The organism is Georgenia ruanii (assembly GCF_009193175.1).
Classification (GTDB): Bacteria; Actinomycetota; Actinomycetes; order Actinomycetales; family Actinomycetaceae; genus Georgenia; species Georgenia ruanii.
Genome location: NZ_VUKE01000015.1, coordinates 1 through 54,661 on the forward strand (window position 1 = coordinate 1; position 54,661 = coordinate 54,661).

The window sequence follows — 54,661 nt, forward strand, 5'->3', positions numbered from 1 at the left end:
ACGCCGCGGCCTGCTTGGCGTAGCCGTGGACCTCCCGGATCGTGTCGTCGACGTCGACGAACGCGATGTCCTCCGCGCCCGCGCCGCTGACCAGGACGGGAACTTTTCGAGCGAGCCCCGCCAGCAGCGCGCCGCTGATCTTGTCGAGCTGCTGGACGTGGCCGTGGGTGAACGAACGCAGGAACGTGCCCAGCGTCGACGGTGCCCGCACCCCGGCGAACAACCTGCCCATCCCGCCATGACGCAGCAGGTTCAGATCATCGATCGAGTCCGCCCCGGCGAGCATCCCGCCGACCACGCTCGCCGCCTTCACCCCCGCGTTGGGCGAGGGCACCGTCAACCCCTCGAGGAGGTCGTGCAGACCAGCGGCCTCGGCCAGCCGCAGCGCCGGCACCAGACCCGCCGCCGACACCAGATTCGACTCATCAAAGACCGGGCGAACCGTGTGAGAGGGTTTCACTTACGAGGTGCCCTTCTGGGTGGTCGGATCTCGACGTCGCAATCAAGATCTTCCCCGCCCGGAAGGGCTCTCTCGTTCTACGCCACGCTCACCACACCGGTGGATCAGGGCTGAGGCGCTGATGGTCGACCCCGCCACGAGCGCGGCGAAGTAGATCACGGTGGCGGGGTTGACCAGCGTGAGCGCGAAGACCGTGGCGAACGCCCGGCCCGGGGACGTGCGCGGGGCGGCCCGGCGTGGGACGGCGGACGCGCCGTCGGGCTCGCGAGGCCGCAGCGCGGGCCGCACCAGCCACAGCGCGAGCCCGACGAGGACGACGGCGGAGCCCCAGCGCAGCGGCTGGGCGACGGCGGCGATGGCCGGTGCGACGAGGGCGCCCACGAACACGGCGACCGCGGCGTAGAGCCCGTCGACGAGCGCGGCGCCGAGCCCGCCCGCGGCCGCCGTTCGCCACCCCTGCTGGGAGCCGAGGGTGAGCAGGTACGCCGCGATGGCGCCGACCGGGATCGCGATGGCGTAGCCGGCGGCGACGCCCGCGAGGAGCGCGGCGGTCATGGCGGCGGCCGGCGCGGGCCGGGCGCCGGGTACGGGGAGGCGACGGGCACGGCGCAGGTATAGCAGGGTGCGCCCCACGGCCGCCCCGTTACGCCCGCGGAGCGCACGGCTCGGCACAGCGCGTGCGCAGCTGCCGAGCTGGCGGAACGGTACGCCCGCCGGCGGGCCGGGTCGAGCCCCGACATCACCCAGTGGCGGTCGCAGGGGCATCCGGACGACCCCGGTACCGTCGGGCCGTGATCCTCACGCGCGCCTGGCTGGCCGCCGCGGTGCTCGCCGCGGTCGCCGCGATGGTGACCGCCGCGCCCCGCCTCGCCATGGCCCTCACGCCCTTCGCCGCCCTGGTGGTGCTCCTCGGCCTGCTGCCGCTCCTGCTGGCCGTCACGTCCGCGCGGCGGGGCGCGGTGGCCGGCGTGCTCATCGCGGTCGGCGCGGCCCTGATGGTCGCGGGCGCGCTCCTGGCCGCGCGGCACGACTTCCTCGACCTGCGCCTGGCCCTCCTCAGCTGGGGGATCCTGGCCCGCGCGCCCCAGGCGCTCGCCCCGCTCGGCGGGATCGCCACCGGGGCGGCGCTGGTCCTGGCCGGGACCGCGGCGCTGCGCCGGCGCCGCCCGGCCGTGGCGGCCCTCCTCGGGGCGGCCACGGCCACGGTGTTCGCCGCCGTCTGCGCGGCATCGTCCGTCCGGCGGGCGGGGGGAGCGCTGCTGGTCATGGACCGCTCGGGGCTCGTCGTCGCCGGGGTGCTGCTCGTGACGGCGCTCGTCCTCCTCGTGGGTGCCGTCGCCCGGGTCATGCCCGCGGCGCCCGCCCGGACGGCGCCGCGATCGGCGGCAGCGCGCCCGCGCGGCGCCGCACCGGTCGCATCGCCGCCGCCGTCGCGGGCGCGGGGCTCCTGGTCGCCGCGGCCGTCGGGTGGTGGCAGCACTTCGGCCCGCGGTACCGGCCGGCCGAGGTCTTCCCCGACCCCGCGCTGGCCTCGTGCGTGGCGGTCGCCCTGGACCGGGCCCCGACCGCCACGGTCTCGGCGCGCGACCTGGCCGGCCTGCACTCCCTCGACTGCTCCGGCACCGCCGTGCCCGGGGGCGGCGCGATCACCGACCTGACCGGGCTGGAGCTCCTGCCCTCCCTGGCCACCCTGGACCTCAGCACGAACCGGGTGCACGACCTGCACCCGCTGACGCGGTTGGCGAAGCTCGGCGACCTGCGCCTGACCGGCAACGAGGTCACCGACCTGGGCCCGCTGGCGGGCCTCCCGCTCACCAACCTCGGCCTGTCACGCAACGCCGTCACGGACCTGGCGCCGCTGGGTGAGGTGCCGACGCTCCGCTGGCTGGGCCTCGCCGGCAACCGGGTGCACGACCTCCGGCCGCTCGCCGCCCTGCCGGTCCTCGTCGAGCTCGACCTCACCGACAACCGGGTCGACGACGTCACCGCCCTGGCCGCCAACACCGCCCTCGAGCGGCTCACCCTGCGCGGCAACGGCGTCGCCGACCCCTCGCCCCTCGGATCGCTGCCCGCGCTGACGATGCTCGACCTGCACGGCAACGCCGTCGCCGCGGCCACCACGTTGACCGGCTTCCCGGCCCTGTCCGAGCTCTGGCTCGGCGAGAACCCGCTGGTGGACGTGACGCCGTTGACGGCGCTCCCGGCCCTGACCGGCGTCGATCTCGAGGGGCTGGCGCCGAGCACGCCGGGCATCACCGAGCTGCGAGAGGCCGGCGTCTACGTCGGTGGACGAGCCTGACGCCGGTGGCCGACCCCGCCCGGCCCCTTCGGCCCGGCGGGGCCTACCCCTGCCGCCCCATCCGTGCCAGCAGCCGCACGTGCCGCGGCGCGTCGGCCGGGGCGGTGACGCCGGCTCGGCAGACGCCATCGTCGTAGAGGTGCTCCCCGAAGCCGTCCAGCGCCCGCTCGACCCGGTCGAGCTCGTCCACGGTCCAGGCGACCTCGAGGCCGTGGGCCCGGGCGAGGTCCCAGCGGTGCACGAGCAGGTCGAAGCCGTAGAACCGCGCCAGCGTGTCCGCGACGGTGACCCGGCCGAAGACGCCGTCGAACTCCTGCGCCATGAAGGCACGGTCGGCGACGATCGCCCGCATCGCTCCGTGATGGGCGGCCCACGCCTCCGCCACGGCGCCCTGCGGCGGGGCGTCGAGCGCGCGGCCCTGCCGCGCGAGGAAGTCGCGCTGGGTGTCCATCACGTGCCTCACCACGTCGGCCGCCGTCCAGCCCTCGCACGGGCTCGGCGCGGTCCAGTCGCCGCCGGCGCGCACCACCTCGTCGAAGCGGGCGGCATCGGTCTCGAACTGGTCGAGCAGGTCATCCAGGGTTGTCATGGTCTCCATGGCGTCGACTCTGCCCGCCGGCGATGGCCGCAGTCTTGAAAGAATCCGACACGTGAGCGAACCGCGACGGATCGACCCGGTCGAGCGGGCGCACCTGCGCGACGCCGAGGGGTACGCGCCGCCGATCTCCCGCTACACGCCGTCGCCGGACCTCGGCGGCCTCGTCCGCCGGTACTGGCTGCCGGTCTGGTCCCTGCCGCCGGGGCACCGCTCGGTGCAACGGGTGCTGCAGTACCCGGTCTGCCTCCTCGTCGTCACCGACGCCGATGCCTGGCTGGTCGGGCCCGTGGCCGGCCTGTCGACGCAGGAGCTCGCCGGCACCGGCTGGGCGGTGGGGGCCATGCTGCAGCCCGCGGCCGGCTCCCTGCTCCTGGGCGGCCCGGTCACCGCGGTCACCGACCGGCGCGTCGACCTCGGCGCCGTCGCGGGCCTCGACGGCACGGCGCTCGCACAGGCGGTCCGCGACGCCGTCGGCGACGCCCCGGCCGACGGGCAGCGCCAGCGCGCCGCCGTCGCCGTGATCGAGGCCGCGCTGGGCCCGCTGCTCCCGGTCGACGAGGAGGGCGCGCTGGTCAACGCGATCGTCGAGCACGTCGAGGCCGACCCGACGGTGCAGCGGGTCGCGCAGCTGTGCGCCAGGTTCGGCCTCACCGAGCGCACCCTCCAGCGGCTCACCGCCCGCCGGATCGGGCTGTCGCCGAAGTGGCTCATCCAGCGCCGCCGCCTGCACGACGCCGCCGAGCGGCTGCGCGTGGTCCCGGAGGGGCGCAGTCCCGGCCTGGCGCGGCTGGCCAGCGAGCTTGGGTACGCCGACCAGGCCCATTTCGCGCGCGACTTTCGCACGGCCACCGGCCTGACGCCGCGGGAGTTCGCGGCCGAGCCGCGGAGATGACATCACATGGCTTGACGTGACGTCACACTGACGCCATAGTGATGCCCATGGACATCACGCCGTACGTCGAGAGCCTGCGCCAGGACCTGCTCACCGCGGCCGAGGCGGGGGGCGCGGAGACCCGCGCCGCCGCCGAGCGGCTGGTGCCGGGCCTGGAGCCGGCGGTGCGCCTCGCCCTCATGGACGCCCTGTCCCAGGCGGCAGCGGAGATCACCAGCGAGCTCCCGGCGGGGTCGGTGGAGGTCCGGCTGCGCGGACGCGAGCCCGAGCTGGTCGTCGACGTCCCCGAGGCGCCCGCCGCGGCGCCGCTGCCGCCCGAGGACGAGGACGACGGCGAGACCCTCGCCCGGATCACCGTGCGCATCCCCGAGTCCGTCAAGGCGCGCGCCGAGGAGCTCGCCGCGCGCAGCGGACGCTCGCTCAACAGCTGGATCGTCGGCGCGCTGCGCGCCGCCACCCGCGAACGCGTCATCGACATCGACCTGTCCGGCACGTCGCCCCGCCAGCGTGGGCGTCGCATGACCGGCTGGGTCTGAGCCCACCACCCGGCCGACCGGCCGGCCAGAAGGAGACACCATGCACCAGGCGTTCCCCACCCCCGGCCCTGTCGAGCTCTACGTCGAGCTCGGCGCCGGCCGCCTCACCGTCCGCGCCGGCGAGGTCACCGAGACCGCGGTGACCGTCGAGGGCCGCGACGCCGACCAGGTGAGCGTGGACCACCACGGCAACCAGGTCACGATCCTCGCGCCCCGGCGCTGGATGGACCTCCTCGGCGCGTTCCGCGATCTCGCGGTGACCGTCGACCTGCCCGCGGGCAGCACGCTGGCCAGCAAGCTCGGCTCCGGTGACCTGCGGGCGACCGGCCCGCTCGGACCGACGCGGGTGCGCAACGGCTCCGGCAGCGTCCGCCTCGCCGAGCTGCGTGGCTCCGCCGTCGTCGAGAGCGGGTCCGGCGAGATCACCATCGGCGCGGCGCTCGGCGACCTGCGGGTGCGCTCGGGCTCGGGCGACGTCCGGGTCGAGCGGACGGGCGGCAGCGTCGGCATCGTCACGGCCTCCGGCGACGTCGTCCTGGGCGAGACCGACGGCGACGTCGTCGCGCGCACCGCCTCCGGCGAGATCAACCTGCGCGACGCCCGCTCCGACGCCCGGCTGACCACCGCCTCGGGCGACATCACCGTCGCCGCCGTGCACCGCGGCGAGATTCGCGCCAAGGCGGTCTCCGGCGACGTCCGGGTCGGCGTCCCGCGCGGGATCCCGGTCTGGACCGACGTCAGCAGCATCAGCGGCAAGGTGGTCTCCACCCTCGAGGGCGCCGGCCGACCCGCCGAGGGCCAGGACTTCATCACGGTCCGGGCCTCCACCGTCAGCGGCGGGGTCTACCTCGACCAGCTGACCTGACGTCGGCGACGGCGGACCGGTCGTTCGCGCCCGGCCCGGGCCGACCTGGGGGCCGGCGACGTCAGCTCGCCGACCGGCCGTCCTCCTGGTCCCCGCGCACGCTGGACCACTCCATCTGCAACCGTTCCTTGCTGCGCACCAGCCGCAGCAGCGTGACCAGCCCGAGCCCGCCGACGACGTTGCCGACCACCGTGTAGGCGAACCACTGCGCCCACTGGCCGTAGCCGAACCCCGCCCGGCCGGTGTGCAAGGCACCGAAGATGAGCAGCGAGTCGAGGACGGAGTGGAACAGCTGTCCGCCGGCGAGCAGGAAGGCCGCCGCGACGGCCGCGGCGATCTTGGCCGGCATGGAGTCGGTGCCGTGCTGCATCCGCGTCATGAGGGTGATGACCGCGCCTCCGAGGACGGCGAGGCTGAGCGACTGGACCGACAGCGGGGCCGTGGCGAAGTGGCTGCCCGCCCCCACCAGGGGCGCCGCCAGGCCCGGGAAGGCCGCGACGATCAGCCACATCATGAGCCAGCCGCCCACGAGGTTGGCCACCAGGGTCCCGCCCCACAGCCTGAGCATCTGCGACCAGTGAGCCCGGCGGGCGGCCACCGTGAGCACCGGGATGAGGAAGCCCTCGGTGAACAGCTCGCTGTGGCCCAGGAGCAGGGCGAGGAAGCCGATCGAGAACGCCAGCCCGGCGAGCAGGTGGCTGTCGGTCTGCTCGAGCACGAGCAGGAACGCCAGGACCCCGACGGCGACCTCGGTGCCGCCGAAGAACCCGGTCACCAGCACCTCGCGCCACGGCCGGTGCAGCCGCTGCACCCCCTCCTCGACCTGCCGGTCGAAGGCTTCCTCGAGCTCGTCCTCCATGGGGCCGCCGGTGTGGCCGAGCTGGCGGCGGTCGACGTTCGACATGACGCCCTCCCGGGCCGTGGTGCGTGGCGCGAGCAGTCTGCCACCGGCCCGGAGCGCCCGCCGCCGGGAACGAGGACCGCAGGGCGCCCCGAACCGGGCCGCCTCGGCGATGATGGAGGGACCTGACCGCGCGCCGAGGAGCACCCACCATGAGCCAGCGGATCCACTTCATCACGGTCGCCACCAAGGACCTCGACGCCGGGCGCCGCTTCTACCAGGACGGGCTCGGCTGGGAGCCGCTCATGGACGTGCCGGACGAGATCATCTTCTTCCAGGTGGCGCCCGGCCTGGTGCTCGGGCTGTTCCAGGCCGACAAGTTCGTCCAGGACCTCGGCGGCGCCGTGCTCGGCACCGACGTCTCGGGCCTCATGCTCTCCCACAACGTCGAGAGCCCCGAGCGGGTGCGCGCCACGGTGGAGAAGATGGTCGCCGCGGGCGGGACCGTCCTCAAGCAGCCGACCCAGAGCGACTTCGGCGGCATCTTCCACAGCCACGTGCAGGACCCCAACGGCGTGATCTGGGAGATCGCGCACAACCCCGGCTGGCACCTGGAGCCGGACGGCACCGTCGTCTTCGAGTAGCCGCGGGAGGCGGCTCTCGCGACGGGCGCCGGCCGGGCGTGGGCTCGGGGCGGGCCGGCTCAGCGGATGGTGACCGACCGGTCCAGCCAGGTGAGCACCTGCTCCTGACCGAAGGGCCACAGCCCGCCGAGCGGGGCGGCCGGCTCGGCGAACGTCGGCGTGCCGGGCAGGGCCAGGGGCGCCCGAACGGCGTGCACCGGGGCGTCGTCGGGCAGCCCGGCCAGGCGGCGGGCCGCGGCGACGCCCGCCTCGAGATCCCCGAGCTCGTCGACCAGGCCCACGTCGACGGCGTCGCGGCCGCTCCAGATCCGGCCGCGGCCGATCTCGTCGACCCGTTCCGGGCTCAGCCCGCGGCCGGCCGCCACCCGCGCCACGAACCGGTCGTAGACCTCCCGCATCATCCGCTCGGCCCAGGCGCGCTGGTCGTCGCTGAAGGCGCGGGCGGGGCTGGCGAACAGCGCCCGCTCCCGGCCCACCGCCTCGGGGTTGAGCCCGTGGCGCTCGTTGAACTGGGCGAGCACCGGCTTGCCGACCACCACCCCGATGCTGCCGGTGAGGGTGAACGGGCTGGCGACGACGTGCGCGGCCTGGGCGAGCACGTAGTACCCGCCCGAGCCGGCGACCTCGCCCATGACGGCGACGACGGGCTTGGGGCTGGTGGCCACCGCCCGGCCGATGAGGTCCGAGGCCAGGGCGGAGCCGCCGCCGGAGTCGACGAAGAGCACGATCGCGCCGATGCGGTCGTCGCGCTGGGCCCGCCGCAACGCGGCGACGACGGTGTCCGCGCCCGCCTGGGGCCCGCCGAGGATCGGCAACGGCGGGCCGCCGCGGCTGCGGCCCGTGACGATGATCCCCACCACCGGCACGACGGCGATCCCGGTGGCCCTGCGGGTGAGCTTGCGCGCGGACAGCTGCGGCCGCATGAGCTCGAGGGCCCGGACCCAGTGGTGGTCGACCGGGGTGGCGATCTCGTCGTCGTAGGCGATGCGGGTGATGAGCCCGGCGTCGAGCAGCTGCCGGGCGCTGCTGAAGTCGGCGTCGAACCAGCCGCGGGCCGTCGCCCGGTCCGCGACGCGGGCGTCGGCGACCGCCGCGAGCCAGCTCTCCTCCGCCGAGGCGACGTAGGCGGTGAGCTGCTCGCGGTTGTATTCGTCCATGCGGTCCTGGGAGTACGGCGTCAGCGCGGACTTGTACTCCCGGATGCGCAGGTTCTCGAACGCGATGCCCTTGCGGCTGAGGAACGAGCCGAAGAAGGTCTGCTCGGCGGCGAACCCGGGGACGGCGACCTCGGCCGACTCCGGCGCCACCACCTCGGCGAGGCGCGCGGTGACCAGCAGGCTGCGCATCGACACCTGCGGGAGGTACCCGACCACCCGGGTCTTCTCGGCGAGGCGGCCGAGCAGCGCGCCGATCGCGGACGACGTCGCCAGGCCGGCCGTGAACCCGGAGACGCGCACGAGGACCCCGCGCACCCAGCCGGCGTCGCCGAGGCGCTCGAGCCGGGCCGCGAGCGCCTCGAAGGTCTCGGTGCGCTGCAGCAGCGCCTGCACGCCGCCGGCGGTGCGGTGGGTGGGATAGCTGCCGTGCAGGTCGAGCACCACCCAGTCCGGGCCCTCCCCGGCCGAGTCACGGCCGAGGGCGATGCGGACCATCTCGGGCAGGCGCGGCAGCTCCGGCAGGCGCGGCATGCCGCCCAGGGTATCCGGGCCCCGGCGCGCCCGGCGCGGGTCCGTCACCAGCGCTGCCCGACGAAATCTGTCTGAACAAATCACACCTTTTGCGGACACCCGCCCTCGGTTTACGCCATGATGGGGGGCATGCACGCCGAGCACGTCGACCCCCGCACCCGCCGCACCGTCACCGCGCTGCGCACCGCCCTGCTCGAGCTGGCGGGCAGCACGCCGGTCGGCGAGATCGACATCTCCACCCTGTGCCGCACCGCCGGGGTGCACCGCACCACCTTCTACAAACACTTCGCGACGGTCTCGGACCTCGGCCGCTGCCTCGTGACCGGACTGCTCACGCGGATCGACGACCCGGCGATCGCCGTCGAGGGGGGCTTCTCCGGCTGGCTCACCGCCGTGCTCGAGCAGGTGGCCGGGAACCGCCACGTCTACCGCTACATCCTCACCGACCGCGGCGACCCGGCGGTGCAGCGCCTGCTGTGCGAGCGGCTCACCGCCGCCACGCACGCCGCCCTGGTCGCCGCGGCGGCACGCGGCGAGGACCTCGACATGGACCCCGCCGCCCTCGCCGGCGCCCTGGGGTACGGCTGCTACGGCCTCGTCGAGGCCGCACTGGCCGACGACACGCTCGACATCCGCGAGACCGTCGACGGCATCGTCGCCCTGCTGCCCGACCCGCTGCGCCCGGTGCTCGTCGCCTGACCTCGCGGGCCGGCGTCGCCCCACGGGCCAACGTCGCCCCCACCGGGCCGGCGTCACCCCGCCGGCCTCGCGGAGGCATCGACTCCCGGCGCGGTGCGCTCCCCGCCCTCGGGGCGGCGGGGATGATCGGCGTCATGGAGTTCCAGGAGGTCGTCCGCCGACGCCGGATGGTGCGCCGCTACTCCCCCGACCCGGTCGCCCCGGCGGCGGTGGACCGGCTGCTGCGCAACGCCGCGCGCGCCCCCAGCGCCGGCTTCAGCCAGGGGTGGGCGTTCCTCGTCCTCGACCGGCCCGCCGAGGTCGAGCGCTTCTGGGCCGCCGCCACGCCCCCGGAGCGCCTGGCCCGGCCGGACGCCTGGCTCACCGGCATGCGGACGGCACCGGTCGTCGTCGTCGTGCTCACCTCCAAGACCGCCTACCTGGATCGCTACGCCGAGCCGGACAAGGGCTGGACCGACCGGGACGAGGCGCGCTGGGCGGCGCCGTACTGGTGGGTGGACGCCGGCATGGCGTCGCTGCTCCTGCTGCAGACCGCGGTCGACGAGGGGCTGGGCGCGTGCTTCTTCGGCGTCCCGCCCGGCCGGGTGGACGCCCTGCGCGCGGAGTTCGGCGTCCCCGCCGACCACGCCCCGGTCGGCGCGGTCACCGTGGGCCACCCCGCGCCGGCCCCGGCCCGCGGCTCGGCCGCCTCCCGCCCCCGGCGCCCGGCCGCGGAGGTCGTCCACCGCGGACGCTGGTGACCAAGCCGTTGGTGACCGAGCCGCTGATGACCATGCGGCCCCGAACCCGGCGGGTCAGGAGACCTCATGGGGCGTCCCGACGACGGCGGAGCGGAGCCGGTCCCGCACGTCGCCGGGCAACGCGGCCCAGTCCTCGGGGGTGTCGAGGTCGGCCGCGGTCCCGGCCCGGCGCACCAGCTCCACGCCCAGGCCGAGCCGGGCGGCCTCGGCCGCGTGCGCGGCGCGGCTGCCGGGGCCGAAGCGGAACGCGAAGCTGCGCGCGTCGGTGTCGAGGACCAGGGCGTTGGTGCCCTCCCCGGCGCGGTCCGGGGCCAGCACCACCGGCGCGGCGGGGGCGAGCAGCGCTCGGACGTCCGCGGCCGTCAGCAGCGGCAGGTCGGCGTGGGCCACGAGGAGCCGGGAAGCGCCGGCCGCCGCCGCGGCGTCCCGGCCCAGGGCGACGGCGGCGTTGAGGCCGGGCCGGTCCGGCGGCTGGGGCACGAGGCGCAGCCGCGGGGCGGGCTCGAGGGCCCGGGCGGCGAACCCGGGGTCGCCGGTGACGACGAGCACCGGCACCTCGGCGAGCAGCGCGCCGACGACGTGCCGGGCCAGTACGGTGACGAGCCGCTCGCGCTCGGCGGCGCCGAGCACGCCCGCCAGGCGGGTCTTCCCGCCCGCGCGCAGGGGGACGACGGCGACGGCGACGTTCCCGGCGTCCGCACCCGGCCGGTGCGTCGCGCCGCTCCCGGCGTCCGGCATCACGCCGCGGCGAGCAGCTCGTGCGCGAGCCGCTCGCGGTCCTCGGCGCCCCCCAGCACGGTCCGGGTGACCACGACGTCCATGCCCAGGGCCCGGATGGCCGGGGCCAGCGCGGCGTCCTGCTCGTCGATGACGAGGACGTCCAGCAGCCCCTCGTACAGCCGCGCCACGCCCAGGGCGGAGACCTCGTGGCCCAGCGCCTCCAGCATGGCGGCGGCCGGGCCCTTGAGCGCCTGCCCGCCGACGATGGGGCTGACGCCCACACGGCGCGCCGAGGTGGCGGCCAGCGCCGCGCGCACGCCGGGCACGGCAAGGATCGGGCCGATGCTCAGGAACGGGTTCGACGGGCCGAGCACGACGACGTCCGCCGCCAGCGCCTCGAGCACGCCGGGGGCGGGGGCCGCCTGCTCCACGCCGTCGAGCACCACCGACCGCACCGCGTCGCGGTGCCGGCGGGCGACGAAGTACTCCTGGAACGGCAGCAGCCCGGCGTCGGTCTCGACCTGGGTGGCCACGCGGTCGTCGGTCATGGGCAGCAGCCGGGCCCGCACGCCGAGGGCGGCCGTGAGCTCCGCCGTCACCTCGGACAGGCGCGCCCCGGCCCGCAGCAGCGCGGTGCGCCGGACGTGGGTGGCAAGGTCCTGGTCGCCGAGGGTGAACCAGGTGTCCGCGCCGAGCCGGCCCAGCGCGCCGAGGGTGGCGAAGGTGTCGCCGTCGACCCCCCATCCGGTGGCGCGGTTGATCAGGCCGGCGAGGGTGTACATGACGGTGTCGAGGTCCGGGCTGATGGACAGCCCGTAGATGACGGCGTCGTCGCCGGTGTTGGCGACCACCGTGAGGTCCTCGACCGCGCGCGCGAGGCCCTCGGCGAGCTTGGCGCCGCCGCCGCCGCCGGAGAGCAGGGTGACGGTCGGAGCTGCGGGCACGAGGGCAGCATAGGCGCCGCGCCGGGTCCGGCGGACGACGCACCCGTGGGGAGCCGCGACCGGACGCGGCCCAGGGGACGAGGCGCCGACTAGGCGCGCGGCTCCTCGCCCGGCGCGCGCTGCACCACCAGCGGGCGCAGCCAGGCCCAGAGGAGGAAGACCGCCGCGACGACGATCAGCCCGATGCCGGCGATGAGGTTGGCGTTGATGCCGCCGGTCTTGGCGAACTCGGGGTCGGCCACCAGGCCCATGAGCACCAGGACGACCCCGTAGAACCCCAGCAGGATCCCGATGACGTTGCGGATGTCGAACGCGCCGACCTTCCGCTTCTCCTTCTGCATGCGTGGTACCTCCGTCAGGCGAAGATGATGTTGAGGATGATGACGAGCGCGAGCGAGACGCCGGCGAGCGGCACCGGGCGGCGCCACCAAGGCAGCCGGACGGACACGACGTCGCGCAGGTTCTCCTTCGGCGTCAGGGAGTAGACGAACCCGACGAGCTCCGCCTCCGGCTTGCGTCGGGTGAAGGTGGAGACGACGAGGCTGACGATGATGTCGACGACGAAGGCGGCGCCGGCGGCGACGAACGCGGAGCCCTGGCCCGGAAGGGTGATGACGTCGGCCTGGTGGAGGATGAAGACCGTCAAAGCGGCGAGCGTGCCGAGCACCAGGCCGGACCAGCCCGCGGCGGGCGTCATGCGCTTCCAGAACATGCCCAGGATGAACGTCGCGAAGAGCGGCGCGTTGAAGAACCCGAAGAGGGTCTGCAGGTAGTCCATGAGGTTCTGGTAGTTCGACGCGATCAGGGCGGTGAAGATCGCGACGATGCAGGCGAGCAGGGTGGCGATGCGGCCGGCGCGCACGTAGTAGGCGTCGCTGCGGTCCTTGACGACGTACTCCTGCCACAGGTCCTGGGTGAAGACGGTGTTGAAGGCGGAGACGTTGGCCGCCATGCCGGCCATGAAGGCCGCGAGCAGGCCCGCGATCGCCAGTCCCAGCAGCCCGTTGGGCAGGACCTCCTTCATGAGCAGCAAGATCGAGTCGTTGTAGGTCACGCCGCTGGTCGAGGGGGTTCCGGCGTACTGGGCGGCCTTGTACTCCGACAGCGAGGGCACGAGGACCGCGGCGATCATGCCGGGGATGACGACGATGAACGGGACGAACATCTTTGGGAACGTGCCGATGATCGGGGTCTTGCGGGCCGAGGTGATCGAGTCCGACGCCATCGCCCGCTGGACCTCGACGAAGTTCGTCGTCCAGTACCCGAACGAGAGCACGAAGCCGAGCCCGAAGACGATGCCGATGACGGATGCCAGGTCGGAGCTGAACCCGGTCAGCTCGGTGGCCGGCCAGGAGTGCAGCTGCTGCCCGTCCCCCGGGCCGGCGGTCACCGCGGCGACCAGGCCGTTGACGCCGCCCACCCGGTGCAGGCCGACGAGCGTGAGCGGGAGGAGGCCCGCGACGATGACGAAGAACTGCAGCACCTCGTTGTAGATGGCGGCGGAGAGCCCGCCGAGGGTGATGTAGCTCAGCACGATCGCGGCCGCGATCACCAGGGAGTAGATCAGCGGCACGCCGAGCAGGGCGTTGAGGATCTTGCCGAGGAGGAACAGGTTGACCCCGGCGATGAGCAGCTGGGCGAGGGCGAAGCTCAGCGAGTTCACCAGGTGCGCGCCGACGCCGAAGCGGCGGAGCATGAACTCCGGCACCGAGCGCACCTTCGAGCCGTAGTAGAAGGGCATCATCACGATGCCGAGGAACAGCATGGCCGGGACCGCGCCGATCCAGAAGTAGTGCACGGTCGGCATGCCGTACTGGGCGCCGTTGGCGGACATGCCCATGATCTCGACGGCGCCGAGGTTGGCGGAGATGAACGCGAGCCCCGTCACCCAGGCGGGCAGCGCGCGGCCGGAGAGGAAGAAGTCGATCGACGTCGAGACCCGCCGCCGGGCCGCCAGGCCGATGCCGATGACGAAGACGAAGTAGACGACGATGATCACGAGGTCGATCCACCGCGCATCGATGCGCAGCGCCGGCGACCCCAGCTGAGCGGCGAACGTCATGGGTCACTCCCTCTACTCGCCGGGTGACGGCGGCGCCTCCACGCTGCCCCCGCCCTGTGTGCTGACCTGTCGGCCCCCGGTTCCGGGCCCCTCCCGCGCTGGCAAACAGGATCGTGCGATTCGTCCCATCCGGCCACCGGAGGACGACGACCGCTCCCGGTCGCACCCGCGCCGCACCCCCGGCACGATTCGGACGGCGGGAGGTGGGCCTGATGGCTGACGTGGCGGTGATCGGACAGGTGGCGCGAGACCTGGTGCTCGCCGTCGACGAGCTGCCCGGACCGGGGGCCGGCGCGCCGGTCACCGCGCGCCTCGAGCTGCTCGGCGGCGCCGCCAACCAGGCCGTCGGGTGCCGCCAGCTGGGCCGCTCGGCCGCGCTGGTCGGTGTGGTGGGGGACGACGAGGCGGCGTCGGTGATCATCCGCCAGGCCGGGGACGACGGGCTGGACACCTCCGCGGTGGTGGCGCGGGGCGGGGCGATGACGGCGCTGTACGTCGACGTCGTCGAGCGCGGCGGCACCCGCCGGCTCCTCGAGCACGTGCCCGACGGCGTCCGGCTCACCCGGGACGACGTCGCGGCGGCCCGGGACGTGCTCACCGCCGCCCGCGCGGTGCTGATCCAGCTGGGTCAGCCGGGACCGGCGGTGCTCGAGGCCGCACGGGTCGCGACCGACGGCGGGACGTTGGTCGTGCTCGACGGGTCCTTCGCGGACGCGTCGGTGCGCGAGGAGGTACTCGCCCGGGCCACGGTGGTGCGCGCCGACGCCGGGGAGGCCGCCGAGCTCCTCGGACGCACGGTGACCGGCGTCCCCGAGGCCCTGGCCGCGGCCCGGCGGCTGCTGGACGCGGGCCCGTCCTTGGTCGCCCTGGCCGTCGGCCAGGAGGCGAACGTGCTCGCCTGGCCCGGTGGGCACAGCGTGATGCCGCTGCTCGGTGGCCGTCGGGTCGACCCGACCGGCGGCGGGGACGCCTTCCTCGCCGGGCTGGTCACCGCGCTGCTGGACGGCCAGGACCCGGAGACCGCCGGCTGGTGGGCGTCCGCGGCCGCCGCCCTGACGGTGGGGCGGCTGGGCGGCCGGCCGGACCTCGCCGTCGACCGGGTGGCCGAGGCGGCGCGCCGGGCCCGGTAGCCGCTCCGCGCGGCTCGAGCCACGGCGCGCCCCCCGGCGTCGCCGCCTTGCCCGCCCCGGCGGCCGGTGCGAGCCTGGGCGTGTCCGGCCGACGGCTGGCCGGCCGGTTCCCTCGAGGACGAAGGGACGACGGCTCATGAGCCACATGCGTGCGCGGCCGCTGGCCGCGATGGCGAAGGGCGCCTCGGAGAGGCGGCAGCATCGGGCCACGGGATCGATGGCCAGAGGGTGGGCCACGGGACCGATGGCGACAGGGAAGCGGGCGGCGGCCGCCATGGCGCTGGGTGCCATGGGACGCCGGTCGATGGCTGCCGGCGGCCACGGGCCGATGGCTGCCGGTGGCCACGGGCCGATGGCTGCCAGCCGGCACGGACACGGACACGGGCACGGGCCGATGGGCATGATGCCCGGGGGGCCCGGGGCCGCCGTCGTCCGGGCGATGCTGGTGAAGAAGGCCCTGTCCCGGAGCCCCATGGGGCGGGCCGAGATGGCCGCCTTCGTGAAGGGCGCGCTCCTGGCGGAGCTGGCGCGGTCGGGGGCGTTCCGCGGGACCACACGCGTGCCGCCGGGGGCCGAGGCCACCGCGACCGCGCTGCGGGACGCCGGGCTGCTCGTGCTGCGCACGGGCGTCGGCGGGGTGCTCCTCGCCCACGGCTGCCAGAAGCTGTTCGGCTGGTTCGGCGGCGGGGGCGTCGCGGGCACCGCGGCGGCGTTCGAGCAGATGGGCTTCACCCCGGGCGCGCCCAGCGCCGTCGCCGCCGGGCTCGGCGAGGCCGGCGGCGGGACGCTCATCCTGGTGGGCCTGGCCACCCCGGTCGCCGGCGCGGCGGCCACCGGCACGATGATGGCCGCCTCCGCCGTGCACTTCCCCGCCTTCTTCGCGCAGCAGGGCGGGTACGAGTACACCGCGCTGCTCGCCGTCTCCACCGCCGCCCTGGCCCTCACCGGCCCCGGCGGCTGGTCGCTCGACGCCCTGCTCGGCTACCGCCTGAACAAGCCGTGGATGTCCGTCGTCGGCCTGGTGGCCTCCGCCGTCGCCGCGACCGCCGTGCTGCAGCGCCGGGCGCAGCACCTCGCGAGCGCCCCGCCGCCGGGCCCGCCCACCATGGAGGGCGAGCCGGAGGGCTGAGACCCCCGGCCCGCCCGCTCGTGCAGCGATCGGGTCAGCGTCCCGCCAGCGCCGTCTCCACCGCCCGCAGCTCCTCGGCCTCCTGCCACGAGCGCGGCCCGGAGGCGAACGCGCCCCGGTACCGGGCGGCCGGGTGGCGGTCGTTGACGAGGTCGGTGCCGAAGAGCTTGTGCCGCAGGGTGCCCTCGGCGTACTCGGTCTTGGCCAGCCCCCGGCGCTGCAGCGTGGGCAGGAGCCGCTCGTTGAACTCCTCGTACGTGCCCGGCAGGCGCAGGTTCATGAGGTTGATGCCGTCGACGCCGGCCGCCTGCCACGCGGCGAGCCGGTCGGCGATCTCCTCGGGGGTGCCGGCGACGTAGGCGTTGTGCAGCCGGGCGTGGGCGAGGTCGGCCAGGGTCGGCTCATGGTCAGGCGTCGCCCGGCGCAGCCACTCCACGTGGGCCCGGCCCCCGTTGTTGGGGATGTCCTTGAGGAGCGTGTCATCGGGCAGGCGGGTCCCGTCCGGCAGGATGCCCAGCGAGGCGTGCGTGAGGTAGCCGGTGACCGAGGCGTACTCCAGGTACTCCGCCTCCTTGGCGGCCACCTCGGCCGGGGTGGCACCGACGACGAGGGTGAGGCCCTGGAAGAACGTGATGTCCTCGGGCCGGCGGCCGGCCGCGACGGCGAGCCCCCGGGTCCGGCTCACCTGGTCCCGGGCCACGTCGGGGTTGGGCGTGACGATGAAGACGGCCTCGGCGTTCTCCGCCGCGAAGCGGGTGCCGCGGGGGGAGCCGCCCGCCTGGAAGAGCACCGGGGTGCGCTGCGGGGACGGCGCGGGCAGGTGCGGGCCCTCGACGGTGTACCGGGGGCCCGAGTGGTAGATCTTGTGGATCTTCGCCGGGTCGGCGAACCGGCCGCCCGCCTTGTCCTTGAGCAGGGCGCCGTCGTCCCAGGAGCCCTCCCACAGCTTGTAGGCCACCTCGAGGTACTCGTCCGCCCAGTCGTACCGGGCGTCGTGCTCCGCGAGCGCCGGCAGGCCGAAGTTCCGCGCGGCGTTCTCCTGGGTGGAGGTGACGATGTTCCACGCGATCCGCCCGCCGGAAAGGTGGTCGAGGGTGGAGACCTGGCGGGCGAAGTTGAACGGGTGGTTCTGCATCACGTTGGAGGTGTAGGCCAGCCCGAGGTGCCGGGTGTGCGCCGCGAGCGCGCCGAGCAGCACGGCCGGGTCGTTCGACGGGATCTGCAGGCCCTCGTGGACGTTGTCCACGTACTGCCCGTCCGCCGGGCCGTACAAACCGCTGACGTCGGCGAAGAAGATCGCGTCGAACAGCCCGGCCTCGAGGGTCTTGGCCACGTCGATCCACAGGTTGAGGTCGTCGAACTCCGCCTGACGGGCGTCCGGGTGGCGCCACTGCCCGTGGTGGATGTGCGAGGCGGTGTTCATGACGAAGGCGTTGAAGAGCAGGTGAGTCACTGCGCTGGCTCCTTGTTCTGCGTGGAGGTGGCGACGCCCACGGCGCCGACGAGGTCAGGGATGCCTCCGTTGACGGCGTGGTCGCCGACGACGCGCGCCCGGTAGACGAGGGGGTTGTGGGAGAGGATCGTGCGGGCGTTCCGCCAGTGACGGTCGAGCGCCGACCCGATCCGCACCGCTGACGACCCCAGTGCGTCGAAGAGGTGGGTGGATGCGCGCAGCACCAGATCGGCCAGCACGACCTGGACGCGGTAGACGTCGAGCTCGACGCGGTAGGTCTCCTCGAGGGAAGGGGTGCCGGCGCGGGAAGTTTGCTCGTACTCGGCCCGGGCTCTCGCGAAGGCGGGAACCGTGGACAGCACCAGGGCCCGAGCGCCGTGGGCCGCACTGACGACCTCTCCGACCACCTGCAGGATCTGTGGATCCTCACGGGCGAGATCGGCGTTCCCGTGGCTGTAGACCCGCTTCCGGGTCTGCACCGCCTCCGCCGTCTCCTCGGACAGCCGCTGGGCGATCCCGGCCGCGGCAGCGAGCAGGACGACCTGGTACACGGCGCCGAGATAAGTCAGGCGCTCGGAGCGACGCTGCAGCGCATGCGGTTCGACGACCGCGTCGGTGAACACCGTGGTCCCGGTCCCGGTGAGCTTCTGCCCGAACCCGTCCCAGTCATCACTCATCTCGACACCCGGCTGGTCGGTGGAGACCAAGACGTTGACCTGCTCGCCGTCCTCCAACGAGGCGGAGACATCGATCCAGTCGGCGAAGACGCTGCCCGTCGAGTAGAACTTCCGCCCCGTGAGCCGCCAACCGTCGCCGGCGGGGGCCAGCACGGTCTGCTTCTTCAGCAGCGGCGTGCTACCGGGCTCGGTCGAGGCGTTCCCGACGATGTCCCCACGACCGAAGCGGGACAGCCACAGGTCTCGCGTCGAGCTGGGCGGTGCGGTGAGCTTCTCCTCGACGACGGCGATGTGCCCCCGGTAGAGATGGGCGACGTTCGGGTCGGCGGCCCCGAGGTCGATGAGCAACGCAAGGAGCTGTTCCCAGGTCGCCCCGTGGCCGCCGAACCTCTGAGGCACGCGCAGCGCGCCGAAGCGCACCTCTCGCAGCCAATCCACCGGCTCGAAGGGCAGCACGCGGCCGAGCTCCCGTTCGAGGGCGGTGGCGGCGATGCGCTCGAAGACGGGCCGGAAGACCGCCTCAAGCTCCGAGTCGGTGGGCGGAGCCTCGTGGCGGTGACTGCGGTGAGGACCGGGCAGAACTTCGGCCACGTCCGCTTCTGCCGTCGTGTCGAGGGATGTCCGGTCGTCCTGGGCGGTCGACATCGTCATACGGTGACTACTTCCTTCTGGGTTGCGATGCGCGGGATGGCCGAGATGAGGTCGCGGCTGTAGGGGTGCTGCGGGGTGCCGAACACGGCCTCGACGTCGCCGTGCTCGACGACGCGGCCGTCCTTCATGACGAGGACCCGGTGGCTGACGTGGTGGATGACGCCGAGGTCGTGCGAGATGAAGAGGTACGACACGCCGGTCTCGCGCTGGAGCTCGACCAGGAGATCGAGAACCTGCGCCTGGACCGAGACGTCGAGGGCCGAGACGGGCTCGTCGCAGACGATGATCCGCGGCTGCGGGGCAAGGGCACGGGCGATCGCCACGCGCTGTCGCTGTCCGCCGGACAGCTCGATCGGTCGCCGGCCGAGCACCGTGCTGGGCAACCCGACGGCGTCGAGCAGGTCGGCGCACCGTCGCCGGCGTTGTGCGCGGGGCGTTCCGGCGACACCCACCGCCTCGCCGAGCACCCGCGCGACGGTGTAGCGAGGGTCGAAGGAACCGAGCGTGTCCTGGTACACCACCTGGACGGCACGCCGCTGGGCGACCCGCTGGCGGTTGTCCAGCTCCGCCCAGGACCGCCCCTCGATCTCGACGTGCCCGGTGTCCGGTTGCGTCAGGCCGAGGAGGATCCGCGCGGTGGTGGACTTGCCGGAGCCGGACTCACCCACCAGGCCGAGGGTCTCCCCGGCCCTCAGCTCGAAGGAGACGTCCTCGACCGCGGCGTGGGCGTGACCGGCCGGGGAGGTGAAGGTCTTCGTCACGGCCTCGGCACGAGCCACGACAGTTTCGCGCGCCGCCGCCAGCCGGGGAGATCGGCCGCCGGGCACCGCGTCGATCAGTAGACGGGTGTAGTCCTGCTCCGGGGCAAGTAGGACCTGGGCGGCGGGCCCTTGCTCGACGATGTCGCCGTGGTTCATGACGGCGATGTGGTCAGCCAGGCGACTGACGACGGCGAGGTCGTGGCTGATGAGCAGCAGGGCCCTCCCCTCCGCCTTGAGCTGCTCGAAGAGGTCGAGAATCTGGGCCTGGACGGTTACGTCGAGAGCGGTCGTCGGTTCGTCGGCGATGATCAGGTCGGGGTCGCCGGCCAGTGCGGTGGCGATGAGGGCCCGCTGGCGCAGGCCGCCGGAGAGCTCGTGCGGCAGCTGGTCGGCGCGGCGCTCCGCGTCGGGGATCCCCGCCCGGGCGAGGCGCTCGACCGCCTGGGCACGTCGTTCAGTCCGGCTCAGCTCCGGCTGGTGAGCGTGGATCGCCTCCTCGACCTCACGCCCCACTGTGCGTAGGGGGTCGAGCGAGACGAGCGCGTCCTGGAGGACGAAGCCGATCCGGCGTCCGCGTACCGTGCGCCAGCCCCGTTCTCGCAGCGTGAGCAGGTCGGCGCCGTCAAGCTCCAGGCGCGTGGCCTCGACGGTCGCACTCGTGCCCGCCAGGCCGATCAGGGCCCGAGCGGTGACGGACTTGCCGGACCCGGACTCGCCGACGACGGCGAGGCACTCGCCTCGGCGCAGCTCGAAGGACGAGTCCCGGACGGTCGGGGCGGAGTGCCCGAAGCTCACGCGCAGGTTGGCGACGGTGAGCAGCGGCCGGGTGAGACTGACGTTCTCCGCGGCGTGCAGCAGCTGGGTGGTCATGCTCGTCTCCCTTCGAACTTCGCTTGCAGTGCCCTGCCGAGCACGCTCGTGCTCACGACCAGCGCGGTGATGGCCAGACCGGGGAAGGTGCCGTACCACCAGGCCTGCTTGAGGAACGTGCGGGAGGTCGCGAGCATCGAGCCCCACTCAGGAGCCGGTGGAGAGACGCCGAGGCCGATGAAGCTCAGCGCCGCGCCGGCAAGAGTCGCCGTGCCGATCCCGATGGTCGCGATGACGATGACTGGCCGAAGGGCGTTGGGCAGCACGTGCCGCAAGAGCACGTGGGTCCTGTGCAGCCCCAGGGCGTGAGCCGCTTCCACGTAGCTCGACCGGCGGACCGTCAGGGCCTGAGCCCGGATGACGCGGGCGTAGCTCGGAATGGTTGCCACGCCGATGGCGATGAGCGCATTGGTGGGGCCAGGACCGACCACCGCGATGATGACGAGCGCGAGCAGCATCTCCGGGAACGCGAGCCCGACATCGACGATGCGCATGAGCAGCGCATTGGTGACGCGGTGGCCGAGGGCGGCCGAAAGTCCGAGGAGCGTGCCGCCCGCGAGGGCGATAGCGACGGCACCGAAGCCCAGGATGAGCGAGTTCGCGGAACCGTGGACGATCCGGCTCAGGACGTCCCGCCCGTTCTCGTCCGTGCCCAGCAGGTGATCTCCGCTGGGGGCGGCGAGGATGCCCTGGGGGTTCACCTCGTCATACCCGTGGGGCGCGATGAGCGACGGCGCGAACGCCGACAGCACGAAGAACGCGAGGACGACGGCGGCGAGGCCGACGGTGATCCGCCGACCGGCGCCGGACCGCGGCGCTCGGCGGGCGGGGGACGCCGGTTGTGCGATCGGCCCCGGGTCCTGCAGCGGCGCCGCGGCTGTCTCGGTCGCGCTCATGCTGGCTGCTCCTTCAGACGGCGGTCGATGACCGGGTAGGCGAGGTCGACGAGAAGGCTGACGACGGCGAAGGTGGCGGCGCTGAGCAGCACGATGCCCATGACGACTGGCAGGTCCTGGCCCGTCACCGAGGCCAGGAGAAGCCGGCCGATGCCTTGCCTGTTGAAGAGCGTCTCGGTGACGACCGCCCCGCCCAGCAGGGCTCCGACGAGGTAGCCCGACGTTGTCAGGTAAGGCACTAGGGCGTGGCGCAGCGCATGGCGCACCCGCACGGCGGTGTCGCCCAGACCACGCGCTCTCGCACTGACGACGAACGGCTGCTCGAGCGCCTCCTCCAAGGCCGTGCGAAGCACCTGGGTGAGAAGACCCGCGATGGGCAGACCCAGCGTGAGCGCGGGCAGGACGAGCGAGAGCGGCTGGCCGCTGCTGATCGACGGAAACCAGCCCAGCCCGTACGAGAACGCGCTCAGGAGCAGGAGGCCCAGCCAGAAGGTCGGCGTCGAGGCCAGCGCAACCTCGAAGACGCCGGAGAGCCTGCGCACCGGGCGGCCGGCGGTGGCCAGGGCCACGACGACGGAGAGGACCACGGCTACCGCGGCGGCCCCCAGGGCGAGGGCAAGGGTCGGTCCGAACTGCTCGGCAATGGCCACCGACACGGGTCGCTGCAGCCGGTACGACGTGCCGAGGTCACCGGTGAGGAGTCCGCCGAGGTAGGTCGCGAGCTGGACGTACAGCGGCTGGTCCAGGCTGTAGTCCTGGCGGATCTGCGCGAGCAGATCCGCGGTGGGCTGGGCCTCCGGTCCGCCTGCGATGGCCAGTGCCGGATCTCCCATGGCGCGCAGCGCCACGAACGTGACCATCGCGGCTCCGAGCACGACGCCGATCGCTGCGAGCAGCCGGGCGCCGACTCGACGAGCCGTCACCGGTCGAGCCAGACGTCGAACCAGTACGGCTGGAGGTAGGCGTAGTCGAACGTCACGCCCCTGACGTCGTTGGGAAAGGCTGCCGTGCGGGGGTCGCCATAGAGCGGAACGCTCGGCACCTCCTCCACGAGCAGGGCCTGTGCCTGACGGTAGAGGTCCGTGCGCTCCGCCGGCTCGGTGGACTTCCGCGCGCGCTCGACCAGCTCGTCGAACTCGATGTTGGAGAAGTTGGAGACGTTCTGGCCGACGACCTCGTCGGTGGAGATGTTCGCCGAGGACCATCGCAGCCACAGCATGTCGGCGGTGTTGCTCGACCACAGGCCGGCGTAGAGGTCATAGTCCCCGGCCCACATGCGCTCGGAGAGCTGCTGATACGGCAGTAGCTCGATCGCGATCTCGATGCCCGCCTGCTTGGCCTGGGCCTGAGCAAGCTCGGCAAGCCGTTGGCGGGCGGCATTCGTACCGTCGAGGGGCAGGGTGGCGGTCAGGCGCTCGCCGTCCTTGGTCCGGTAGCCGTCGGTGTCCCGCTCCGTCCAACCGACCTGGTCGAGCAGCTGGTTCGCCAGCTCCAGGTCGTACGTCAGCTCCACACCCAGGTCGTCGGCGTAGTCCGGGGTCGAGGAGGTGAGGAAGTTCGACGCCTGCCACTGCCCGAACGACGCAGCAGCCACGATCTGCTCACGGTCGATGGAGTGGAGCAGCGCCTGCCGGACGCGCTTGTCGTCGAAGGGAGCGCGGCTGTTGTTGATGTGGAGGGCGAACGGCGTCCCAGGCCGGATCTCACGGATGAACCCGAATTCCTCGCTCTGCTCGAACTCGGCGACGTTCTCCGGCGGGACGAAGTCGATCGCGTCCACCTCACCGGACAGCAGTGCGTTGTACCGGACGGGGTCCTCGCCGACGAACAGGAGGTTCAGGCTGTCGACGTAGGCCGGCCCGTCGTGCGTCCCGGGCGGGCCCCAGTTGTAGTCCTCGTTGCGGACGTACTCGATGCTCTGGCCCTTGTTCCACTTCTTGACAATGAAAGGACCTGATCCGATCGGCGCGTCGCAGGTGGTCTCGGGCGACTCGGTGAGCTGCTTCGGCGAGAGCAGCGCGAAGTAGCTCTGCGCCAGGATGTTGACGAACGAGTTGTAGGGCTGCGTGAGGTGGACCTCGAGCGTGTACTCGTCCTTGACCACGGACTCCTGGTAGGGCTTGAAGTACGCGGCGGAGAGCTGTGACTTCGTCGCGGGGGTGACGATGTAGTCGAAGTTGACCTTCACGGCCTCCGCGTTGAGGGGGGTCCCATCCGTGAACGTCACGCCCTCGCGGATGTGCAGGGTGTACACCGTGCCGTCTTCTGAGACCTCGTAACCGGTCGCCAGCCACGGTTCGAACTTCCCGTCCGCGGTCTGCCAGAACAGGGAGTCGGAGTACGGGCGTGAGGTGATCACGCCTGCAGAGGCGTCGATCAGCGGGTTGATGCACGCGGGCTCCGCGCCGTTGGTCGCGACGGTGAAGTCGCCCCCCGGCTTCGGCTCGCCCGAGGGCTCGCCGGCTCCCGCGCCGGAGGCCCCGGAGCAGCCCGCGAGGACCAGGGCAACGCCCGCGAGGCCGACGGCTCCGGCGAGCGCCGGTCTTCTGCGGCCCGCGGTCGCAGGTCGGTGGCGGGTGGGTGAGGTCATGGGGTGCTCCTTGCGGTTGGACGGCTCGGCAACGAGCCGGGATCTGGGCATGCGAGGTCGGCACGGATGCCGTGGTCGGGCGTCCGTGCGGAGGGATGGGACCGAACTCAGAGGAGCCGGCTGTGCTCCCCGAGCTGGTGGTAGGCGTGGTCGACGTAGACGAGCGGGTCCTGGCCGGCGTCGTGGTCCGCGAGGACGGCGCGCACGACGACGAGGAGGCTCTCCCCGGCGGGGGTGCGCTGCTCGATGTGCCCGCGCACCCAGGCGGCGCCACCGCGCAGCACCGGCTCGCCGCTGGGCAGGGGCAGCCAGTCCACACCGGCGAAGCGGTCGACGTTCTTGCGGGCGAACTGGGTGGCGAGGTGGGCCTGGTCCGCCGCGAGGAAGTTGACGGCGAGGGAGGACGCGGCACGCACCGCCGGCAGCGACGACGACGTCCCGGCCACCGAGAAGCCGAGGAGCGGGGGCTCCGCGGAGATGGAGAACACCGAGGTGGCGGTGAACCCGACCGGGCCGTCGGGGCCGCGCAGGGTGATGACGGCGACGCCGGCGGGGTGGTTGCGGAAGACGGTCTTGAAGCGCTCTGCGCTGATCTCCGCCGGGGCGACGCCGGGCAGGTCGAGGGCGTAGCTCTCGCTCGCGGCGCTCACGCCGTCACCGCCGTCAACGCGGCGAGGGCCGGGCCCTCGGTCGCGATCCACTCCGCCACCAGCGCGTGGGCCTCCGGGAGCTGCGTCTCGGTGGCCAGGACCGGGCGGGTGGGCACCCGGGCCCCCAGCTCGGTGAGCACGGGGCGCAGGTGCAGGTCCGCGGCGGCCAGGTGCACCGGGTTGCCCGCCACCTGCACCGGTACCGCGGCCACGCCGGCCAGGCCGCCGGCGCCGTACCGGTCGAGGAACGCCTTGAGCAGGCCGGTGTAGGTGGCCTTGTACGTGGGCGTGGCGACGACCAGCACGGCCGCCGAGGCGGCGGTCTCCAGCGCCCGCTCGAGCGCCGGCGTCGCCGGTGCGAACAGGTCGCCGGCGAGCGCCGAGAGGTCGACAAGCGCGGTGCGGGCGCCGAGGCGAGCGGCGACGGCGGCCGCCACCTGCTCGCCGAGCTGCTGGGTGCGCGAGTCCGGTCGCGGGTTGCCGGAGACCGTGACGACGGTCAGCGGACCGGTCACAAGGGGAAGAGGCGTGGTGGTCAAGGTGAGCTCCTGGGACGTCAGGTCGCCCGGACCGGTCCACGAAGGACCGGGAACGCTTCGGCGGGCGATGGCGAACGGGCCGCGCGGCGAAGGTGCCGCGGACCGGCGGGAGAAAGAGCGGGGGCGCTCGGAGGGTCCGCGCCGATGGGCGGCGCAGACCGGCGCCGGCTCGGCGGCGGCACGTGAGACGGTGCGACCGGCGGCGGCGCCGCGCGGAGGCCTGGGGGCCGCTAGGGCCGGGGGCGGCTCAGGCCGCCGGGGTCTCCGCGCGCCGGGGCATTCGACACCAGGTCGGCATGGCGTGCGGGAGCGCGGACGGGGTGGCGGTGACGTCGCGGTGACGGTCAGCGCGGTGCGCGTCGTGCACGACATCCCCCTTCGTCTCTCATGGCGCCTCTGCGGCGGCGGGCCACCTGGCCCGGCAGTGAAGAAGGTACGACGGCACGTCCGGAACCTCAGCCCTCGTCACCTGGCCGAGACGTGCCCGACGCCGCATCTCGTCCCGCGGTCACTTCGGGGGGATTTGCCCGACCCCCTTGCCCCGCCCGGGCGGATGCGATAAACGCGACCGGCCGGCGTCGCCACGGCGGCGCCGGCCCAGACCGGCGAAGCCGCTAGAGCAGCGCCGGGTCGTCCGTGACGTCGGCGATGCCGACGTGGATGGGCAGGTCCCGCAGCCGGTCGGGCGCCAGCCCCAGCGCCGCGGACAGCGCCGCGGCCACCTGGGCCCGCACGTCCTGGGCCAGCGGGAGCAGGGGCGTGCCGTACAGGACGACCACCTCCGCGGTGACAGCCTCGAGCTCTTGCCGGTCGTCGGTCGTACAGCGCACGCGCACGGCGCCGGCCTGGGCGACGGCGTCCAGGGCGTCGCGCACGCAGGCCACGAGCACGTCCGCGGCGACGTAGAACTCTCCCGCGGGGTGCCGTCCCCGCACCGGGGCCGAGGGCCGGAACACCGCCAGGGCGCGGGCGAAGAGATTCTCCCGGATGGCCACCCAGCCACGGTCGGTGTGCTGGCGCAGCGTGGTCGCGGCCCGCTCCAGCGCGCTCTCGCCGTTCATCGCCAGCCCTCCAGCTTCGTCTCCAGGCTCCGCCGGGCCCGATGCAGCTGCCCGCGCACCGCGTCGACCGTGGTGCCGCGGACCGCGGCCACCTCGGCGTAGCTCAGGCCCTCCACCTCGACGAGCAGCCAGGTGGAGCGCTGGGCGAGGGGCAGCTCGCGCAGAGCCCGGTCGAGGGCGCCGAGCAGGTCGCCCGCGAGAGCCTGCTGCTCGGGCCCGGCGCGCTCCGGGGCGGCCAGCGGCAGCTCGTCCACCGGCTCGGTGGGCGGGGGCCGGCGGCGCAGGAAGGTGCGCACCTGGTTGATGGTGAGGGCGAACAGCCAGGTGCGCAGCGCGGCCTCGCCGCGGAACGCGGGCAGGCCGCGCCACGCTGCCACGAGCACCTCCTGCAGGCAGTCCTCGGTGTCCCCGGCGTCCTCGAGCATCCGGTAGGCGTACCGGTAGAGCGCCGGGCCGTGCCGGTCCGCGATCACCCGGAACGCCGTCCGGTCGCGCAGCGCCGCACGCCGGGCCAGTGCCGCGTCGGGCAGGTCCTCGCCCGCTCCGCCCGCCATGTCGCCCCCGTCCGCGCCGACAGCCAGGTGTGACGCACCTCACAGCCACGTCGCCGTGAGGTTCGCGCCGAGGTGCGCGTCTCACCTATGACCGTGACATCGGCGACAGATGTCGGCAACTCGGCCAGCGAAAGGAACCTCCTGTGAGCGAGCAGACGCAGGGCACCTCCGGCGGCGCCGTCAGCACCCGCGAGACCGCCATGTCCCGGGGCGGCTCGGCCCTGAGCACGAGCCGGGGCACGACCACGATCTCCGACGTCGTCGTGAGCAAGATCGCCGGGATCGCCGCCCGCGAGATCAACGGCGTCCACGCGATGGGCTCGGGGACGGCCCGGGCCTTCGGGGCGATCCGCGAGCGCATTCCCGGCAGCACGACCAACCAGTCCATGGGTGTCCAGGTCGAGGTCGGCGAGACCCAGGCGGCGGTCGACGTGTCCATCGTCGCCGAGTACGGCGTGGCGATCACCGACCTCGCCGAGGGCATCCGCCGCAACGTCATCAACGCCGTCGAGCGGATGACCGGGCTGGAGGTCGTCGAGGTCAACATCGACGTCGTCGACATCCACCTGCCGCAGGACGACACCCAGCAGCCCGAGCAGGAGCCCCGGGTCCAGTGACCACCGCCCCGTCCCCCGCCCCGCCGGCGGCCGTGGTGGCCGTCGCCGTCGCCGAGGTGGTCCTCGCCGTCCCCGGCGTTGCGCGGCTGCACCCGGGCGCCTTCGGGGAGGTGGGCACCTACCTCCCCGGGCGCCGGGTTCCCGGGGTCCGGCTGCGGCCCGACGGCGTCGAGGTGCACGTGGTGGTGGAACGCGCCCTGCTGGACCGGCGGGTGCCGCTGCCCCAGGTGGCCGAGCGGATCCACCGTGCGGTCGCCGCCCTCACCGGCGGGCCCGTCCACGTCTTCATCGACGACCTCGCCGAACCGCCTCGTCCCCCGGCCAGCGGTGTGCCGCTGGCGGCCCCCATCCCCCTGGAGTGACCATGTCCGGCTCCGTGACCGGCCTGTTCGCGGGCCTGCTGCTCGCCGTCGCCGCCCTCGTCGGCGGGTTCAACGGCTTCCTCCTCGCCCTCGTGCTGGGGCTGGTCGGCTGGCTCATCGGCGCGGCCCTGACCGGCGAGCTCAACCTCGAGAGCTTCCGCTCCGGCCGCGGCCGTGGCTGAGCAGCGCGGGGCGGTGCGCGTCACCGACCGCGTCGTCGAGCGGATCGCCCGCACGGCGGTCCTCCAGGTCGACGGCGTCGCGCCGGAGGGCTCCACGACCGGCGCGATCGGCGGCGCGCTGGGCCGCACCTACCCGCGGGTGGACTGCACCGTGGCCGGCGACCACGTGCGCGTCTCCGTCGAGATCGAGATGCTCTGGCCGGCGTCCGCCGCCCGGGTGGCGCGCGAGGTCCAGGAGGCCGTGGCCGACCAGCTGGGACGGTACGCCGGGCTGCGCGCCGACACCGTCCACGTCCTCGTGGCCCGGGTGGCGGCCGCGGCGCAGGAGCCCAGGAGGGTCCAATGACCTCCCACCGCCCCCAGCACGCCGCGGCCCGCTCGGGCCCCGAGACGAGCGGGCGTGCGCTCCCGCCCGGTGGTTCCGGCACCGTCGCCGCCACGGCAGGGCCGGGCGGTCCGGCCGTGTCCGGGGCGCCTGACCGACGTGCGCCGGGAGCGGCCGTGGCGCACGAGTCAGGCGCGGTCTCGGGGCCCGGGGGCTGGGAGCCCATGCCGCCCGCGACCCGCCCCACCCGCAGCGGCCCGATCGGCGTCGTCGGGCCGGTGCTGGCCGTCCTGCTGATCGCCGCCGGGCTGGTGCTGCTGCGCGACGCGCTGGTCGGCTACCGCGCGGTCCCCGGGCCCGCGTGGATCCCGCTGGGTCTGGGGGCGGTCGACGGGTTGGCGCCGGGGACGGGGTTCCTCGTGGGCGGGATCATCGCCGTCCTCGTCGGTGTGTGGCTGCTGTACGCCGCCCTGCGCCGCCGGGTCCGTTCGCGGGCCGTGCTGCGCGCGCGCACCGGCGTCTACCTCGCGCCCGGCGACATCGCGCGCCTGGCCAGCGCGGCCGCCGAGGACGTGGGTGGCGTCGTCACCGCCTCCTCCAAGGCCGGCACGCGCTCGGTGCGCACGACCGTCCGCACCACCGGTGGTCCGGGCATCGACCAGGCGGTGCTCGACGCCGTGCACCAGCGACTCGACGTCCTCGACCCTGCCCCCCGCGTCACCGTCGTGGTGCGCGGGCCGACCGGGAGGAGTCGCTCATGAGCCGGGGAGTGCTCGCCGTCGACCGTGTGGTCGCCTTCCTGCTCGGGCTGGTGCTCCTGCTGGCCGGTCTCGCGGCGATCGCCTGGGGGGCCGGGAGGCTCTATCTCGTCTGGCCGGCGGTGCCGGCGGTGCTGCGCCTGCGGGCCCTGCGCGCCGCCGTCGAGCTCGGCTGGTGGGCGCCCACGGTCGCCGTCGCGGGCGTCGTCGCCGTCGCGCTGGGCCTGTGGTGGCTCCTCGCGCACCTCCCCCGGCGCGGCGTGGGCACCCTGGCCCTGCCCGGCGCGGGGGGCGGCGGGCTGCGCCTGGACCCCGACGCCGCCGTCGCCGCCGCCGCGGACGCCCTCGCGCAGGCGCCGGGCGTGCGCTCGGCCTCCGGGAGCATGCGGGACGACCGGGGCGAGCTCGTCGCCCTGCTCGACGCGACCATCGAGCCGACGGCGGACCTGGGCGCCGTCGTCGCCGCCGCCGAGCAGGTCAGCGCCGAGCTCGGGCACGTGCTGAGCCTGCCGGCGGCGCGCTGCCGGGTCGAGCTCTCGGTCGCCCGGCGCGGCCGGCAGCTGGCGCGGGCGGGGTAGGGGTAGGGGTCAGACCCGCACGGCCAGCCGGGCGAGCGCCGCGTCGAGGTCGGCGACGAGGTCGTCGACGTCCTCCAGGCCCACGGACAGGCGCACCACGTTCTCCGGCACCGCCAGCGCCGTGCCGCGCACCGAGGCGTGCGTCATCGCGTCGGGGTAGCCGATGAGCGACTCCACCCCGCCCAGGGACTCGGCCAGCTGGAACAGCTCCGTGCCCTCGGCCAGCACCCGGGCGGCCTGCGGCCCGCCGGCGAGCGCGAGGGAGATCATCCCGCCGAAGCCGGACATCTGCCGGGCGGCGATCTCGTGGCCGGGGTGCTGGGGCAGGCCGGGGTAGTAGACCCGCTCGACGGCCGGGTGCTCGACCAGGCGCTCGGCGATCGCCTGGGCGTTGGCGCTGTGCTGGTGCATGCGCACCGGCAGGGTCTTGATGCCCCGGACCGTCAGCCAGGCGTCCATCGGCGCCGAGACGGCGCCGACGGCGAACTGGAGGAAGCCCACCCGCTCGGCCAGGGCGTCGTCGTCGAGGATGACGGCGCCGCCCAGGACGTCGGAGTGCCCGCCGATGTACTTCGTCGTGGAGTGCACGACGACGTCGGCGCCGAGCGAGAGCGGGTTCTGCAACGCCGGGGAGGCGAAGGTGTTGTCCACGACCACCGTCAGCCCGGTTGCATGCCCGAGCTCGGCCAGCGCGGCGATGTCGGTGATCTTCATGAGCGGGTTGCTCGGGGTCTCCACCCACAGCACCTTCGTCTCCGGGCGGATGGCCGCCCGGACGGCGTCGGCGTCGGACATCTCCACGGCGCTGAGGTCCACGCCCCAGGCGCGCAGCACCCGGTCCAGCAGCCGGTAGGTGCCGCCGTAGACGTCGTTGCCGAGCACCACGTGGTCCCCGGGCGCCAGCAGGGCGCGCAGCAGGGTGTCCTCGGCGGCCAGGCCGGAGGCGAAGGAGTAGGCGTGCGCCCCGCCCTCGAGGGCGGCGAGCAGGGTCTGCAGGGAGTCCCGCGTCGGGTTGGCGCTGCGGTTGTACTCGTAGCCGCCGCGCAGCCCGCCGATGCCGTCCTGGACGAAGGTGGAGGTCTGGTAGATCGGCGGGATGACGGCGCCGGTGGTGGGGTCGAACTCCTGCCCGGCGTGGATGGCGCGGGTGCTGAAGCCAGTCATGAAGATCCTCTCAGGCGCCGGCGAAGGCCAGCAGGTCGTGACGGGTGAGCACACCGACCGGCACGCCGGCGTCGGTGACGAGCAGGGCGTCCGCCGCGCCCAGCGCGGTGCGGGCCACGCCCACCGGTTCGTTGATGCCGATCAGGGGCAGCGGCGGGCCGCTCACCTGCCCGACGGGGTCGCCGAGCTGGACGCGGCCGGAGAAGACGGCGTCCACCAGGGCCTTCTCGCTGACCGACCCCGCCACCTCGCCGATGACCACCGGCGGCTCGGCGAGCAGCACCGGCAGCTGGGAGACGCCGTACTCGGTGAAGATGCCGATCGCGTCGCGCACGGTGTCGCCCGGGTGGACGTGCACGAGGTCCGGCAGGCCCCCGGTCTTGGCGCCGAGCACGTCGGCCACGGTGCGCTCGTCGCCGCCGGGGTGGAAGCCGTAGGAGCGCATCCAGTCGTCGTTGAAGATCTTCGCCATGTACCCACGGCCGCCGTCGGGCAGCAGCACGACGACGACGTCGTCCGCCGTCAGGTCCCGGGCCGCCCGCAGTGCGGCCACCACGGCCATGCCGCTCGAGCCGCCCACGAGGATGCCCTCCTCCTGGGCCAGGCGCCGGGTCATGGCGAAGGAGTCGGCGTCGCAGACGGCGATGACCTCGTCGACCACGGAGGGGTCGTAGGCGCCGGGCCAGAAGTCCTCCCCGACACCCTCGACGAGGTAGGGCCGTCCCTCGCCGCCGGAGTAGACCGAGCCGACGGGGTCGGCGCCGACGACCCGGACGGCGCCGTCGGAGACCTCCTTGAGATAGCGGCCGGTGCCGCTGATGGTCCCGCCGGTGCCCACGCCGGCGACGAAGTGGGTGAGGCGGCCCTCGGTGTCGCGCCAGATCTCCGGGCCGGTGGTCTCGTAGTGGCTGCGCGGGCCGTTGAGGTTGGCGTACTGGTTGGGCTTGAACGCCCCGGGGATCTCCGCGGCGAGCCGGTCGGAGACGCTGTAGTAGGACTCGGGGCTGTCCGGCGCCACGGAGGTCGGGGTGACGACGACCTCGGCGCCGTAGGCGCGCAGCACGTTGCGCTTGTCGTCGCCGACCTTGTCCGGCACGACGAAGACGCACCGGTAGCCGCGCTGCTGGGCGACGAGCGCGAGCCCCACGCCGGTGTTGCCGGAGGTCGGCTCGACGATCGTGCCGCCCGGCCGCAGCTTGCCCTCGGCCTCGGCGGCGTCGATGATCCGTCGGGCGATGCGGTCCTTGCTGGACCCGCCGGGGTTGAGGTACTCGAGCTTGACGAGCACGGTGGCGCGCAGGTCACCGGTGACGTGCTGGAGCTTGACCAGGGGGGTGTTCCCGACGAGGTCGACGACGGTCTCGGCGTACTTCATGTGTGGTCCTCGGGTGGGTGCGCGGCGACGGCGCGGCGCAGGTCGGCGGATGGGCAGGGCTGAGCGTGGGCGCTCAACAACAACACAGGCGGACGACCGAGGACATGCCCGGCACTGTAGCGGACGCGTCCCGGGCGGCGCACCCAGCTGCTACCGGGCGGTGTCGGCGTCGACCGGCGAGACGGCGGCGTCGACCGGCGGGAGGGCGTCGACCGGCGAGACGGCGGCATCGGCCGGCGGGACCACCGCGGGCGTCTCGGGGAAGCCGGGGTCGTGGTCGAGGATCTCGAGCACCTCGCCCATGCGGGTGATCTCCAGGACGAAGGTGACGACCTCGGGGGGCTGGATGAGGCGGGGCGGGGCGGCGAGCCGGCGGGCGAACGAGCCGAGCGCGCCGAGCACCGCGGAGTCGATGAAGGTGACGTTGCGGACGTCGATGTCGACCGGCAGGCCAAGCGCGAGGGCCTCGGCGATGGCCTCGCTCAGCTCGCGGGTGAGGCTCATGTCCGCGTCGCCGCTCAGCACCAGCCTGGTGCGCGCCGGGGACGTGAGGAGAGCGACCTCTCCCATATGGTTCTGCATCCGTTGCCCCCGTTCGGTCCAGACTGCCCAGACCTGAGGGGAACGCTACGCGCCGTCGTTTACTTTGTAAATCCCGTTGCGCGGCGACGGTAATGCCGCATGCATCCGCCAGTTGCGTGATCATGCGACCACCACCCTCCCAAGGAGGAGCGCCGTGAGCTTCGACGCCGAGAACCTGCAGCCGCCGTCCCCCGGGCCCGCCCTGGCCGGCGAGCAACGCGCGGACGGCGCTGCGGTGGCGCCGCGGTCCGCCGTCGTTCTCGTCGCCGGGAGCATCCTGGCCGTCGTCGGCGGCGTGGTGGCGGCCCTGGCCTGGGCAAGCTCGCTCCAGCACGCCCTCGTCGGGGATCTCGCCGGCAGCGACCCGGGCCGAGCTCCGATGGTCCTCGGCGCCCTGGCGGCCCTGGCCGGGATTGCCCTCCAGATCGTCGGCGTCTGGAGGCTGGCCTCCGGGGTTGACTACCTGGCGCAGCGGGAGAAGGACCGAGAGCACGGCCGGACGTCCTGACCCACCCAGACATGCCAAGCCCCGGGGCGACGGCTATGGTCGCGGTGAGCCCAGAACGGACATCCCGGACAGGCGTGGAGGGGTGGGATGGCGCCACGCAGCACCGAGCGGCCGACACTGACCCGAGAGGGCATCGTCGAGGCGGCCATCACGCTCATCGACCACCAGGGCCTGGGCGCGCTGAGCATGCGCCGGCTCGGCTCGGAGCTCGGCGTCGAGGCCATGGCGCTGTATCGGTACGTCAACGGCCGGGAGGACCTGCTCGAGGCCGTCGTCGACGACCTCACCTCCCGGGTACGCCTGTCCGACGACCTGCACCTCGGTCCGCACGGCAGCTGGCAGGCCTACCTGCAGAAGCTGGCGCACCAGATTCGAGACCTGACCTTCACCCACCCGCAGGTCTTCCCCCTCATCGCCACCCGGCCCCCGGCCGCCCCGTGGCTCCGGCCCCCGCTGCGCAGCCTGCGGGTGGTCGAGGACTTCCTGCAGGTCCTCACCGGGGAGGGCTTCAGCGACGACGACGCGGTGGCGGCGTACCGCACGTTCACCAGCTTCCTCATCGGCCAGCTCCTGCTCGCCGCGGCCCAACGGGGCGCCCCCATGCCGGCCTCCGGGGAGATCGACGAGGGCGACGCCTCGGCGCCTCGCAGCACGGAGGCGATCGCCGAGTACCCGGCCATCGAGCGGCTCCGGGGCCGCCTGGCCGAGGACCACAGCGACGCGGAGTTCGAGCGGGCGCTGGAGGACCTGCTCAACCGGATCGACGCGCGGGTGAGCCGGTAGATCGGGCGACATCTCCCGCTCCCGCCACCTGCGAGAGTCGTGGCCGTGTCACGCGCATCGCAGCGCCTCCTGGAGTGCGGTGAGGTTCTGCCGCATGACCTGCTGGTAGTCCTTCGCCGGGTCCACGAGCCCCTCGACGGGGTCGAGCACGGCGGTGGTCACGCCCAGGTCCGCGGCCAGGGTTTCGGCCACCTTGGGGTTGACGAGGGTCTCGGCGAAGATGGTGCTGACGTTCTCGGCGCGGACGACGTCGGCGATCTCGGCCAGGCGCGCGGGGGACGGCTCCGCCTCCGGGTCGAGGCCGGCGATGCCCACCTGGTGCAGGTCGTAGGCGTCGGCGAGGTAGCCGTAGGCCTCGTGGGAGACGACGACGGTGCGGATCTCGCAGGTCGCCAGGCCGGTGCGGAACGCGTCGTCGAGCGCGGTCAGCTCTGCGGACAGGCGCTCCGCGTTGGCCGCGTAGTCGGCGGCGTTGTCCGGATCGATGTTCGCCAGCTCGCCGGCCACCTCGCCGGCCACCGCCGCCAGGCGCGCCGGGTCGAGCCAGAAGTGTGGGTCGGCCCCGCGCGCACCGTGCTCGTGCTCGTGCCCGTGCTCGTGCTCGTGCTCGTGCTCGTGACCCTGCCCGTTCCCGTCTTCGCCGTCGTGGCGCTCCTCGGCGGCCGCGGCGAGGTCGGCGTGAGCGGCGGCGTCGACGACGTGAGCCGGGGCGCTCTGCCCGACAGCCTCGTCCACGGACGGCTGAAAGCCGTTCAGGTAGACGACAAGATCGGCCGTGCCCAGCTGCGCCACGTCGCGGGGGGCCAGCTCGACGTCGTGCGGCTCGGCCCCTTGCGGGGTCAGGCTCGCCACGGTGACGTGCTCCCCGCCGACCTGCTCAGTCACGTACTGCAGCGGGTAGAAGGACGCCAGCGCCTCCACCCGGCCGTCCTGGCCTGGAACGTCGGGGACGTCGCCCGACCCGTCACCATTCGAGCAGGCAGCCACGGTCACGGCCAGCGCGAGCGTGGTTGCCAGGGCAAGGAGGCGTCTCGGGCTTCGACTCATCTCGTTCATGAGACTGATTCTCATTACATCTGAGACTGATAGTCAAACTCGATGTGTATCGGCGTGGCCTTCGCGGCAGCCCGCCCACCGTCGGTGAGCATGGCCAGGTGCCCCGCTCAGACGCTCCGCCAGTCCCCCACTCCCGCGCCTCTGGGGCGCCCGTGCTGGCGCCGACGGAGTCGCACCGGGTGCGGTGGAGGCTGACGGCGATAGTGGTGCCGCTGATGGTTGCCACGGTCGTCGGCCTTGTGCTCCTGTGGCCACGCGGCGAGACCCCGGTGCGCTCAGTGCCCGTGCACGCTCCCGGCACGAGCATCGAGATCGGCACGGTGGTCGACATCCTCGAGGAGACGGGCTCGGCCGAGTTCGGCATGGGCGGGCAGGTGCGGGTGGAGCTCGAGACCGGTCAGGGGGCGGGCCACACCGTGCCCGCCCAGGTGCCGCCAGAGGTGATGGCCAACGGCGTGGACGTCGGCGACCGGATGCGGCTGATGGTCATTCCCGAGGCGCTGGGCACCGGCAGCCCCTACATCTTCTGGGACTTCGAGCGTACGGTCCCGGTGGGGTGGCTCGCCCTCGGCTACGCCCTCGCCGTCCTCCTCGTCGCCCGTTGGCGCGGGCTGGCCGCCATGGTCGGCCTGGGCGCCTCACTGGCCGTGATGGTGGTCTTCGTGCTCCCGGCCCTCATGCTGGGGCACCCGCCGCTGCTCGTGGCACTGGTCGGCTCGGCCGCGATGCTGTTCCTCTCCCTCTACCTCGCCCACGGCGTCTCGATCCGCACGACGACCGCCCTGCTCGGCACCTTCGTGGGCCTGGCCATCACGGTCGTCCTAGCCCTGTGGGGCACCCGGGCGGTCAACCTGACCGGCACCGGTTCCGAGCAGTCACTCACGTTGATCAACGCGTTCCCGAACCTGTCCCTGGCCGATCTGCTGCTGTGCGGCATCGTCATCGCCGGGCTCGGCGCCCTCAACGACGTCACGATCACCCAGGCCTCCACCGTGTGGGAGCTGCACGCGGCCAACCCCGCCCTGTCCCGGCGCCGGCTGTTCTCCCAGGGCATGCGCGTGGGACGCGACCACATCGCCTCCACCGTCTACACCCTGGCGTTCGCCTACGTCGGCACCGCGCTGCCGATGCTGATGCTCGCGGCGCTGATGGACCGCTCGGGCCTGGAAACCCTCATGTCCGGCGAGATCGCCGAGGAGGTCGTGCGCAGCCTCGTCTCCTCCATCGGCCTGGTCCTCGCCGTCCCGATCACCACCGGCATCGCCGCCCTGCTCGCGCCCAACACTCCCTCCACCTCCTCTCGCACGGCCCAGACAGGTCTTGCGGCCAGCGGCTCCACAGTTGGTGGGCAGTGATCAGGTCGGTTACCTGAAGGTCATCGCCAGGCTCGGCGGGGCGGCGCGCGGCGAACCACGGAGCTTGTCGACCACTCCGACCCCGGCTCGCAGGGCCGATTCCAGTGGTGGTCGCAGGGCCTCGGCGCTTCAACATGCGACCTGCACAGCTGGCGGTCGCCGGGCGGGGCGGTCGGGGCTAACGTTCCTCCACGACGAGGGAGGCTGATGATGGCCCGCTGGCTGCCGGTCGTCGCGGCGCAGGTGCCGGCCCGGGATCCTGGACATCGCCCGCACCATCGGCGGGGACCTCTTTGGCGCAATCTTCCTGGCGACCGTCATCATCCCCCGTTCACCGCGGGCATCGCGATCCAGGCCGCAGGGTCCCGCCTCATGTACGCCATGGGTCGCGACGGCGGCCTCCCGCGGCGAGTCTTCTGCTCATTCCTGCCCCGGCTCTACACACCGGCGTTCACCCCCCCCGGCTCGCCGAGGAGAGCGGGGAGGCGGCGCTCGAGCGGCCGCCGTCGTGAGCCCGAGGTGCTGAGGTGGCGACATGGCGAACATCGATCTGGTCAACGTCCCCGAGCGGCACCGCTACGAGGCACGCATCGCCGGCAAGCTCGCCGGGTTCACGCAGTACCGGGTGGTCGGCGACCAGGACGTCTTCGTCCACACGGTGGTCGACCCCGCGCACGAGGGCCGGGGCGTCGGGTCGGCCATCGTGCGCGGCGCGCTGGACGACGTGCGCGCCCACGGCCGCCGGGCGGTGGCGGTGTGCCCGTTCATGGCCGCCTGGCTCGGACGCCACCCGGGCCTGTACGACGACATCCTCGACGAGGCGCCAGGCACGGCGCGGGACTGACGCCGCGGCGGCCGGTCCGGTGCTGCGGGCTCCCGGCGGTCGTGCCGGCCGGTCCGGGGCCGTCGTGCGCGCGGCCCCGGACCGGTCGGCCCAGCGAGATCAGGCGCGGCGGCGACCACCGAGCGCGAGCACTGCGGCGACGAGGCCGGCGGCGCCGACCACCAGGCCGGCGATGCCGAGGGCGCGGGCGGCCGGGTCGCTGCCGGGTTGGGCGGCGGCGCCGTCGTCGGGAGCCGACACGCCGTGCTCGTGCGCACCGTCCGCCGCCAGGGCGACGGCGGGCGCGGGGCGCTCGGGCTCCTTGCCGTCGACGGCTGCCTGGTCCCAGGCGACGACGGTGCCGTCGTCGTAGGTCTGGGTGGCCGGCACCACGAGCTCGTCCACCAGCGGGAGCGGACCGGTGGAGATGGCGAACTCCTGGAACTGTCCGGGCTCGATGCGCACGCCCGGCTGGGCGGTCCAGGTGATGGCGGTGACCGCCTCCTTGATCGTGAGGTCGCCCATCTCGACGGGCTGGGGCAGCTGCTCGCGGGTGACGACCGCGTCCCACCCGGGGACGGGCTGGGTGCGGGCGCTGACCAGCGGGGTGTCGGTCGGGACGGTGACCTCGAGCTTGACGGTGCCGGCGGTGTCGGACTCGTTCGGTACGCGGAACGTCAGCTTCTCGTACCCGCCCTGCGAGGCCTCCCCGTCGGAGTTGACGCTGACGTGGGCGGAGGCAGGGCCGGCGAGCGCCGCGCCGGCCCCGGTGAGGCCGACGACCAGCGTGAGGACCGCGCCGGTGCGGCCCAGCACGTGGCCTCTGGACTGGTGGGAAGCGATGGGACGCGGAGCGGGAACGCGAGGTGCGGACAAGATGATGCCTTTCGGGATTGGGGATGTGGTCACCGCCGGGCGCGCGAACGCCCGGCGGCGGAGATGACCTGCTCAACCGCCCGCGCCGGAGGCGCGGGTTCGATACGGCGGGGCCGGGCGGCCCCGCGGCTCACTGCCCGGCGCGGCGCCGACGCCGCACGACGGCGACGACCGCGGCGGCCACGAGGACCACCAGCACGACGACGCCCCACACGACCGGGCCGGCCGCGCCGGTCGAGGCGCCCGTGCTGGGGCTCTGCGCCGCGGTGGCGGACGGGGACGCCTCGGCCGTGGCGGACGGTGCGGACGTGGACGGCGCGGGCGCCGGCGCGGCGGGCACATCGACCGTGAAGGCAAAGTGCCCCTCGATCGGGTGGCCGTCGCTGGAGACGACCCGCCAGGTGACCTGGTAGCCGCCGTTGGGCACCTCGGACGGGAGCGCCAGAGAGACGGTGTGCCCGGTGACCGCGGGCTTGGCGTCGGTGAGCGGCTGCCCGGCGGCGTCACGGACGACGATGGCCGGGTTGATGTCGAGGACGTCGTTGTTGAAGGTCAGCGTGACGGTCGGTGGCGCGCTGGTCAGGTGCGCGCCGTCCTCGGGCGAGGCGCTCAGCAGGACGTCGTGGGCGCGGGCCGGTGCGGCGACCAGGACGAGCAGGAGGCCGACCACGACGGACAGGGGACCCCACCCGAGCGCGACGCGCCGGGGCAGGGGTGAAAGAACGGACATGGGTACTCCAAGCGGTGTGCGAAGGCGCGGCCCAGGCATGCGGCGTGGTCATGGGCCACCGGACCTCTCCGCGTCGACGTCGCCAGGGCGCACCCCGGAGGGGGAGACCTCCGAGGCGGCTGGTGGGCACGGCGGGCACACCCTGGGCCCACGACGGGCCAGGGCAACGTCAGAACGCGGGGGCGCCCCGAGGTGGCCCGCGGCGGGGCGCGACGTCGATCCCCGCGGACAGGCGGCGAGGCACCTGCACCCGGCGCCAGGCCCGGGCCCGCCGCCTGGGCGGCAGCTGGGCCGGTCGACGGCCCGGGACGGCGAACAGCAGGAACACCCGCTCGAGCAGCGCCCACAGCGCCCGCTCGCCCAGCAGCAGCACCGCCGCGCTGAGCAGGGTGGCCACGACGTGGGCACCGAACATGGCCACCGAGACGCCGTGCTCCGCATGAGCGGCAACCGCGTCACAGCTCATTGCGAGGGCACCCGGCGTCGCGCCGTGATGACCGACATGAGCGTTCCCCGGCACAGTGCAGGCGGATGCCGCCTCGGTGGCGGCCAACGCGTGGTGCAGCGCCACCTGCCCGGCAGACAGGGCAACCAGCACGCCGGGTGGCGACAAACGCCACCGGGCCAGCACCGCGGACGCCAGGTAGACCAGCACCGCCAGCATCGCCAGCACCAGCGCGCCCGGCAGGCGGCCCCCGCCGACGAAGTGCGCGCCCACGCCCAGGCCGAGGATCGTCCCGGTCAGGACGCCCCCACGAACCAGACGCAGTACGCCACGCCTGGGATCGTCCACGCCGCCAGGCTACCGGGGACGCGCCGGACGGAACGATTGCCCTGACTGTCGGTCCTCGGCGGGCCGGTAGCTCAGCGCCCGCGCGGCTTGAGCCGCAGGTGCGGCAGCTCCGGGGCGGGCAGCGGCGGACCGTCGTACCCGGTCACCGCGCCGAACCGGCCCAGCCCGTCCGCCTCCCCCGCGAGGGCCGCCTGCCACTGCGCGCGGGCCTCGACGATCTCCTCGTGGCTGCGGCCGACCAGGTTCCACCACATGAGCACCTGCTCGCCGAACGGCGCCCCGCCCAGGAGCACCGCCCGCACGGGCGTCTCCCCCGCCTCGAGCACCAGCGCGTCCGCGCCCGGGGCGAGGTAGGCCAGCCACGCGGGCCCGACCGGCCGGCCGGCCACCCGCAGGTCCCCGACGTCCACGAGGACGCCATGCTCGAACGCGGGGTCCACGGGCAGGTGCACGACGGCGCCAGCCGGGAGGTCGAGCTGGGCCGCCACCATCGGGGAGTACGCCCGGGCTGGCGACGTCACCCCGCCCAGCGTCCCCATGAACACCCGCACCCGGGCGCCGTCGACGACGAGCTCAGGCAGCTCGGGGACGTGCTCGAAGGCCGGCGGGCCGTCGCGGTCGGCGTCCGGCAGGGCGGTCCACAGCTGGATGCCGTGCAACCGCCGCTGGTGCGGGAAGCGCCGGAGCGTGCCCTCCTCCGAGTGGCAGATGCCGCGGCCCGCGGTCATGAGGTTGAGCTGGCCGGGCGCGATGGTCTGCAGCGAGCCCAGGGCGTCCCGGTGCAGCACCTCCCCCTCGAACAGCCAGGTCACGGTCTGCAGGCCGATGTGCGGGTGCGGGGCCACGTCCATGCCGCCGGAGACGGCGATGTCATCCGGGCCGTAGTGGTCGGCGAAGCAGAACGGCCCGATGAGGGAGCGCTGCCGCGAGGGCAGCGTGCGCCGCACCGTCATCGCCCGCGGCCCGCCCAGCGGCACGTCGCGCGGCTCGATCAGCTCGACGTCGACCGTGGCCGTCCCGGCCGCGCACAGCCGCTCCTGGGGTCGTGGCTCGAGGTTCGTCATGTCGCCAGCGTAGGAGGGCGGCGTCGCCTCAGCCCTCTCGCTCCTCCGCCGCGGATCGTTCCGCTGATCCCGTGATCAGGCCAGGGACGAACACGTCGCGGGCGAAGGCGAGATCTGCCTCCGGCAGCTCGCCGGCCCCGGGGCTGTTGAGCATCACGATGGCCGTCCGTGTGCCGTCGTGCGACTGACCGCGGAGCGTCGCGGCGCGGTCCGTGCGGTAGATGAAGCCGAGCCCTCCGGAAGCGTCGTAGGGCTTGTACTCAGGATCGTCGAGCAGGTCCGCGGGCAGACCTCCGGTGGTCTCGTCCTGGTAGGTGAAGGTCATCTCCGTGCCGGTCTCGAGATTTCTCAGGAAGCCCTCGACCGCGGAACCGTCGGGCAGGGGCAGCCGCCGCAGCCGGCCGAAGGTGAAGTCGCTGCCCCTGGCCAGCTCCAGGAGGAAGGTCGCCTCGGAGCCGGTGAGCGGCGTCGTTCCCGGCGGGGGTACGGCGCCCGGGAACGGGGAGGCGCCGTCGGCCGGCGGCGCGTTGGCGCCGCAGCCGAGGTGGCCGCACTCGGGCATCGTGTCGACGTAGATGTCCTCGAGGAACGTGGTGTACGAAGTGACGGTGTCCATGGGGACGTCGTCGTCGCCGGAGACGATGTGCTCGACGGCGAGCAGCTCGCCGGTGGCTCGGTCGAGGATGACCCGGACCTCCTCCACATGTCCGTCGAGGTCGGGCGGGGATGACCAGCGCCGCATCTCCTCGGCCACGGCCGGATCGTCGGGGACGGGGTCGGGCCTGTAGGGCACGTGGCGGGCGGCGCCGAAGGCGAGCCCGGTGCGTCCGGCCCTGTCGGTCACCGTCCCGTAGCTGGTGACATCCAGGGTCGCCAGGCCGTCGAGGAACGCGGACCGTTCCGACGCTGCGGGGGCGCTGTACCGGCCCTCGCTGCTCCCGTACACGCTCAGGGCGGCGTAGGCCGCCTCGTCCTTCGGCGCGCCGGCGGTGAGCCGCTGCACGATCTCGCCGGGGGTGCCGCTGAGGTCCGCGGGTGGCGGAAAGTCGCCGGGAGCGAAGTCGCCGTACCCGTAGCGAGCGACTCCGTCGTCCTTCTGCAGCTGGCGGACGGAGCCGTCGGGAGCCACCCAGGTCTCGATCGAGACCTGCAGGGGGTCGGGCTCCATTGGGGCGCCCGGGGCCTTCCGCCCGAACGACCAGCTCTCTCCCGCCAGCCGCGTGTACCGGTAGGCGCCGGCGGGCGGGGTGGGGTCCGTTGTGGCCCGGACCCGGTCGGCGAGCTGTTCGAGCTCGGCGCGGGCGGCCGTGCCCTCGGGTTCGGTATAGGCGAGCATCGGCACGGTCGCCGCAGCGGGCGCCGTGGAACCGGTGCCGGTGATGATGCCCGGCAGCACGCCCGCGGCGGCCAGACCGAGGACGAGGGCCGCGGCGGCACCCACCAGCGCCAGCCGCCGACGCCGTACATGGTGGGGGGCCTCGATCGCGGGCAGGGTCCGCTCGTGGGCGAGCACCCAGCGCAGCGTCGCGTCGACCTGGTCCGAGCCGGCGAGCGGCTCCTGGCGGGTCGGGTCGAGCTCGGCGAGCTGGGTGAGGACGGCGCGTTCGGCGGTCATCGGCGGGCTCCTTCCTCGACGAGGGGGCGTTCGGGCCAGACGTCGACCTGGGGGAGGCGGTCGAGGATGCGCAGCAGGTGGCGGCGGGCTCGCAGGAGCCGGACGCGGAAGGTGCCGGGCTCGCAGCCGAGCACGGCGGCGGCCTCTCGGGCGGTGAGCCCGTCCCAGGCGACGAGGGTGAGCACCTCACGCTCGCCGGCGGTGAGCTTGCCCCAGGCGCGGACGAGGTCGGTGCGCGAGGCGACGTCGGCGGCCAGCTCGAGGTCCACGGGCTCGGGCTCGGCGGCGAGGCGGACGTGCAGGGCGTGCCAGCGCCCGTGTGTGCGGGCCGCCGTGAGCATGAGGTTCCGCGCGATGCCGAAGAGCCATGGCCGCGGCTCCGCCGGCGCTGCGTCGAGCCGGCGCCAGGCCACCAGGAACGTCTCGGCGACGACGTCCTCCACCTGCGGGGGCGGCAGCCGCCGGCGGACGAAACGCTCGAGCTCGGCGCGATGTGCCCGGTAGAGGCGCGTGAACCTGTCTGCGTCTGACACCCACACACCACCTCGTGCTCGGCGAACCAGCCCTGTCACCTTCTACATCGCCGGGACACCACCGTCCGTTACACGAGATCTGGAACGCCCAGCGGGCGGGGCACGCGCCGCGCCGCGCTCCTGGACGTCATCCTGGGGGCGCTTAGCACCTGACCAGCCACGAAGGCCTTCCGGTAACCCGCCTACCATCGGCCCTGATGACCAGCTTCTCGACCCGCGCGCGGGCCGCCCTGCCGTGGGCCGTCGTCGTCGGCATCGTCCTGGTCGCGCTGAGCCTGCGCGGCCCGATCGTCGCCCCGCCGGTGGTCATCCGGGACATCCAGGCCGAGCTGGGGCTCTCCGCGACGGCGGTCGGGCTGCTGACCGGCCTGCCGGTGCTCTGCTTCGCCCTCGCCACCCCGCTGGCCACCCGGGTGATCCGCCGCGCCGGCCCCGAGATCGCCGTCGTCGTCTGCCTGCTCGGGGTGCTGGCCGGCACCATCGTGCGGTCTGCCGGCGGCACCGCGGTCCTCTTCCTCGGCACCGTGATCATCGGCGCCGCGATCGCGATCGGCAACGTCGTCGTCCCGGTGATCATCCGGCGGGACGTGCCGTGGCAGCGCGCGTCGCTGGTGACCGGCGTCTACACCGCCTCGCTCAACGTCGGCTCGATGATCACCTCGCTCGGCACGGCGCCGCTGGCGGCGGTGGTCGGCTGGCGCTGGGCGCTGGCCACCTGGGGGCTCCTCGCCGTCGCCGGGGCAGCGTTCTGGGCGGTGCTCGCCCACCGCCGGGACCGCACGCCCCTGGTCCGGGCAGCCCGGTCGGCGGAGGAGCCGGCCGTCGGGGGCCGCGTCGGCCGGATCGGCTGGCTCCTCATGATCGCCTTCTGCGGCCAGTCGTTCTCCTACTACGCGGTCACCGCGTGGTTGCCGACCCTGCTGGCCGACACTCGCGGGCTCGGCGCGGAGAGCTCCGGCGTCATCGCCTCGCTGTTCCAGATCGCGGCCGTGGTCGGTGCCTTCGCGGTGCCGGCGCTGGCCGCCCGCACGCCGGCGTGGGTGCCGGTGGCCGTCATCGGGGCGCTCTGGTGCTCGCTGCCGGTCGGCCTGCTGCTCGCGCCGCAGGCCTACACCACCTGGTCGATCATCGGAGGCATCGCCCAGGGCGGCGGCTTCACCGCGATCTTCTCGATCATCGCCCGCGTCACCCGCAGCAACCACGAGGCGGCCGCGGTGTCCGCCCGGGTCCAGACGGGCGGCTACGTCGCGGCCACCTTCGGCCCGTCGCTCGCGGGGGCGCTGCACGCGGCCACCGGCGCGTGGGTCGCGCCGCTCCTGCTGGTGCTGGTCGCGACGCTGACCTTCACCGGCGGGGGCATCGTCGCCGCCGTTCAGGCGCGTCGGCAGGGGCCCGCTGCGAACTAGCCCTCCGCCCGGCTGGCGCCCAGCCCGGCGTCCCGGGCCCGGGCGATCGCCTCGGCGCGGGTGGCGAGCCGGAGCTTGGCCAGGATCGTCGAGACGATGTTGCGCACCGTCTTCTCGCTGAGGAACAGACCGGCGGCGATGGCCGCGTTGGTCGCGCCGCCCGCCATGAGCTCGAGCACCTCGGCCTCGCGCGCGGACAGCTGCGGGAAGGCGCGATGATCGGCCGCCGAGGGCCGCGGCCGGGCGAAGAGCTGGCTCAGCCGCGCCGCGATCGGCGCCCCGAACACCGCCTTCCCGGCGGCCACGACCCGGATCGACTCGACGATGTCCGCGCCGGCGGCCCCCTTGAGGGCGTAGCCGCGGGCCCCGGCGCGCATGGCGGCGAAGACGGCCGCGTCGTCCTCCACCATGGTGAGGACGAGGATCGCCCCCGCGGTGCCGGCGTCCACGATGCGCCGGGTGGCCTCGACGCCGTCCATCTCCCCCGGCATCCGCAGGTCCATGACGACGACGTGGGGCCGCAGCTCGACGCACAGGGCCACGGCCTCGGCGCCCGACGACGCCTCGCCCACCAGAGCCAGCCCAGCCGTGTCGGCGACGAGGCGGCCCAGGCCCTCGCGAAACAGGGGATGGTCGTCGGCGACGACGACGCTCAAGAGGTCCGCGGCGCCGGGGGCCGTCATGCCCGTGCTCCGCTCGGGCCGCCCGGGCCGGGCGCGGCGGGCAGGAGCTCGCCCGCCAACGGCACACGCAGTCGAACGAGCGTGCCGCGCGGCGACCGCCGAGTGATGCTCAGGGTGCCGCCGAGCTCATCGGCACGCTCGCGCATCGACTGGATCCCGATGCCCGGCCGGTAGTCGGCCGCCAGCCCCGGCCCGTCGTCGGCGACGTCCAGGACGAGCTCGTGCCCGACCGCCAGGCGGATCCGGAACGCGGCGTCGCGGGCGTGGGTGACGGCGTTGGTCATGGCCTCGAGCGCGACGAGGTAGGTGGCGCTCTCCACGGACCCGGGGAGCGGGGGGAGGCGGGTGCCGCCGTCGAACGCGGCGGCGCCGAGCTGCTCGGCCCGTTCCCGGATGGCGCCGGCGAGGCCCAGCGCGTCGAGGGCCGGGGGTCGCAGTGCGTAGACGAGGCGACGCACCTCGGCCACCGCGTCCTGCGCGGTGATGTGCAGGTCCGCGAGGGCCCGTTCGGCGACGGCGGGTTTTTCGCTCAGGTGCCGCAGAGCGTGCTCGATGCCGAGCACCATCCCGGCGAGGGTCGGGCCGAGACCGTCATGGAGGTCGCGCCGGATGCGGCGCCGTTCCTCGTCGCGGGCGAGGACCAGGCCGTCGCGAGCGTCGCGCAGGGCTCGCACCAGCAGGGTCGAGCGCGCCGTGGCGGCCAGGTGGGGCGCGAGCCTGCGGAGCAGATCCCGGTCTCGTTGATTGATGTGGTCGACGCCGCTCTCGACGACGAGGTGGCCGATCACCTCGCCGGCGAACGGCAGGGGCACCCGTTCCTTTCGTCCCCCACCCGGTTCACCATCACTGATGACGGCCACCCCGCCGACCTCGACGGCGGCGTGGCGCAGGCCGATCACCTCGGCCAGCGTCCGCACGCTGGCGGGCAGCGCGTCGTCCGGGCCTGCCGCGTCGGCGAGGCGCTGCGCCAACCGGGTGATGACCTGCGCGGGGTCCGCACCGCCGCCGTAGACCACGCGGTTCACCCGCCGTTGGACGCGGTCACGCAGCGGCACCGTGGCGAGGACGGCGACGGCGACGGTCAGGCCGACGGGCGACCAGCCCGCGACGAGCGTCCCCAGAGCCCAGATCACGACGCCGTGCACAACGAGGGCCACGCCGGTCAACGCGGCATAGGCGACGGCCCGACTGACGACGAACCTGATGTCGAGCAGGCCATGGCGGACGATGCCCACCCACGCCGCGACGGCGAACAGCGGGAGCAGCAGGTCGGCGGCCGCCCCCATCCAAGGAACCCAGGCGCCCAGCCCGGCGGCCAGGTCCGCGGCGAGCCACGAGCCCGCCCACAGCCACGCGACGATGACGACCAGACGCAGGGCCCGGCGTGTCCGGTCGTCGGTGGCGTGCCGGAACCGCGTCGTGGCGGCCAGCGCCGCAAGCACAGCGGCGGGGGTGCAGAGCAGGATCCCGACGAGGAGCAGCGCGTCGAACGCGGCGCCGGTCGCCCGGGTCGACAACGGGTTGGGGATCTCGCCGGGAGCGGTCGCCGTCGAGCCGAACGTCGCCGAGACGGCGAGGAGGACGACGAGCGCGCCGATGCCCCAAGCCACCGGACGCCAGCGGGCCGACGGCGGACGACCGGTGGGGAACAGCAGGATCCCGAGCGTCGACATGCCGATCAGGAGGGCGGCCCCGAGGGCCGAGGCGACGACCGCAACGACGAGACCGCCCTCCGAGGCGCGCCCGGCGTCGAGCACCCTCACCATCCACACCTCCGCGAGCGCCGCGGCGGAGCTGCCAACGGAGCCGACGAGCATGACCCAGCCCGCGGCGTTGCGCGGGGCGCTGCGCACGATGGCGCGGCCGACGACGCCGACGGCGAGCAGCAGCAGGGCCCCGGCGGTGTTGAGCCACAGCGTCGTCGTGAGCCGCGTGCCGATGAGCCCGATCACGGCCGCGCCGGTCAGCGCGACCGAGAGCCCCAGCAGGCCATCAGGAACGAGCCTGCTGGGGCGGAGCTCCGCGCTGCTCATGGCCCCCATGGTGACGTGCGATCGGGACCGGGACAGGCGGTTCCGTCCGCGTCGATACGGGCGGGCGCTCTCGCCGATCACGCCCGGGTGCTGGGGAGGCACCGCAGCACCACGATGCCGAAGAGCGTGGTCAGCACGGCCGGCAGCATCGGCACGGGCATCACCAGGGCCGCGGCCAGGAGGACGGCCGCCGCGACGACGAGGACGCGAGCGGCCCGCCCCAGCAGCCGCGCTCGCCCGAGCACCACCGCCACGCCGCCCACCGCGACGACGAGGAGGCCGTACACCACCATTGCGGTCCATCGGTTCACGGCGTGCAGGCCGAGGGCGAGCTCCTCGACCAGCGGCAGGTACGAGGGCGGGTCGGCGAGCTTGAGACCGATGCTGAAGTACACCGTGACGACCGCGTCAACCAGTCCGAGGAGGCCCGCCCCAGTGGCGAGGACGGCGACGACCGAGCCGCCAGGCAAGTCGCGCACCGACCGCCCCAGCCACAGCACCGTGAGCGACGTCAGCGCGAGGACGGCGCCGGAGAACACCAGCCAGCCGATCCAGGCCGCCGTCGACACGTCCGCGTACTGGGCGATGGCCTCGGCGAGGGTCGCCGGCGTCGGCGGCGGGCCGCCCGGCCCCGCGACCGCGGTGAGGAACAGAAAGGCACCGACCCAGAGCGGCAAGATGGCCACCGCTGTCCACGCCAGCCCTTGCGTGACGGGCATCGCGGTCACCGTAGGAGCCGGCCTCGTCTTGACCTGATCGGACATGGCACTCCGCCTTCGGGGATCGACGACGGCCCGCGGCTGCGGGCCTGGCCCCGATGGTGGGGCCGAGGATGTCCCGCCCACCAGGGACGGCGATCCCGACTTCCGGGATACGCCTCGCGCTCCCAGCGGCGGCGACACATCGGCGAAACACGCCCGTGCCAGGCTCGCGCCATGGACATCGCACCCGTGCCGGCCGGTCAGTCCGTTCGTGCGGCTCAGGAGCTGGCCGCGCTGCTGCAGGCCTGCGTGGCCGACGGCGCGAGCCTGGGCTTCCTCGACCCGACCACCGCCGAGGAGGCACGGGTGTTCTGGCACGGGGCGCTGACCGAGCCCGGGGCGATCACCTGGGTGGTGCGCGACGACGACGGGCGCCTGCTGGGCAGCGTGCGCCTGGTCCCGGCCCCGATGCCCAACGCCGGCCACCGCGCCGACGTCGCCAAGCTCATGGTCCACCCCGCCGCTCGCGGCCGCGGGGTCGCGGCAGCCCTGATGGCGGCCCTGGAGGACACCGCCCGCGCCACGGGCCGGACGCTGCTCGTGCTCGACACCGAGACCGGCAGCCCCGCCGAGGCGATCTACCGGCGCTGGGGCTGGGAGCCTGCGGGCGGCATCGCGGACTACGCGGCCGACCCCGGTGGCACGCTCAAGCCCACTACGATCATGACGAAGCGGCTCTGAGCAGCGGGAATGTCGGCCCGACGGGGCAGAGTGTCCCCATGTACTTCGTCGGCATCGACCTCGCCTGGGGCGAGCGCCAGCCCAGCGGCCTCGCCGTCCTCGACGACGACGGCACGCTGGTGCACCTCTCCGCGGAGAGCACCGACGAGACCATCGTCGCCGCGCTCGCGCCGTACCGCGACGAACCGGTGCTGGTGGCGATCGACGCGCCGCTGGTGGTCACGAACGCGACCGGCAACCGGCCGTGCGAGGCGGCGCTGAACCGGGACTTCGCCCGGTTCGACGCCGGCGCCCACCCGGCGAACACCGGCAAGCCGGAGTTCGCCGGCACGCCCCGCGGGGCACGGGTGGCCAAGGCGCTGGGCCTCGACATCAACCCCGCCTCGGGGCGCGCCCGGCGCGGCATCGAGGTCTACCCGCACCCGGCCACGGTGGCGCTGTTCGGCCTGGGCCGGACGCTGAAGTACAAGCAGAAGCCCGGCCGGACCGTGGCCGAGCTGCGGGAGGCGATGCTGGCGCTGGTGGCCCACATCGAGGGCCTGGCCGGCGCCGAGACGGCGATCGTGGTCACCGAGCAGGCCGCCTGGCGCGACCTCGTCGGTGCGGTCCGGGCCGCAAAGCGCAAGAGCGAGCTGCGTCGCGCCGAGGACCAGATCGACGCGGTCCTGTGCGCCTACGTGGCGCGCTTCGCCGTCGCCCACCCCGACCGCACGACGACGTACGGCGACCTCGCGACCGGCTACATCGTCACCCCGACGCTCCCGCCCGGCCTCGTGCCCACGCCGCGCACCGTCCATCCCTCAACCGGGGAGCCGGTGCAAGCGGAGCCGGCCATGGCACCCGCGGCGGCGGAGCCGGCCATGGCACCCGCGGCGGAGCCGGCGACGGCCGAGCCCGTCCGGGAGGCCACCCGGCGCGCGGTGCAGGCCTACGCCAATCAGCGGGCGGCGCTCCTCCAGGCCACCGAGCGCTACGTCGCCCTCGTCACCGGCCTGCTCGACGACGCCGGCATCAACTACCACGTGGTCGAGGGACGGACGAAGACCGTCGCGTCGTTCGCGGGCAAGGCCGCCCGCACGGTGGACGGGCACCCCGTCTACACGGACCCGCTGCACCAGATCACCGACCAGATCGGCGTGCGGGTGATCACGTACGTCCTCAGCGACGTCCAGGCGGTGGTGGAGGTGCTCGCCGACCAGCTCACGGTGCTCGAGGACCGCGACATGGCCCTGGAGACGGCGCAGGCCGGGCGGTTCGGCTACTCCAGCCGGCACGTCCTCGTCGCGACCCGCGGCGACGGCCAGAGCGCCGAGCTGCGGGACCGGATCGCCTCGGTGCAGGTGCGCACGGTGCTCCAGCACGCCTGGGCCGAGTTCGAGCACGACATCCGCTACAAGGGCACGGTCCCCGAGGCGTACGCCCCCGACCTCGACCGGCGCTTCACGCTGGCCGCCGGGCTCCTCGAGCTCGCCGACCGGGAGTTCTCCACCATCCGCGACCGGCTGCAGGAGAGCATGACGGACCACGAGCCGGAGTCCGACGAGGCCGACCCACGGATCAGCGCCCAGGACCTGGCCGCCTTCCTGGCGGGACGGTTCACCGACGCCGGCTGGTCGCGCACCGACCACTACGAGTGGGTCTCGGGGCTCCTGCTCGAGCTCGGCGTCACCTCGCTGCAGGAGCTCGGCGAGCTGCTGCGAGCGGTCGACAGCGCGTCCATCACCGAGCGGATGGGGTACCGATACCCGCCCGGCGCCGTCCGCCGGCTCGACGACGCACTGCTCTCGATCTTCGGCGAGCGCTACCTCCGGCTGCACGGCAACGCCCGCCGGGTCGAGGCGCTGCGCGCCCGGCTGGAGAAGCTCCGCGGCTGACCGCGGCTCACGCCAGGGCGGCCACCTGCTTCTCGCGCCGCAGCGCTGCCGCTCCCGCGCGGACCAGGAAGAACGCCAGGACCCACAGCGCCACGCCGAGACCCAGCGCCAGCCACACGTTGAGGAGGACGACGCCGGCCACCTGGCCGACCGTCAGACCGAGCACCGGCAGCACCGCCACCCCCGCGATCTGCGTGGCGGCCTGCACGGTCGCGGCCCGGGCGGAGACGACGATGTTGAGCCCGAGGGCGGCGGCGGTGCAGGCCGGGCCGAACCAGAGCACGGTGATCAGCCAGGGCCCGGTGGGCAGCAGCGCCCCGCCGATCGCGTTCCACAGGACGGCGTCGACGACACCGGCGTAGAAGAGCTGGGCGAGCAGCCCGATCGTCAGGGCCGGCACCAGCGAGCTGAGCATCTTGCCGAGGAGGATGTCGCGGTCCGAGATGGGAGCCAGCAGCAGCCCTTCGATCGTGTTGCGCTCCCGTTCGCCGGCGATCGCGTCGGTCGCGAGGACCGAGGCGACGATGAGGGGCACGAGCACCAGCAGCGGCGGCATGAGGTAGGTGGCGAAGATGACGGCCAGACGGGCCTCCACCGGCACGCTCTCGAGCGCGGACACCGGCAGCAGGGAGAGCAGTCCGTCGAGCTTGTCGGCGGCGGCGGTCTGCGGCACCTTGTACATGGCGTACGTGACGCCCGACATCGCGAGCACCAGGACGGCGGGGGCGATGATCATCGGCACGAGCACGCCCGGGGAACGGCGCACGAGCAAGAGGTCCCGGCGGGCGATGGCCATCACGGCTCTGCGGTTCACGGTCGCTCCTCGATCTTCCGCGCCGCGCCGGCGTGGAGGGTCAGGTAGAGGTCTTCGAGGGTGCCCGCGCGCGGCTCGACCCGGTACACGTCCACTCCGGCGGTGACGAGGTCGCGCAGCAGACCGGGGACGTCCGTCCGGCCGACGCCCTCGAGACGGAGCCGCCCCGGGCCCTCCAGGGCGGCGGTCCCGCGGCCCTCCGTCGCGGCCAGGGCGGCCCGCTCGTCGTCGGGCGCGATCTCGACGTCGACGGCGGTGTGACCGGCGCGGGCGGCGAGCTCGGACGGGTTGCCCTCGGCCACGATCTGGCCGCGGGCCAGGATGACGACGTCGTCGCACAGGGCGGCGGCCTCGGCGAGGTCGTGGGTGCAGATGACGACCGTGCGCCCCTCGTCGCGGCTCACCCGGCGGATCAGCGCACGCAGCTCCCGCTGGGCGACCGGGTCCAGCGCCGTGGACGGCTCGTCGAGCAGGAGCAGCTCGGGGTCGGTGAGCAGCACCTTGGCGAGGGTGGCGCGCTGGCGCATGCCCGCGCTGTAGCCGGAGACCTTCTCGTCCAGCCGGTCGCCGAGCCCGAGCGCGCCGAGCATCGCGGCGATCCGGTCCTCCAGCCCGTCCGGCGGCAGGTCGAACAGCTCGGCGGCGAAGCGCAGGTTCTCCCGGGCGGTCAGCCGCTGGTCCAGGATGCTCGTGCCGGGCAGCATGCCGAGGCGGCGGCGCACCCAGGCGCCGTGCTCGAGGGGGTCGCGACCGAAGACCCGGACCGTCCCGCCGGTGGGGGCGAGCAGGCCGGCCAGGTGCCGCAGGATGGTCGTCTTGCCGGCGCCGTTGTGGCCGAGCAGCCCGACCACGGAGCCGCGGCGGACCGTCAGGCTCACGCCGTCGAGGGCCGTCACGTCCGGCGGGAAGTGCTTGGTCAACCCGCTGACCTCGATGACGCTCTCGCCGTCGCTCCCCCGATCGACCGGCGCCCGCCGGAGGGCTGCCTCTGTCACGATGTCTCCTTCGACCGGCGCCCACGGTGGGCGCGGCAGCGTCATCTTGCCGTGCCGACGCGGTCGGTGGCCGCAGCTGTCGCGCGTGTCCTCGCGGGCAGATTGCCTACGAGGCCCCGCTCCACGCCGCGGGCACCAGCGTCCAGATGACCTCCGCCGGGCCGGTGCCGGGGTTGTGCCAGGTGTGCGGCTCGCGACCGGGGAAGGTGAGGGTGTCCCCGGTGGCCAGCTCGACGACCCGGTCGGGGAAGCGCAGCGTCAGCTCGCCGACGGCCACGTGCACGACCTCCACGTCGCAGTTGATGGTGTAGAGCTCGGCGCCGCCGTCGGCGCCGGGGTCCAGCGTCGAGCGCAGCACCTGGACCCGGGACTGCCCGCGCGGGGTGAGCAGGCGCTCGAGGGCACCCGTGCCGCCCATGTTGATGAGCGGGGCGTCGGCGAGGGCGACGACGGCGGTCTGGGCCGCCTCGAAGAGCGAGCCCACGGACAGCGAGAGCACCTGGCAGATGGTGAGCAGCGTCGCCACGCTGGGCGAGGTCTCGTCGCGCTCCACCCGGCTGATGAAGCCCTTGGTCAGGCCCGTCGCCTCGGCCACCTGCTCGATGGTCAGCCCCTGCGCGCGCCGGCTGGCGCGCAGGCGCGCGCCGACGCGCACCCGGTCGTCCGAGGCGGTGGGATGCACCGGTCGCATGCGCTCCTCCGTTCTGCCGGCCCCCATCTTGGCAGGGCCCCGCCTTGACAGGGCTCGACGCCCACCCCATCCTGTTGCGTCATACGCATTTTTTGTTGCGTATCAGTATCCCAGAGGTTCCACCGAAAGGCTGCCCATGGCCCACCCGCCGGTCCCGGACCCCGTCGGCCCGACCGACGCCAGCCGCGTGCCCCGCTACGCCGGGATCGCGACCTTCGCCCGCCTGCCGCGCCTCGAGGACGTGCCGCGCGCGGACGTCGCGATCGTCGGCGCGCCGTTCGACAGCGGCGTCAGCTACCGGCCCGGGGCCCGCTTCGGCCCGGCGCACGTGCGCGAGGCCTCCCGCCTGCTGCGCCCGTACAACCAGGTGACCGACGTCGAGCCGTTCGCGGCCCAGCAGGTGGCCGACGCCGGGGACCTCGCGGTCAACCCGTTCGACATCGCCGAGGCGGTCGCCGACATCCAGCGCGGCGCCGAGCACCTCACCCGCGACGGCACCCGCCTGCTCACCATCGGCGGGGACCACACCATCGCCCTGCCGCTGCTGCGCAACGTCGCCGCCCAGCACGGCCCGGTCGCCGTCCTCCACTTCGACGCCCACCTGGACACCTGGGACACGTACTTCGGCGCGCCCGTCACCCACGGCACCCCGTTCCGCCGCGCCTCCGAGGAGGGCCTCATCGACCGCGAGGCCAGCCTGCACGTCGGCATCCGCGGCCCGCTCTACGCGCGGGAGGACCTCCGCGACGACAAGCGGCTCGGGTTCGCCGTCATCGCCAGCCACGAGATCGAGCTCGACGGCCTCGCGGCCGCCATCGACCGCATGCTCGCCCGGCTGGGCGACCGCCCCGTCTACGTCTCGGTGGACATCGACGTGCTCGACCCCGCCCACGCGCCGGGCACCGGGACCCCGGAGGCCGGCGGGCTGACCAGCCGCGAGCTGCTCGCCATGCTGCGGGCGCTGTCCCAGGTCAACCTGGTCGGCGCCGACGTCGTCGAGGTCTCCCCGCCCTACGACCACGCCCAGCTCACCGCGGTGGCCGCCGCCCACGTGGCCTTCGAGATCCTCTCCGCGATGGCCCCCGCCCGCTAGCCCGCCGCGGTCCCCGCCCCCCTCCCGCCCGCTCGCCCCCCACGGCCAGTCCCCTCTCACGAAAGGACGACGATGTCCGGCGGTCCTCCCCTCGCCCCCGAACGCGACGTCGTCATCGAGCGCCGCTCGATCGACTACATCCCCCGCGCCGAGCGCCACGGCCAGGTCTGGCACCAGGGCCCGTTCTGGTTCACCGGCAACTTCGTGCTGCCCACCATGGTCACCGGGTTCATCGGTCCGGTCCTGGGCCTCAGCGCGACCTGGAGCGTGCTCGCCGTCGTCCTCGGCGCCGGCTTCGGCACGTTCTTCATGGCCTTCCACGCCAACCAGGGCCCGCGGATGGGCCTGCCCCAGATGATCCAGTCGCGCGCCCAGTTCGGCAGCCGCGGCGTCGTCTTCCCCTTCGCCGCCACGGTGTTCGTCTACGTCGGCTTCATGGTGTTCGACACCGTGCTGGCCACGCAGGGGCTGCAGCTGGTCCTCCCGGGCGGCAAGGCGCTCTGGTATCCGCTGCTCATCGCCCTGTCCATCGTCATCGCCGTGGTCGGGCACGACCTGCTGCACTTCGTCCAGCGCTGGCTGACCTACCTCCTCATCCTCGT

Annotated in this window: 59 protein-coding genes and 1 pseudogene (1 of these 60 cut by a window edge); 25 read left to right on the forward strand and 35 right to left on the reverse strand. The window is 74.0% G+C overall.

Annotated elements, in window-relative coordinates:
* Both GD880_RS14340 and GD880_RS14345 read right to left on the reverse strand, forming a co-directional pair.
* Positions 1-460 (reverse strand): annotated as a pseudogene (locus GD880_RS14340) (IS1380 family transposase); the annotation flags it as partial.
* A gap of 42 nt (positions 461-502) precedes the next feature.
* Positions 503-1,015, reverse strand: a complete 513-nt coding sequence (locus GD880_RS14345) for a LysE family transporter (RefSeq protein WP_193314526.1) — start codon at positions 1,013-1,015, stop codon at positions 503-505.
* Positions 1,016-1,251: 236 nt separating this feature from the next.
* On the opposite strand from GD880_RS14345, the gene GD880_RS14350 reads away from it, so the two are divergent.
* The gene (locus tag GD880_RS14350; RefSeq protein WP_152232305.1) at positions 1,252-2,118 is read left to right on the forward strand and encodes a hypothetical protein; all 867 of its coding nucleotides are present in this window, start codon (positions 1,252-1,254) and stop codon (positions 2,116-2,118) included.
* A complete protein-coding gene (locus GD880_RS14355) occupies positions 2,088-2,759 on the forward strand; it encodes a leucine-rich repeat domain-containing protein (protein WP_152232306.1) in 672 nt (223 codons plus the stop codon). The genes GD880_RS14350 and GD880_RS14355 overlap by 31 nt, the downstream gene beginning before the upstream one ends.
* Positions 2,760-2,802: 43 nt before the next feature.
* Here the strand turns inward: GD880_RS14355 and GD880_RS14360 are convergent, their stop codons facing one another.
* Positions 2,803-3,357, reverse strand: a complete 555-nt coding sequence (locus tag GD880_RS14360) for a maleylpyruvate isomerase family mycothiol-dependent enzyme (protein ID WP_226909683.1) — start codon at positions 3,355-3,357, stop codon at positions 2,803-2,805.
* A gap of 52 nt (positions 3,358-3,409) precedes the next feature.
* Here GD880_RS14360 and GD880_RS14365 point away from each other — a divergent pair, with 52 nt between their 5' ends.
* The 3 genes from GD880_RS14365 to GD880_RS14375 are packed head-to-tail and all read left to right on the forward strand — an operon-like array spanning position 3,410 to position 5,650.
* Positions 3,410-4,249, forward strand: coding sequence for a helix-turn-helix domain-containing protein (locus GD880_RS14365; RefSeq protein WP_226909684.1), 840 nt, complete (start codon positions 3,410-3,412; stop codon positions 4,247-4,249).
* Positions 4,250-4,296: 47 nt separating this feature from the next.
* A complete protein-coding gene (locus GD880_RS14370) occupies positions 4,297-4,785 on the forward strand; it encodes a YlcI/YnfO family protein (protein ID WP_152232308.1) in 489 nt (162 codons plus the stop codon).
* Between the two features lie 40 nt (positions 4,786-4,825).
* Positions 4,826-5,650, forward strand: coding sequence for a DUF4097 family beta strand repeat-containing protein (locus GD880_RS14375; RefSeq protein WP_152232309.1), 825 nt, complete (start codon positions 4,826-4,828; stop codon positions 5,648-5,650).
* 61 nt (positions 5,651-5,711) lie between these two features.
* Here the strand turns inward: GD880_RS14375 and GD880_RS14380 are convergent, their stop codons facing one another.
* The gene (locus tag GD880_RS14380; protein WP_152232310.1) at positions 5,712-6,554 is read right to left on the reverse strand and encodes a formate/nitrite transporter family protein; all 843 of its coding nucleotides are present in this window, start codon (positions 6,552-6,554) and stop codon (positions 5,712-5,714) included.
* A 149-nt stretch (positions 6,555-6,703) separates the two neighbouring features.
* Between GD880_RS14380 and GD880_RS14385 the strand changes: the two genes are divergently transcribed.
* Positions 6,704-7,135 (forward strand): VOC family protein, encoded by a 432-nt coding sequence (locus tag GD880_RS14385; RefSeq protein ID WP_152232311.1) that lies wholly within the window; start codon positions 6,704-6,706, stop codon positions 7,133-7,135.
* Between the two features lie 59 nt (positions 7,136-7,194).
* Here GD880_RS14385 and GD880_RS14390 read toward each other — a convergent pair whose 3' ends face one another.
* Positions 7,195-8,823, reverse strand: a complete 1,629-nt coding sequence (locus GD880_RS14390) for a S49 family peptidase (protein WP_226909685.1) — start codon at positions 8,821-8,823, stop codon at positions 7,195-7,197.
* Between the two features lie 129 nt (positions 8,824-8,952).
* Here GD880_RS14390 and GD880_RS14395 point away from each other — a divergent pair, with 129 nt between their 5' ends.
* Together GD880_RS14395 and GD880_RS14400 are read left to right on the forward strand one after the other, a co-directional pair.
* Positions 8,953-9,522, forward strand: coding sequence for a TetR/AcrR family transcriptional regulator (locus GD880_RS14395; protein ID WP_152232312.1), 570 nt, complete (start codon positions 8,953-8,955; stop codon positions 9,520-9,522).
* Between the two features lie 134 nt (positions 9,523-9,656).
* Positions 9,657-10,262: a nitroreductase family protein gene (locus GD880_RS14400; protein ID WP_152232313.1), complete on the forward strand. Its 606-nt coding sequence runs from the start codon at positions 9,657-9,659 to the stop codon at positions 10,260-10,262.
* Positions 10,263-10,316: 54 nt separating this feature from the next.
* Here GD880_RS14400 and cofC read toward each other — a convergent pair whose 3' ends face one another.
* The 4 genes from cofC to GD880_RS14420 form a co-directional block, all read right to left on the reverse strand.
* Positions 10,317-11,000: a 2-phospho-L-lactate guanylyltransferase gene (cofC, locus tag GD880_RS14405; RefSeq protein WP_152232398.1), complete on the reverse strand. Its 684-nt coding sequence runs from the start codon at positions 10,998-11,000 to the stop codon at positions 10,317-10,319.
* The gene (gene cofD / locus GD880_RS14410; RefSeq protein WP_152232314.1) at positions 11,000-11,926 is read right to left on the reverse strand and encodes a 2-phospho-L-lactate transferase; all 927 of its coding nucleotides are present in this window, start codon (positions 11,924-11,926) and stop codon (positions 11,000-11,002) included. Before cofD ends, cofC begins: the two co-directional genes overlap by 1 nt.
* Positions 11,927-12,015: 89 nt before the next feature.
* Positions 12,016-12,267, reverse strand: a complete 252-nt coding sequence (locus GD880_RS14415; RefSeq protein ID WP_152232315.1) for a hypothetical protein — start codon at positions 12,265-12,267, stop codon at positions 12,016-12,018.
* A 14-nt stretch (positions 12,268-12,281) separates the two neighbouring features.
* Positions 12,282-13,988 (reverse strand): sodium:solute symporter family protein, encoded by a 1,707-nt coding sequence (locus GD880_RS14420; RefSeq protein ID WP_152232316.1) that lies wholly within the window; start codon positions 13,986-13,988, stop codon positions 12,282-12,284.
* A gap of 212 nt (positions 13,989-14,200) precedes the next feature.
* Between GD880_RS14420 and GD880_RS14425 the strand changes: the two genes are divergently transcribed.
* The gene (locus GD880_RS14425) at positions 14,201-15,118 is read left to right on the forward strand and encodes a PfkB family carbohydrate kinase (RefSeq protein ID WP_152232317.1); all 918 of its coding nucleotides are present in this window, start codon (positions 14,201-14,203) and stop codon (positions 15,116-15,118) included.
* A 472-nt stretch (positions 15,119-15,590) separates the two neighbouring features.
* Positions 15,591-16,247, forward strand: a complete 657-nt coding sequence (locus tag GD880_RS14430) for a DoxX family protein (RefSeq protein ID WP_452176749.1) — start codon at positions 15,591-15,593, stop codon at positions 16,245-16,247.
* A gap of 34 nt (positions 16,248-16,281) precedes the next feature.
* Here GD880_RS14430 and GD880_RS14435 read toward each other — a convergent pair whose 3' ends face one another.
* The 10 genes from GD880_RS14435 to GD880_RS14480 form a co-directional block, all read right to left on the reverse strand.
* Entirely contained in the window at positions 16,282-17,700 is a 1,419-nt protein-coding gene (locus GD880_RS14435) for an LLM class flavin-dependent oxidoreductase (protein WP_264372288.1), read from the reverse strand.
* Complete coding sequence (locus GD880_RS14440; RefSeq protein ID WP_152232318.1) at positions 17,697-19,022, reverse strand: acyl-CoA dehydrogenase family protein; 1,326 nt, start codon at positions 19,020-19,022, stop codon at positions 17,697-17,699. The genes GD880_RS14435 and GD880_RS14440 overlap by 4 nt, the downstream gene beginning before the upstream one ends.
* A gap of 2 nt (positions 19,023-19,024) precedes the next feature.
* Positions 19,025-20,659, reverse strand: coding sequence for a dipeptide ABC transporter ATP-binding protein (locus GD880_RS14445; protein WP_152232319.1), 1,635 nt, complete (start codon positions 20,657-20,659; stop codon positions 19,025-19,027).
* The gene (locus GD880_RS14450) at positions 20,656-21,555 is read right to left on the reverse strand and encodes an ABC transporter permease (RefSeq protein WP_152232320.1); all 900 of its coding nucleotides are present in this window, start codon (positions 21,553-21,555) and stop codon (positions 20,656-20,658) included. The genes GD880_RS14445 and GD880_RS14450 overlap by 4 nt, the downstream gene beginning before the upstream one ends.
* On the reverse strand, positions 21,552-22,478 hold the full coding sequence (locus GD880_RS14455) for an ABC transporter permease (RefSeq protein WP_226909687.1): 927 nt from the start codon (positions 22,476-22,478) through the stop codon (positions 21,552-21,554). Before GD880_RS14455 ends, GD880_RS14450 begins: the two co-directional genes overlap by 4 nt.
* Positions 22,475-24,145, reverse strand: coding sequence for an ABC transporter substrate-binding protein (locus tag GD880_RS14460; RefSeq protein ID WP_193314527.1), 1,671 nt, complete (start codon positions 24,143-24,145; stop codon positions 22,475-22,477). Before GD880_RS14460 ends, GD880_RS14455 begins: the two co-directional genes overlap by 4 nt.
* Positions 24,146-24,252: 107 nt before the next feature.
* Positions 24,253-24,795 carry a flavin reductase family protein gene (locus GD880_RS14465; protein ID WP_226909688.1) on the reverse strand — a complete coding sequence of 181 codons (543 nt, stop codon included), beginning with the start codon at positions 24,793-24,795 and terminating at the stop codon, positions 24,253-24,255.
* Positions 24,792-25,334 (reverse strand): NAD(P)H-dependent oxidoreductase, encoded by a 543-nt coding sequence (locus GD880_RS20825; RefSeq protein WP_226909689.1) that lies wholly within the window; start codon positions 25,332-25,334, stop codon positions 24,792-24,794. Before GD880_RS20825 ends, GD880_RS14465 begins: the two co-directional genes overlap by 4 nt.
* Before the next feature lie 614 nt (positions 25,335-25,948).
* Entirely contained in the window at positions 25,949-26,395 is a 447-nt protein-coding gene (locus GD880_RS14475) for a hypothetical protein (protein WP_152232322.1), read from the reverse strand.
* Positions 26,392-26,949 carry an RNA polymerase sigma factor gene (locus GD880_RS14480; RefSeq protein ID WP_152232323.1) on the reverse strand — a complete coding sequence of 186 codons (558 nt, stop codon included), beginning with the start codon at positions 26,947-26,949 and terminating at the stop codon, positions 26,392-26,394. Before GD880_RS14480 ends, GD880_RS14475 begins: the two co-directional genes overlap by 4 nt.
* Before the next feature lie 143 nt (positions 26,950-27,092).
* On the opposite strand from GD880_RS14480, the gene GD880_RS14485 reads away from it, so the two are divergent.
* The 6 genes from GD880_RS14485 (at position 27,093) to GD880_RS14510 (ending at position 29,771) form a co-directional block, all read left to right on the forward strand.
* Positions 27,093-27,566 (forward strand): Asp23/Gls24 family envelope stress response protein, encoded by a 474-nt coding sequence (locus GD880_RS14485; RefSeq protein WP_226909690.1) that lies wholly within the window; start codon positions 27,093-27,095, stop codon positions 27,564-27,566.
* Complete coding sequence (locus GD880_RS14490) at positions 27,563-27,928, forward strand: hypothetical protein (RefSeq protein ID WP_226909691.1); 366 nt, start codon at positions 27,563-27,565, stop codon at positions 27,926-27,928. Before GD880_RS14485 ends, GD880_RS14490 begins: the two co-directional genes overlap by 4 nt.
* A gap of 2 nt (positions 27,929-27,930) precedes the next feature.
* The gene (locus GD880_RS14495; protein WP_152202996.1) at positions 27,931-28,110 is read left to right on the forward strand and encodes a DUF2273 domain-containing protein; all 180 of its coding nucleotides are present in this window, start codon (positions 27,931-27,933) and stop codon (positions 28,108-28,110) included.
* Positions 28,103-28,456, forward strand: coding sequence for an Asp23/Gls24 family envelope stress response protein (locus GD880_RS14500; RefSeq protein WP_152232324.1), 354 nt, complete (start codon positions 28,103-28,105; stop codon positions 28,454-28,456). Before GD880_RS14495 ends, GD880_RS14500 begins: the two co-directional genes overlap by 8 nt.
* Positions 28,457-28,659: 203 nt before the next feature.
* Positions 28,660-29,196, forward strand: coding sequence for a DUF6286 domain-containing protein (locus GD880_RS14505; protein ID WP_193314529.1), 537 nt, complete (start codon positions 28,660-28,662; stop codon positions 29,194-29,196).
* Complete coding sequence (locus GD880_RS14510; protein ID WP_152232326.1) at positions 29,193-29,771, forward strand: hypothetical protein; 579 nt, start codon at positions 29,193-29,195, stop codon at positions 29,769-29,771. The genes GD880_RS14505 and GD880_RS14510 overlap by 4 nt, the downstream gene beginning before the upstream one ends.
* A gap of 9 nt (positions 29,772-29,780) precedes the next feature.
* Here GD880_RS14510 and GD880_RS14515 read toward each other — a convergent pair whose 3' ends face one another.
* From GD880_RS14515 to GD880_RS14525, 3 genes are all read right to left on the reverse strand, one after another.
* Positions 29,781-30,935 carry a cystathionine gamma-synthase gene (locus GD880_RS14515; RefSeq protein ID WP_152232327.1) on the reverse strand — a complete coding sequence of 385 codons (1,155 nt, stop codon included), beginning with the start codon at positions 30,933-30,935 and terminating at the stop codon, positions 29,781-29,783.
* 10 nt (positions 30,936-30,945) lie between these two features.
* Positions 30,946-32,310 (reverse strand): cystathionine beta-synthase, encoded by a 1,365-nt coding sequence (locus tag GD880_RS14520; RefSeq protein ID WP_152232328.1) that lies wholly within the window; start codon positions 32,308-32,310, stop codon positions 30,946-30,948.
* 150 nt (positions 32,311-32,460) lie between these two features.
* Positions 32,461-32,880, reverse strand: a complete 420-nt coding sequence (locus GD880_RS14525; protein ID WP_193314530.1) for an STAS domain-containing protein — start codon at positions 32,878-32,880, stop codon at positions 32,461-32,463.
* 166 nt (positions 32,881-33,046) lie between these two features.
* Here GD880_RS14525 and GD880_RS14530 point away from each other — a divergent pair, with 166 nt between their 5' ends.
* Both GD880_RS14530 and GD880_RS14535 read left to right on the forward strand, forming a co-directional pair.
* Positions 33,047-33,400, forward strand: coding sequence for a hypothetical protein (locus tag GD880_RS14530; protein ID WP_152232330.1), 354 nt, complete (start codon positions 33,047-33,049; stop codon positions 33,398-33,400).
* Positions 33,401-33,487: 87 nt separating this feature from the next.
* Positions 33,488-34,183 carry a TetR/AcrR family transcriptional regulator gene (locus tag GD880_RS14535; protein WP_152232331.1) on the forward strand — a complete coding sequence of 232 codons (696 nt, stop codon included), beginning with the start codon at positions 33,488-33,490 and terminating at the stop codon, positions 34,181-34,183.
* Positions 34,184-34,231: 48 nt separating this feature from the next.
* On the opposite strand, the gene GD880_RS14540 is transcribed toward GD880_RS14535, so the two are convergent.
* A complete protein-coding gene (locus GD880_RS14540) occupies positions 34,232-35,230 on the reverse strand; it encodes a metal ABC transporter substrate-binding protein (RefSeq protein ID WP_152232406.1) in 999 nt (332 codons plus the stop codon).
* 224 nt (positions 35,231-35,454) lie between these two features.
* Here GD880_RS14540 and GD880_RS14545 point away from each other — a divergent pair, with 224 nt between their 5' ends.
* Together GD880_RS14545 and GD880_RS14550 are read left to right on the forward strand one after the other, a co-directional pair.
* Complete coding sequence (locus tag GD880_RS14545) at positions 35,455-36,594, forward strand: YibE/F family protein (RefSeq protein ID WP_152232332.1); 1,140 nt, start codon at positions 35,455-35,457, stop codon at positions 36,592-36,594.
* 535 nt (positions 36,595-37,129) lie between these two features.
* Complete coding sequence (locus GD880_RS14550; protein ID WP_152232333.1) at positions 37,130-37,438, forward strand: GNAT family N-acetyltransferase; 309 nt, start codon at positions 37,130-37,132, stop codon at positions 37,436-37,438.
* 99 nt (positions 37,439-37,537) lie between these two features.
* Here the strand turns inward: GD880_RS14550 and GD880_RS14555 are convergent, their stop codons facing one another.
* The 6 genes from GD880_RS14555 to GD880_RS14580 form a co-directional block, all read right to left on the reverse strand.
* Positions 37,538-38,233: a YcnI family protein gene (locus GD880_RS14555; RefSeq protein ID WP_152232334.1), complete on the reverse strand. Its 696-nt coding sequence runs from the start codon at positions 38,231-38,233 to the stop codon at positions 37,538-37,540.
* A gap of 190 nt (positions 38,234-38,423) precedes the next feature.
* Entirely contained in the window at positions 38,424-39,023 is a 600-nt protein-coding gene (locus GD880_RS14560) for a copper resistance CopC family protein (RefSeq protein WP_152232335.1), read from the reverse strand.
* 169 nt (positions 39,024-39,192) lie between these two features.
* The gene (locus GD880_RS14565; RefSeq protein ID WP_152232336.1) at positions 39,193-39,816 is read right to left on the reverse strand and encodes a hypothetical protein; all 624 of its coding nucleotides are present in this window, start codon (positions 39,814-39,816) and stop codon (positions 39,193-39,195) included.
* A gap of 71 nt (positions 39,817-39,887) precedes the next feature.
* Positions 39,888-40,880 (reverse strand): pirin family protein, encoded by a 993-nt coding sequence (locus GD880_RS14570; protein WP_152232337.1) that lies wholly within the window; start codon positions 40,878-40,880, stop codon positions 39,888-39,890.
* A gap of 28 nt (positions 40,881-40,908) precedes the next feature.
* Positions 40,909-42,495 (reverse strand): hypothetical protein, encoded by a 1,587-nt coding sequence (locus GD880_RS14575; protein ID WP_152232338.1) that lies wholly within the window; start codon positions 42,493-42,495, stop codon positions 40,909-40,911.
* Positions 42,492-43,028, reverse strand: a complete 537-nt coding sequence (locus GD880_RS14580; protein ID WP_193314531.1) for an RNA polymerase sigma factor — start codon at positions 43,026-43,028, stop codon at positions 42,492-42,494. The genes GD880_RS14575 and GD880_RS14580 overlap by 4 nt, the downstream gene beginning before the upstream one ends.
* Before the next feature lie 197 nt (positions 43,029-43,225).
* Between GD880_RS14580 and GD880_RS14585 the strand changes: the two genes are divergently transcribed.
* Positions 43,226-44,434 carry an MFS transporter gene (locus GD880_RS14585; RefSeq protein WP_152232340.1) on the forward strand — a complete coding sequence of 403 codons (1,209 nt, stop codon included), beginning with the start codon at positions 43,226-43,228 and terminating at the stop codon, positions 44,432-44,434.
* Here GD880_RS14585 and GD880_RS14590 read toward each other — a convergent pair.
* The 3 genes from GD880_RS14590 to GD880_RS20420 all read right to left on the reverse strand — a co-directional run bounded on the left by GD880_RS14590 (position 44,431) and on the right by GD880_RS20420 (position 47,869).
* Entirely contained in the window at positions 44,431-45,117 is a 687-nt protein-coding gene (locus GD880_RS14590) for a response regulator (protein WP_193314532.1), read from the reverse strand. The genes GD880_RS14585 and GD880_RS14590 overlap by 4 nt on opposite strands.
* Positions 45,114-47,150 (reverse strand): histidine kinase, encoded by a 2,037-nt coding sequence (locus GD880_RS14595; protein WP_193314533.1) that lies wholly within the window; start codon positions 47,148-47,150, stop codon positions 45,114-45,116. The genes GD880_RS14590 and GD880_RS14595 overlap by 4 nt, the downstream gene beginning before the upstream one ends.
* 77 nt (positions 47,151-47,227) lie before the next feature.
* A complete protein-coding gene (locus GD880_RS20420) occupies positions 47,228-47,869 on the reverse strand; it encodes a hypothetical protein (protein WP_193314534.1) in 642 nt (213 codons plus the stop codon).
* Between the two features lie 216 nt (positions 47,870-48,085).
* On the opposite strand from GD880_RS20420, the gene GD880_RS14600 reads away from it, so the two are divergent.
* Positions 48,086-48,592, forward strand: a complete 507-nt coding sequence (locus GD880_RS14600) for a GNAT family N-acetyltransferase (protein WP_152232342.1) — start codon at positions 48,086-48,088, stop codon at positions 48,590-48,592.
* Positions 48,593-48,630: 38 nt separating this feature from the next.
* Complete coding sequence (locus GD880_RS14605) at positions 48,631-50,466, forward strand: DUF429 domain-containing protein (protein WP_152232343.1); 1,836 nt, start codon at positions 48,631-48,633, stop codon at positions 50,464-50,466.
* 7 nt (positions 50,467-50,473) lie between these two features.
* Here the strand turns inward: GD880_RS14605 and GD880_RS14610 are convergent, their stop codons facing one another.
* The 3 genes from GD880_RS14610 to GD880_RS14620 form a co-directional block, all read right to left on the reverse strand.
* A complete protein-coding gene (locus GD880_RS14610) occupies positions 50,474-51,280 on the reverse strand; it encodes an ABC transporter permease subunit (RefSeq protein WP_152232344.1) in 807 nt (268 codons plus the stop codon).
* The gene (locus tag GD880_RS14615) at positions 51,277-52,275 is read right to left on the reverse strand and encodes an ABC transporter ATP-binding protein (RefSeq protein WP_193314535.1); all 999 of its coding nucleotides are present in this window, start codon (positions 52,273-52,275) and stop codon (positions 51,277-51,279) included. Before GD880_RS14615 ends, GD880_RS14610 begins: the two co-directional genes overlap by 4 nt.
* 106 nt (positions 52,276-52,381) lie before the next feature.
* Entirely contained in the window at positions 52,382-52,966 is a 585-nt protein-coding gene (locus tag GD880_RS14620) for a helix-turn-helix domain-containing protein (RefSeq protein WP_152232346.1), read from the reverse strand.
* Between the two features lie 136 nt (positions 52,967-53,102).
* On the opposite strand from GD880_RS14620, the gene speB reads away from it, so the two are divergent.
* The gene (gene speB / locus GD880_RS14625; protein ID WP_152232347.1) at positions 53,103-54,059 is read left to right on the forward strand and encodes an agmatinase; all 957 of its coding nucleotides are present in this window, start codon (positions 53,103-53,105) and stop codon (positions 54,057-54,059) included.
* Positions 54,060-54,131: 72 nt separating this feature from the next.
* Positions 54,132-54,661, forward strand: partial view of a purine-cytosine permease family protein gene (locus GD880_RS14630; RefSeq protein WP_152232348.1) — the 5' portion only. It continues 928 nt past the right edge of the window; the window shows 530 of its 1,458 coding nt (coding positions 1-530); it begins with the start codon at positions 54,132-54,134; the stop codon falls past the right edge of the window.

Bases quoted from the DNA above. Each gene is read 5' to 3' on its own strand.
- GD880_RS14345 (WP_193314526.1), bottom strand. From the start codon at position 1,015: ATGACCGCCGCGCTCCTCGCGGGCGTCGCCGCCGGCTACGCCATCGCG.
- GD880_RS14360 (WP_226909683.1), bottom strand. From the start codon at position 3,357: ATGGAGACCATGACAACCCTGGATGACCTGCTCGACCAGTTCGAGACC.
- GD880_RS14370 (WP_152232308.1), top strand. From the start codon at position 4,297: ATGGACATCACGCCGTACGTCGAGAGCCTGCGCCAGGACCTGCTCACC.
- GD880_RS14375 (WP_152232309.1), top strand. From the start codon at position 4,826: ATGCACCAGGCGTTCCCCACCCCCGGCCCTGTCGAGCTCTACGTCGAG.
- GD880_RS14380 (WP_152232310.1), bottom strand. From the start codon at position 6,554: ATGTCGAACGTCGACCGCCGCCAGCTCGGCCACACCGGCGGCCCCATG.
- GD880_RS14385 (WP_152232311.1), top strand. From the start codon at position 6,704: ATGAGCCAGCGGATCCACTTCATCACGGTCGCCACCAAGGACCTCGAC.
- GD880_RS14390 (WP_226909685.1), bottom strand. From the start codon at position 8,823: ATGCCGCGCCTGCCGGAGCTGCCGCGCCTGCCCGAGATGGTCCGCATC.
- GD880_RS14395 (WP_152232312.1), top strand. From the start codon at position 8,953: ATGCACGCCGAGCACGTCGACCCCCGCACCCGCCGCACCGTCACCGCG.
- GD880_RS14400 (WP_152232313.1), top strand. From the start codon at position 9,657: ATGGAGTTCCAGGAGGTCGTCCGCCGACGCCGGATGGTGCGCCGCTAC.
- cofC (WP_152232398.1), bottom strand. From the start codon at position 11,000: ATGCCGGACGCCGGGAGCGGCGCGACGCACCGGCCGGGTGCGGACGCC.
- GD880_RS14415 (WP_152232315.1), bottom strand. From the start codon at position 12,267: ATGCAGAAGGAGAAGCGGAAGGTCGGCGCGTTCGACATCCGCAACGTC.
- GD880_RS14420 (WP_152232316.1), bottom strand. From the start codon at position 13,988: ATGACGTTCGCCGCTCAGCTGGGGTCGCCGGCGCTGCGCATCGATGCG.
- GD880_RS14425 (WP_152232317.1), top strand. From the start codon at position 14,201: ATGGCTGACGTGGCGGTGATCGGACAGGTGGCGCGAGACCTGGTGCTC.
- GD880_RS14430 (WP_452176749.1), top strand. From the start codon at position 15,591: ATGGGGCGGGCCGAGATGGCCGCCTTCGTGAAGGGCGCGCTCCTGGCG.
- GD880_RS14440 (WP_152232318.1), bottom strand. From the start codon at position 19,022: ATGTCGACCGCCCAGGACGACCGGACATCCCTCGACACGACGGCAGAA.
- GD880_RS14445 (WP_152232319.1), bottom strand. From the start codon at position 20,659: ATGACCACCCAGCTGCTGCACGCCGCGGAGAACGTCAGTCTCACCCGG.
- GD880_RS14450 (WP_152232320.1), bottom strand. From the start codon at position 21,555: ATGAGCGCGACCGAGACAGCCGCGGCGCCGCTGCAGGACCCGGGGCCG.
- GD880_RS14460 (WP_193314527.1), bottom strand. From the start codon at position 24,145: ATGACCTCACCCACCCGCCACCGACCTGCGACCGCGGGCCGCAGAAGA.
- GD880_RS14475 (WP_152232322.1), bottom strand. From the start codon at position 26,395: ATGAACGGCGAGAGCGCGCTGGAGCGGGCCGCGACCACGCTGCGCCAG.
- GD880_RS14480 (WP_152232323.1), bottom strand. From the start codon at position 26,949: ATGGCGGGCGGAGCGGGCGAGGACCTGCCCGACGCGGCACTGGCCCGG.
- GD880_RS14495 (WP_152202996.1), top strand. From the start codon at position 27,931: ATGTCCGGCTCCGTGACCGGCCTGTTCGCGGGCCTGCTGCTCGCCGTC.
- GD880_RS14505 (WP_193314529.1), top strand. From the start codon at position 28,660: ATGCCGCCCGCGACCCGCCCCACCCGCAGCGGCCCGATCGGCGTCGTC.
- GD880_RS14510 (WP_152232326.1), top strand. From the start codon at position 29,193: ATGAGCCGGGGAGTGCTCGCCGTCGACCGTGTGGTCGCCTTCCTGCTC.
- GD880_RS14515 (WP_152232327.1), bottom strand. From the start codon at position 30,935: ATGACTGGCTTCAGCACCCGCGCCATCCACGCCGGGCAGGAGTTCGAC.
- GD880_RS14520 (WP_152232328.1), bottom strand. From the start codon at position 32,310: ATGAAGTACGCCGAGACCGTCGTCGACCTCGTCGGGAACACCCCCCTG.
- GD880_RS14525 (WP_193314530.1), bottom strand. From the start codon at position 32,880: ATGGGAGAGGTCGCTCTCCTCACGTCCCCGGCGCGCACCAGGCTGGTG.
- GD880_RS14535 (WP_152232331.1), top strand. From the start codon at position 33,488: ATGGCGCCACGCAGCACCGAGCGGCCGACACTGACCCGAGAGGGCATC.
- GD880_RS14540 (WP_152232406.1), bottom strand. From the start codon at position 35,230: ATGAGTCGAAGCCCGAGACGCCTCCTTGCCCTGGCAACCACGCTCGCG.
- GD880_RS14545 (WP_152232332.1), top strand. From the start codon at position 35,455: ATGGTTGCCACGGTCGTCGGCCTTGTGCTCCTGTGGCCACGCGGCGAG.
- GD880_RS14550 (WP_152232333.1), top strand. From the start codon at position 37,130: ATGGCGAACATCGATCTGGTCAACGTCCCCGAGCGGCACCGCTACGAG.
- GD880_RS14560 (WP_152232335.1), bottom strand. From the start codon at position 39,023: ATGTCCGTTCTTTCACCCCTGCCCCGGCGCGTCGCGCTCGGGTGGGGT.
- GD880_RS14570 (WP_152232337.1), bottom strand. From the start codon at position 40,880: ATGACGAACCTCGAGCCACGACCCCAGGAGCGGCTGTGCGCGGCCGGG.
- GD880_RS14575 (WP_152232338.1), bottom strand. From the start codon at position 42,495: ATGACCGCCGAACGCGCCGTCCTCACCCAGCTCGCCGAGCTCGACCCG.
- GD880_RS14585 (WP_152232340.1), top strand. From the start codon at position 43,226: ATGACCAGCTTCTCGACCCGCGCGCGGGCCGCCCTGCCGTGGGCCGTC.
- GD880_RS14590 (WP_193314532.1), bottom strand. From the start codon at position 45,117: ATGACGGCCCCCGGCGCCGCGGACCTCTTGAGCGTCGTCGTCGCCGAC.
- GD880_RS14595 (WP_193314533.1), bottom strand. From the start codon at position 47,150: ATGAGCAGCGCGGAGCTCCGCCCCAGCAGGCTCGTTCCTGATGGCCTG.
- GD880_RS20420 (WP_193314534.1), bottom strand. From the start codon at position 47,869: ATGCCCGTCACGCAAGGGCTGGCGTGGACAGCGGTGGCCATCTTGCCG.
- GD880_RS14600 (WP_152232342.1), top strand. From the start codon at position 48,086: ATGGACATCGCACCCGTGCCGGCCGGTCAGTCCGTTCGTGCGGCTCAG.
- GD880_RS14605 (WP_152232343.1), top strand. From the start codon at position 48,631: ATGTACTTCGTCGGCATCGACCTCGCCTGGGGCGAGCGCCAGCCCAGC.
- GD880_RS14620 (WP_152232346.1), bottom strand. From the start codon at position 52,966: ATGCGACCGGTGCATCCCACCGCCTCGGACGACCGGGTGCGCGTCGGC.
- speB (WP_152232347.1), top strand. From the start codon at position 53,103: ATGGCCCACCCGCCGGTCCCGGACCCCGTCGGCCCGACCGACGCCAGC.